Origin of the sequence: Nocardioides endophyticus (assembly GCF_039543845.1) — a bacterium.
Lineage (GTDB): Bacteria > Actinomycetota > Actinomycetes > Propionibacteriales > Nocardioidaceae > Nocardioides > Nocardioides endophyticus.
Genome location: NZ_BAABKN010000019.1, coordinates 113544 through 170572 on the forward strand (window position 1 = coordinate 113544; position 57029 = coordinate 170572).

The 57029-nt window shown below is 70.5% G+C and carries 51 protein-coding genes (2 of these 51 cut by a window edge); 37 read left to right on the forward strand and 14 right to left on the reverse strand.

The window, feature by feature from the left end; all coding sequences use genetic code 11:
• A protein-coding gene (locus tag ABEA33_RS15195) for a class I adenylate-forming enzyme family protein (protein WP_345527655.1) crosses the window boundary here: on the reverse strand, window positions 1-397 show its 5' portion. The gene continues 1316 nt to the left of window position 1, outside the view; 397 of the gene's 1713 nt are visible here — the first part of the coding sequence; it begins with the start codon at window positions 395-397; the stop codon falls past the left edge of the window.
• 77 nt (window positions 398-474) lie between these two features.
• On the opposite strand from ABEA33_RS15195, the gene ABEA33_RS15200 reads away from it, so the two are divergent.
• The 8 genes from ABEA33_RS15200 (at window position 475) to ABEA33_RS15235 (ending at window position 10296) form a co-directional block, all read left to right on the forward strand.
• Window positions 475-1971: a carboxylesterase/lipase family protein gene (locus ABEA33_RS15200; RefSeq protein ID WP_345527656.1), complete on the forward strand. Its 1497-nt coding sequence runs from the start codon at window positions 475-477 to the stop codon at window positions 1969-1971.
• Between the two features lie 90 nt (window positions 1972-2061).
• The gene (locus ABEA33_RS15205) at window positions 2062-3552 is read left to right on the forward strand and encodes a flavin-containing monooxygenase (protein WP_345527657.1); all 1491 of its coding nucleotides are present in this window, start codon (window positions 2062-2064) and stop codon (window positions 3550-3552) included.
• A complete protein-coding gene (locus ABEA33_RS15210; RefSeq protein ID WP_345527658.1) occupies window positions 3549-4406 on the forward strand; it encodes an amidohydrolase family protein in 858 nt (285 codons plus the stop codon). Before ABEA33_RS15205 ends, ABEA33_RS15210 begins: the two co-directional genes overlap by 4 nt.
• On the forward strand, window positions 4403-7006 hold the full coding sequence (locus tag ABEA33_RS15215) for a CaiB/BaiF CoA-transferase family protein (protein ID WP_345527659.1): 2604 nt from the start codon (window positions 4403-4405) through the stop codon (window positions 7004-7006). The genes ABEA33_RS15210 and ABEA33_RS15215 overlap by 4 nt, the downstream gene beginning before the upstream one ends.
• Window positions 6991-8154, forward strand: coding sequence for a thiolase family protein (locus tag ABEA33_RS15220; RefSeq protein ID WP_345527660.1), 1164 nt, complete (start codon window positions 6991-6993; stop codon window positions 8152-8154). The genes ABEA33_RS15215 and ABEA33_RS15220 overlap by 16 nt, the downstream gene beginning before the upstream one ends.
• Window positions 8151-8564, forward strand: a complete 414-nt coding sequence (locus tag ABEA33_RS15225; RefSeq protein ID WP_345527661.1) for a Zn-ribbon domain-containing OB-fold protein — start codon at window positions 8151-8153, stop codon at window positions 8562-8564. Before ABEA33_RS15220 ends, ABEA33_RS15225 begins: the two co-directional genes overlap by 4 nt.
• Window positions 8565-8566: 2 nt before the next feature.
• The gene (locus ABEA33_RS15230; RefSeq protein WP_345527662.1) at window positions 8567-9334 is read left to right on the forward strand and encodes an enoyl-CoA hydratase-related protein; all 768 of its coding nucleotides are present in this window, start codon (window positions 8567-8569) and stop codon (window positions 9332-9334) included.
• Window positions 9335-9336: 2 nt separating this feature from the next.
• Window positions 9337-10296, forward strand: a complete 960-nt coding sequence (locus ABEA33_RS15235; protein WP_345527663.1) for an NADPH:quinone oxidoreductase family protein — start codon at window positions 9337-9339, stop codon at window positions 10294-10296.
• Between the two features lie 20 nt (window positions 10297-10316).
• Here the strand turns inward: ABEA33_RS15235 and ABEA33_RS15240 are convergent, their stop codons facing one another.
• Window positions 10317-11942 carry a GMC family oxidoreductase gene (locus ABEA33_RS15240; protein ID WP_345527664.1) on the reverse strand — a complete coding sequence of 542 codons (1626 nt, stop codon included), beginning with the start codon at window positions 11940-11942 and terminating at the stop codon, window positions 10317-10319.
• Window positions 11943-11994: 52 nt separating this feature from the next.
• Between ABEA33_RS15240 and ABEA33_RS15245 the strand changes: the two genes are divergently transcribed.
• From ABEA33_RS15245 to ABEA33_RS15275, 7 genes are all read left to right on the forward strand, one after another.
• Entirely contained in the window at window positions 11995-12501 is a 507-nt protein-coding gene (locus ABEA33_RS15245) for an FAS1-like dehydratase domain-containing protein (protein WP_345527665.1), read from the forward strand.
• Complete coding sequence (locus tag ABEA33_RS15250) at window positions 12498-12905, forward strand: hotdog family protein (protein ID WP_345527666.1); 408 nt, start codon at window positions 12498-12500, stop codon at window positions 12903-12905. The genes ABEA33_RS15245 and ABEA33_RS15250 overlap by 4 nt, the downstream gene beginning before the upstream one ends.
• A 111-nt stretch (window positions 12906-13016) precedes the next feature.
• Entirely contained in the window at window positions 13017-14432 is a 1416-nt protein-coding gene (locus ABEA33_RS15255) for an aldehyde dehydrogenase family protein (protein ID WP_345527667.1), read from the forward strand.
• Window positions 14433-14547: 115 nt separating this feature from the next.
• On the forward strand, window positions 14548-17265 hold the full coding sequence (locus ABEA33_RS15260) for an ABC transporter permease subunit (RefSeq protein ID WP_345527668.1): 2718 nt from the start codon (window positions 14548-14550) through the stop codon (window positions 17263-17265).
• Window positions 17262-18008, forward strand: coding sequence for an ABC transporter ATP-binding protein (locus ABEA33_RS15265; RefSeq protein WP_345527669.1), 747 nt, complete (start codon window positions 17262-17264; stop codon window positions 18006-18008). Before ABEA33_RS15260 ends, ABEA33_RS15265 begins: the two co-directional genes overlap by 4 nt.
• A 49-nt stretch (window positions 18009-18057) precedes the next feature.
• The gene (locus ABEA33_RS15270) at window positions 18058-19248 is read left to right on the forward strand and encodes a cytochrome P450 (RefSeq protein WP_345527670.1); all 1191 of its coding nucleotides are present in this window, start codon (window positions 18058-18060) and stop codon (window positions 19246-19248) included.
• Window positions 19249-19274: 26 nt separating this feature from the next.
• Window positions 19275-19508, forward strand: a complete 234-nt coding sequence (locus ABEA33_RS15275) for a ferredoxin (RefSeq protein ID WP_345527671.1) — start codon at window positions 19275-19277, stop codon at window positions 19506-19508.
• A gap of 65 nt (window positions 19509-19573) precedes the next feature.
• On the opposite strand, the gene ABEA33_RS15280 is transcribed toward ABEA33_RS15275, so the two are convergent.
• Window positions 19574-21199, reverse strand: a complete 1626-nt coding sequence (locus ABEA33_RS15280) for a flavin-containing monooxygenase (protein ID WP_345527672.1) — start codon at window positions 21197-21199, stop codon at window positions 19574-19576.
• A gap of 187 nt (window positions 21200-21386) precedes the next feature.
• Between ABEA33_RS15280 and ABEA33_RS15285 the strand changes: the two genes are divergently transcribed.
• The 8 genes from ABEA33_RS15285 to ABEA33_RS15320 all read left to right on the forward strand — a co-directional run bounded on the left by ABEA33_RS15285 (window position 21387) and on the right by ABEA33_RS15320 (window position 31015).
• A complete protein-coding gene (locus tag ABEA33_RS15285; RefSeq protein ID WP_345527673.1) occupies window positions 21387-22235 on the forward strand; it encodes an alpha/beta fold hydrolase in 849 nt (282 codons plus the stop codon).
• Window positions 22232-23356, forward strand: a complete 1125-nt coding sequence (locus ABEA33_RS15290) for an NAD-dependent epimerase/dehydratase family protein (RefSeq protein ID WP_345527674.1) — start codon at window positions 22232-22234, stop codon at window positions 23354-23356. The genes ABEA33_RS15285 and ABEA33_RS15290 overlap by 4 nt, the downstream gene beginning before the upstream one ends.
• 140 nt (window positions 23357-23496) lie before the next feature.
• Window positions 23497-24762 carry an ABC transporter substrate-binding protein gene (locus tag ABEA33_RS15295; RefSeq protein WP_345527675.1) on the forward strand — a complete coding sequence of 422 codons (1266 nt, stop codon included), beginning with the start codon at window positions 23497-23499 and terminating at the stop codon, window positions 24760-24762.
• 111 nt (window positions 24763-24873) lie between these two features.
• Window positions 24874-26046: an epoxide hydrolase family protein gene (locus ABEA33_RS15300; protein WP_345527676.1), complete on the forward strand. Its 1173-nt coding sequence runs from the start codon at window positions 24874-24876 to the stop codon at window positions 26044-26046.
• Window positions 26047-26138: 92 nt separating this feature from the next.
• The gene (locus tag ABEA33_RS15305) at window positions 26139-27110 is read left to right on the forward strand and encodes a PDR/VanB family oxidoreductase (protein ID WP_345527677.1); all 972 of its coding nucleotides are present in this window, start codon (window positions 26139-26141) and stop codon (window positions 27108-27110) included.
• A gap of 142 nt (window positions 27111-27252) precedes the next feature.
• A complete protein-coding gene (locus ABEA33_RS15310) occupies window positions 27253-28494 on the forward strand; it encodes a cytochrome P450 (RefSeq protein WP_345527679.1) in 1242 nt (413 codons plus the stop codon).
• A 47-nt stretch (window positions 28495-28541) separates the two neighbouring features.
• Window positions 28542-29798 (forward strand): cytochrome P450, encoded by a 1257-nt coding sequence (locus ABEA33_RS15315; RefSeq protein ID WP_345527680.1) that lies wholly within the window; start codon window positions 28542-28544, stop codon window positions 29796-29798.
• Window positions 29798-31015 carry an NAD(P)/FAD-dependent oxidoreductase gene (locus ABEA33_RS15320; RefSeq protein ID WP_345527681.1) on the forward strand — a complete coding sequence of 406 codons (1218 nt, stop codon included), beginning with the start codon at window positions 29798-29800 and terminating at the stop codon, window positions 31013-31015. Before ABEA33_RS15315 ends, ABEA33_RS15320 begins: the two co-directional genes overlap by 1 nt.
• A 5-nt stretch (window positions 31016-31020) precedes the next feature.
• Here ABEA33_RS15320 and ABEA33_RS15325 read toward each other — a convergent pair whose 3' ends face one another.
• On the reverse strand, window positions 31021-31761 hold the full coding sequence (locus ABEA33_RS15325) for an SDR family NAD(P)-dependent oxidoreductase (protein ID WP_345527682.1): 741 nt from the start codon (window positions 31759-31761) through the stop codon (window positions 31021-31023).
• Window positions 31762-31764: 3 nt separating this feature from the next.
• Complete coding sequence (locus ABEA33_RS15330; protein WP_345527683.1) at window positions 31765-32859, reverse strand: NDMA-dependent alcohol dehydrogenase; 1095 nt, start codon at window positions 32857-32859, stop codon at window positions 31765-31767.
• Between the two features lie 207 nt (window positions 32860-33066).
• On the opposite strand from ABEA33_RS15330, the gene ABEA33_RS15335 reads away from it, so the two are divergent.
• Genes ABEA33_RS15335 through ABEA33_RS15345 form a run of 3 tightly spaced genes read left to right on the forward strand, consistent with a single transcriptional unit; the run spans window position 33067 to window position 37304 of the window.
• Window positions 33067-34464, forward strand: a complete 1398-nt coding sequence (locus tag ABEA33_RS15335) for an FAD-dependent oxidoreductase (protein ID WP_345527684.1) — start codon at window positions 33067-33069, stop codon at window positions 34462-34464.
• Window positions 34461-36719, forward strand: a complete 2259-nt coding sequence (locus ABEA33_RS15340) for a CaiB/BaiF CoA-transferase family protein (protein WP_345527685.1) — start codon at window positions 34461-34463, stop codon at window positions 36717-36719. Before ABEA33_RS15335 ends, ABEA33_RS15340 begins: the two co-directional genes overlap by 4 nt.
• Window positions 36720-36758: 39 nt before the next feature.
• Entirely contained in the window at window positions 36759-37304 is a 546-nt protein-coding gene (locus tag ABEA33_RS15345; protein ID WP_345527686.1) for a nuclear transport factor 2 family protein, read from the forward strand.
• Here ABEA33_RS15345 and ABEA33_RS15350 read toward each other — a convergent pair.
• The gene (locus ABEA33_RS15350; protein ID WP_345527687.1) at window positions 37279-38130 is read right to left on the reverse strand and encodes an alpha/beta fold hydrolase; all 852 of its coding nucleotides are present in this window, start codon (window positions 38128-38130) and stop codon (window positions 37279-37281) included. The two genes, ABEA33_RS15345 and ABEA33_RS15350, sit on opposite strands and share 26 nt — an antisense overlap.
• A 97-nt stretch (window positions 38131-38227) precedes the next feature.
• Here ABEA33_RS15350 and ABEA33_RS15355 point away from each other — a divergent pair, with 97 nt between their 5' ends.
• Window positions 38228-40225, forward strand: a complete 1998-nt coding sequence (locus ABEA33_RS15355) for an MFS transporter (RefSeq protein WP_345527689.1) — start codon at window positions 38228-38230, stop codon at window positions 40223-40225.
• Window positions 40226-40408: 183 nt separating this feature from the next.
• Here ABEA33_RS15355 and ABEA33_RS15360 read toward each other — a convergent pair whose 3' ends face one another.
• Entirely contained in the window at window positions 40409-40918 is a 510-nt protein-coding gene (locus tag ABEA33_RS15360) for an LURP-one-related/scramblase family protein (protein ID WP_345527690.1), read from the reverse strand.
• Window positions 40919-40998: 80 nt separating this feature from the next.
• On the opposite strand from ABEA33_RS15360, the gene ABEA33_RS27495 reads away from it, so the two are divergent.
• The 3 genes from ABEA33_RS27495 to ABEA33_RS15370 all read left to right on the forward strand — a co-directional run bounded on the left by ABEA33_RS27495 (window position 40999) and on the right by ABEA33_RS15370 (window position 44768).
• On the forward strand, window positions 40999-41913 hold the full coding sequence (locus ABEA33_RS27495; protein ID WP_425577432.1) for a PLDc N-terminal domain-containing protein: 915 nt from the start codon (window positions 40999-41001) through the stop codon (window positions 41911-41913).
• Between the two features lie 17 nt (window positions 41914-41930).
• Complete coding sequence (locus tag ABEA33_RS15365) at window positions 41931-42278, forward strand: cation:proton antiporter domain-containing protein (protein WP_345527691.1); 348 nt, start codon at window positions 41931-41933, stop codon at window positions 42276-42278.
• 117 nt (window positions 42279-42395) lie between these two features.
• Window positions 42396-44768 carry an arylsulfatase gene (locus ABEA33_RS15370; protein WP_345527692.1) on the forward strand — a complete coding sequence of 791 codons (2373 nt, stop codon included), beginning with the start codon at window positions 42396-42398 and terminating at the stop codon, window positions 44766-44768.
• Window positions 44769-45678: 910 nt separating this feature from the next.
• On the opposite strand, the gene ABEA33_RS15375 is transcribed toward ABEA33_RS15370, so the two are convergent.
• From ABEA33_RS15375 to ABEA33_RS15385, 3 genes are all read right to left on the reverse strand, one after another.
• On the reverse strand, window positions 45679-46557 hold the full coding sequence (locus ABEA33_RS15375) for an NAD(P)H-hydrate dehydratase (RefSeq protein WP_345527693.1): 879 nt from the start codon (window positions 46555-46557) through the stop codon (window positions 45679-45681).
• A complete protein-coding gene (locus ABEA33_RS15380; RefSeq protein ID WP_345527694.1) occupies window positions 46544-47299 on the reverse strand; it encodes a histidine phosphatase family protein in 756 nt (251 codons plus the stop codon). Before ABEA33_RS15380 ends, ABEA33_RS15375 begins: the two co-directional genes overlap by 14 nt.
• A 165-nt stretch (window positions 47300-47464) precedes the next feature.
• A complete protein-coding gene (locus tag ABEA33_RS15385; RefSeq protein WP_345527695.1) occupies window positions 47465-48181 on the reverse strand; it encodes an SDR family oxidoreductase in 717 nt (238 codons plus the stop codon).
• 85 nt (window positions 48182-48266) lie between these two features.
• Here ABEA33_RS15385 and ABEA33_RS15390 point away from each other — a divergent pair, with 85 nt between their 5' ends.
• Window positions 48267-48845, forward strand: a complete 579-nt coding sequence (locus tag ABEA33_RS15390) for a TetR/AcrR family transcriptional regulator (RefSeq protein ID WP_345527992.1) — start codon at window positions 48267-48269, stop codon at window positions 48843-48845.
• Between the two features lie 222 nt (window positions 48846-49067).
• Here ABEA33_RS15390 and ABEA33_RS15395 read toward each other — a convergent pair whose 3' ends face one another.
• The 4 genes from ABEA33_RS15395 to ABEA33_RS15405 form a co-directional block, all read right to left on the reverse strand.
• Entirely contained in the window at window positions 49068-49493 is a 426-nt protein-coding gene (locus tag ABEA33_RS15395) for a pyridoxamine 5'-phosphate oxidase family protein (RefSeq protein ID WP_345527696.1), read from the reverse strand.
• Window positions 49451-50422 (reverse strand): universal stress protein, encoded by a 972-nt coding sequence (locus ABEA33_RS27500; RefSeq protein ID WP_425577433.1) that lies wholly within the window; start codon window positions 50420-50422, stop codon window positions 49451-49453. The genes ABEA33_RS15395 and ABEA33_RS27500 overlap by 43 nt, the downstream gene beginning before the upstream one ends.
• A gap of 19 nt (window positions 50423-50441) precedes the next feature.
• Entirely contained in the window at window positions 50442-51458 is a 1017-nt protein-coding gene (gene adhP, locus ABEA33_RS15400) for an alcohol dehydrogenase AdhP (protein WP_345527697.1), read from the reverse strand.
• A gap of 102 nt (window positions 51459-51560) precedes the next feature.
• Window positions 51561-52139 (reverse strand): CBS domain-containing protein, encoded by a 579-nt coding sequence (locus ABEA33_RS15405; RefSeq protein WP_345527698.1) that lies wholly within the window; start codon window positions 52137-52139, stop codon window positions 51561-51563.
• Window positions 52140-52373: 234 nt separating this feature from the next.
• Here ABEA33_RS15405 and ABEA33_RS15410 point away from each other — a divergent pair, with 234 nt between their 5' ends.
• From ABEA33_RS15410 to ABEA33_RS15435, 6 genes are all read left to right on the forward strand, one after another.
• Window positions 52374-53297, forward strand: coding sequence for a universal stress protein (locus tag ABEA33_RS15410; protein ID WP_345527699.1), 924 nt, complete (start codon window positions 52374-52376; stop codon window positions 53295-53297).
• Window positions 53298-53337: 40 nt separating this feature from the next.
• Window positions 53338-54720, forward strand: coding sequence for an MBL fold metallo-hydrolase RNA specificity domain-containing protein (locus tag ABEA33_RS15415; protein ID WP_345527993.1), 1383 nt, complete (start codon window positions 53338-53340; stop codon window positions 54718-54720).
• Between the two features lie 123 nt (window positions 54721-54843).
• Window positions 54844-55716: a universal stress protein gene (locus ABEA33_RS15420; RefSeq protein ID WP_345527700.1), complete on the forward strand. Its 873-nt coding sequence runs from the start codon at window positions 54844-54846 to the stop codon at window positions 55714-55716.
• Between the two features lie 32 nt (window positions 55717-55748).
• Window positions 55749-56309 carry a hypothetical protein gene (locus tag ABEA33_RS15425; RefSeq protein ID WP_345527701.1) on the forward strand — a complete coding sequence of 187 codons (561 nt, stop codon included), beginning with the start codon at window positions 55749-55751 and terminating at the stop codon, window positions 56307-56309.
• A 160-nt stretch (window positions 56310-56469) separates the two neighbouring features.
• Window positions 56470-56652, forward strand: a complete 183-nt coding sequence (locus tag ABEA33_RS15430; protein WP_345527702.1) for a hypothetical protein — start codon at window positions 56470-56472, stop codon at window positions 56650-56652.
• A 59-nt stretch (window positions 56653-56711) separates the two neighbouring features.
• Window positions 56712-57029, forward strand: partial view of a response regulator gene (locus ABEA33_RS15435; protein WP_345527703.1) — the 5' portion only. The gene runs 345 nt beyond the window's last position; the window shows 318 of its 663 coding nt (coding positions 1-318); it begins with the start codon at window positions 56712-56714; its stop codon lies off the right edge, out of view.

Sequence of the window (57029 nt, forward strand, 5' to 3'; positions counted from 1 at the left end):
CGGCGAGCAGCTCGCCGAGCTCGCCCGCGCGCAGCCAGGCGTTGAGCGGCACCACGACGGCGCCGAGGAGCTGCAGCGCCCAGAAGGTGAAGATCCACTCGGGATAGTTGCGCATCGCGATCGCGACGCGGTCTCCCTGGGCTACCCCGAGGTCGTCGCGCAGCGCGTGGGCCAGCGCGACCACGGTCGACCACTGCTCGTCGTACGTCCAGCGCTCGTCGCGGTAGACGACCGCGTCGCGATCCCCGAGGTCGGCCGTGGCCAGGAACGCATCGCGGAGGGTCCGGGGCTCGCGGTCGAAGACCTGCAGCTGCACTCCGCCGATGGTGCGCTCCACCAGGGGGAAGGGGCCGTCGGCCCGGGTGAGCGCCGCCAAGCGGTCGTCGTCCGTCGTCACAGGTCCGCACCTCTCTCGGGTCAACTATGCTGCGACAGCATTGTCACATGAGTACAACACGATTGAGGACGGCGTCCATGACAGGGATCCGGCTGGTCGAGCTGGCGCAGGGGACCATCCGCGGCCTCGAAGAGGCGGGGATCTGCTCCTTCCGGGGCATCCCATACGCCGCCGCGCCGGTCGGCGCTCTGCGCTTCGCGGCCCCCCAGTCGCCGCCCCGGGTCGCGGTCGTTGACGCGACGTCATACGGCGCGACCGTGTCGACGCCGCCGCAGCGCTCGCCCGAGATCGACGCCTTGCTGCCTGACCCGGTCCGCCCGGGCGACCAGCCCCTCAACCTCAACATCTGGACGCCCGACGTGTCGGCACGACTGCCGGTCCTGGTCTGGATCCACGGGGGCGGGTTCGTCACCGGAGCCGGCTCCACGGAGGTGTTCGACGGGTCGGCGTTCGCGCGCGACGGCGTCGTGGTGGTCACGATCAACTACCGGCTCGCGGTCGAGGGCTTCGTCGCCCTCCCGGGCGCGGTCGCCAACCGCGGTCTCCTGGACCAGGTTGCGGCCCTGGAGTGGGTGCGCGACCACATCGCGGCCTTCGGTGGCGATCCGGACCTGGTCACGGTGGCAGGGGAGTCGGCCGGCGCGATGGCGGTCTCGACCTTGCTCTCGATGCCGCGGGCGCGAGGGCTGTTCCGCCGCGCCATCGCCCAGAGCGGAGCCGGTCACCACGTGCACTCCGCGGACGAGGCGGCGTTCGTCGCCGAGCTGTTCGCTGCGGACCTCGGGGTCGAGCTCTCCTGCGACGCGGTGGCCGCGATACCGGTCGACGATCTCCATCAGGCGCTCAACCGGGTCCTCGGGTCGGCGACGGCCAGCGAGGACCCGCGGGGGCGGCGGATCCGACGCCTCGGTGTGCAGCCCGTCGTCGACGGTGACGTCCTGCCGGCGCGACCCGTCGAGGCGATCGGCGCGGGCGCTGGCGCCGACGTCGACCTCCTGATCGGCACCAACACCGACGAGTACGGGCTCTTCGTCGAGGCGACGGGCCTGGCCGCCCGGCTCGACGAGGAGATGCTGGCGGGCCTGGTCGGCCGGCTCGGCGACGACGTCGCGGCGCTGCTGCCGTCGTACCGCGAGGACGCCCCGGGGGCCAGTCCGGAGCGGCTCTTCCGCGACGTGCAGGCCGACTGGTTCTTCGTCGTACCGATGTTGCGCCTGCTGGAGGCCCGACGGGCCGCGACCGGACGGACGCACGTCTACCAGCTGGCGTGGAACCCCCCGACGTACGGCGGGCGGCTCGGCGCCTGCCACACCCTCGAGATCCCCTTCGTCTTCGACACTCTGGCGGACCCGTGGGGCCAGGACCTGCGTGGTGTCGATGCGCCTCAGCGGCTGGCCGACGAGATGCATCGCGCGTGGGTCTCGTTCGTGACGACCGGCGACCCCGGGTGGCCGGCGTACGCCCCGGACCTCGGCGTCCTGCGCTTCGACGCCGGCGACGGGCGCGCCTCGGAGGTGGTCCTCGACCCGCACGCCCGGACCCGCGACCGGTGGGCAGGGCTCGCGCTTCAGTAGTCGACCGGAGTCTAGTGGTGTTCTAACTGTGTTAGAGTTGTTCTTCGTCAGTAGTGGTGGACGGTCCACCGCGGGACAGGAGCAGATCTCGTGGAGCAGCCGCTCAAGGCAGCCGTCATCGGTGCTGGGATGTCGGGCCTCTTCCTCGGCTATCACCTGAAGCAGGCGGGCTACGACTTCACGATCTACGAGAAGCGCGCCGCCGTCGGCGGCACCTGGGACGCCAATACCTACCCCGGCCTGCACGTCGACGTGCTGACCCGCAACTACGAGTTCCCGTTCGCCCGCAGCTTCCACTGGACCAAGCGCTACGCGCCCGGCAGCGAGGTGCGGCAGTACCTCGCGGACTTCGCGCGCACGCAGGGGCTGCTGGACCACGCCATCTTCGAGACCGAGGTGATCAGCGGCGTCTGGGAGGATGACCGGTGGACGATCACGCTGTCCGACGGGACCTCCGACCGGGTCGACGTGCTCGTCTCCGCGACTGGCTTCCTGCGCATGCCGTCGCTGCCGAAGGTGCCCGGCGTCGAGAGCTTCGGGGGTAAGCAGTTCCACTCGTCGCAGTGGGACCACTCGATCGACCTGCACCGCAAGGGCCAGCGTTTCGCAGTCGTCGGCACCGGCTCCAGCGGCGTGCAGATCACCACCGCTCTCGGCGAGATGGGCCACGACGTCACCCAGTTCATCCGCAGCCCACAGTGGATGCAGGTGAAGGAGAACCCGCCGTACGCCTGGTGGGAGAAGCTCGTGCTGCGCGTCCCCGCCCTGGCCCGGCGCTACGACCAGAAGATGGCGGAGCTCCGCGTCCGCACCGACGGCAACGAGACCTGGCGTCTCGTACCGGGGCCGGACCGCGAGGAGATGAATCGCCGCTTCCGCGCGATGCTGGAGCGCGAGATCCCCGACCCCGAGCTCCGTGCGAAGTTCACGCCCCGGGAGACCCTGGGCGTCAAGCGCATCGCCAAGACGCCGAGCTACTACCGCGTGGTCCAGCAGGACAACGTCACGCCCGTCTTCGGCGGCATCCGCGAGGTCGTCGTTGACGGGATCGTCGACGAGCACGGCGTGAAGCACGAGCTCGACGTGATCGTCTGGGCGACCGGCTTCGACGCCCACGCCTACATGCGCCCGATGAGCGTCACCGGCGTCGGCGGGCTCACCATCGAGGAGGCGTGGAGCGGTGGGGTCGAGGCGTTCAAGGCCATCGGCGTCCCGCACTTCCCCAACTTCTTCCTGCTCTGCGGTCCGTTCGCGCCCGTCAACTCGATCTCGATCCCGACGACGCTCGCGCACGAGGTGGACTACCTGATGCGCCTGCTGCGCGAGGTCGAGCGCCACCGGCAGGCCTACGCACCGACCGAGGCGGCCACTAGGGATTTCCTCGACGAGGTGCGGGCGGCGCTGCCCGGCACGACGTACTCCGAGGGCAACAACTGGTACAGCCAGACCGTCGGCACCCCGGTCATCTGGCCCTTCACCCGCCAGAAGCACATCGACCAGTACGCCGAGCTGCGGCTCTCCGACTTCGAGGCCTATCCGCTGGCGGCGTCGGAGGACGGCGACCGCCGCCGCGTGTCATGAGCGCGCAGCCGCGGATCGTCGACGCGCAGATCCACGTCTGGAAGGCCTCCACCCCCGACCGACCCTGGCCGGCCGACGCGATCGAGCCGCACCGCGCGCCGCTGGAGGTGCCCGAGGTCGTCGCCGAGATGGTGGCGGCCGGGGTGAGCGGCGCGCTCCTGCTGGCGCCCACCTGGGAGGGCTCCCGCAACGACTACGTGCTGGAGACCGCGCGCGCCGATCCCGAACGGTTCGGCGCGCTGTGCCGCTTCGCGACCGGCGACCCCGCCGAGGTCGAGCGGCTGGCCCACTGGCGCGAGGTCGCCGGCATGCGCGGCATCCGGATCTCGCTGAACCGCGGCGACGTCGCCGGGGTGCTGGCCGCGGCCGACGCCAGCGGGTTCTTCGCCGCCGCGGAGCGCCACGGGGTCCCGCTCAGCATCTATGCTCCCGGCCGCTACGACCTCTACGACGAGCTCGCGCGCCGGCACCGCGGGCTGAGGATCACCGTCGACCACGCCGCGATCGAGGCCGCCGAAGGTCCCCTGGTCGAGGCCGTCGAGCCCCTCCTCGCGCTGGCGGCCCACCCGGGCATCGCCGTCAAGGCGTCCGCACTGCCCTGCTTCGTCGACGAGCCGCACCCGTTCCCGTCGATCACCGAGGCCGTCTACCGCCTGGTCGACGCCTTCGGCCCCGAGCGGGTCTTCTTCGGCTCCGACCTGTCTCGCCTCCCGGTGCCGTACGGCGAGCTCGTCGATGTCTTCCGCCACCACCTGCCACGACTGGGCGACGACGAGCGGGCCCTGGTCCTCGGCACCGCGCTGACGACCTGGCTCGACTGGCCCGCCTCCCTCGAGAAGGAGAACCTGCGTTGACCACCAACGAAGCCGAGAAGCGCCCCGGATCGCTCGCGGGGGTGCGCGTCGTCGAGATCGGCGACCAGCAGGGCGAGTACTGCGGCCTGGTCCTCGCCGGCCTCGGCGCCGACGTCATCAAGGTGGAGCCGCCCGGGGGGTCGGCGTCGCGCCGGTTCGCGCCGTTCGTGGACGACGTCCCCGACCCCGAGCGATCCCTGCACTTCTGGGCCTACAACCGCGGCAAGCGATCGATCGTCCTCGACCTGGACACGCCCGAGGGCGTCGCCGAGCTCGGCTCGATCCTCGCGGGCGCCGACGTCCTGCTCGACTCGACGCCGCTGGGTCACCTGGAGACGGTCGGCGTCGGCTCTGCCGAGCAGCTGCGCGAGCGGAATCCCCAGCTGATCACCGCCCGGCTCACGCCGTTCGGCGAGGACGGGCCGTTCAAGGACTACCTGGCCTCCGACCTCGTGCACCTCGCGCTGGGCGGCGTGGCCATGAACTGCGGCTACGACCCCGACCCGAGGATGAGGTACGAGACCCCGCCGGTCGCGGGCCAGCTCGGGCACTCCTACGCGATCGCCGGCGAGCAGATGGCCTTCACCGTCATCGCGGCGCTGACCACCCGCCTGCGCACCGGCCGCGGCCAGCACCTGTCCTGCGCGATCCACGAGGCCGTCGCCAAGAACACCGAGGGCGACCTGATGTCGTGGGTGGCGCTGCGCACGCCGTTCCTGCGTCAGACCTGTCGCCACTCCGCGCCCGGGGTCTCGCGGCACCGCTCGATCTTCAGCACCAAGGACGGCCGCTGGTACCTCGCCAGCACCCGCAACGCCAAGCTGCTCGGCCCGTTCCTCGAGACCTGGGGCATCGGCGGGCGCATCTCCGACGGCAGCGAGGAGCAGGAGAAGGACTCGCGAGTGCTGCCCGGCATGGAGGGCGGCGCCGCCAGCAACATGGACGTGGTCGAGCAGACCATCCGGCGCTACATGTACGACGACGTCCCGTGGCGCGAGGCGCAGGAGGCGGGCCTCATGTGGGTGCCGGTGCGCAAGCCGCACGAGAGCGCCGACGACGAGCACTGGCTACAACGCGGCACCTACACCGAGGTGGAGCACCCCGAGCTCGGCCGGTCCCTGCGCTACCCGACCAGCAAGTGGATCGCGGACGGCTCCACGTGGGTGTCGGGCCGGCGCGCACCGCTCCTCGACGAGGACCGTTCGGCCGTCCTCTCCCTGACGCCGCGCTCCGCTCCCGTCGCGCGCCCGTACGCCGGCACCGAGCGACTGACCTCTGCAGGCCGGCCCTTCCCTCTGCAGGGCCTGCGCGTGCTCGACTTCACCTGGATGCTCGCTTCGGCCGGCGCCACCCGCTTCCTGGCCGCGCTCGGCGCCGACGTCATCAAGGTCGAGTGGCACAAGAACATCGACCCCCGCCGCGGCGGCAGCCCGGTCGGCGGCCGCGACGCCCGCGAGGCCGCCACCGGCCCGGTGCCGTCGATCTGGCCGGCCGACGGCGGCGGGCCGGTCGGCGCTCAGTACAACAACAAGAACCCCGGCAAGCGCGGCATCTCGCTCAACGTAAAGCACCCCGAGGGCCTGGCCCTGGCCAAGCGGATGGTCCGCGAGTCGGCCATCGTCGCGGAGGGCTTCTCGCCCGGCGTGATGGAGGGCTGGGGCCTGGGCTACGACGTCCTGCGCGAGATCAACCCGTCGATCATCTACGCCAAGCAGTCCGGAATGGGCACGAAGGGCGTCTACGGCCGATACCGCACCATCGGCCCGGTGGCCCAGGCCTTCTCGGGCCTCTCACACATGAGTGGGCTGCCGGACCCCTACCCGCCGGCGGGCTGGGGCTACTCCTACCTCGACTGGTACGGCGCCTACAGCTTCGCGCTGGCCATCCTGGCGGCGGTCTACCACCGCGAGACCACTGGCGAGGGCCAGGCGATCGACGCCTCCCAGAGCGAGGTCGGGCTCTACCTCACGGCCTTGCCGCTGCTCGACCACCAGGTCAACGGTCGAGAGTACGTGCGCGCGGGCAACCGCTCGCCGTACGGCACCGCGGCGCCCGAGGGGATCTACCGCGCCGAGGGCGACGACCGCTGGATCGCGATCACCTGCGAGACCGACGAGCAGTGGCAAGCGCTGGCCAAGGAGGCCGGGCACCCCGAGTGGCTGGAGCTGGCGGAGTTCGCGACGCTCGCTGACCGGCAGGCCCACCGGGACGACCTCGACGCCCTGGTGCAGTCGTGGACCTGCGAGCAGGAGCCGTTCGCGCTCATGGAGCGGCTGCAGGGTGCGGGCGTCGCGGCTGGCGTCGCCCAGACCGCGCAGGACCGGTGGGAGCGCGACCCCCAGCTGCGCCACCTCGACTGGCTGACCGAGCTCGACGCGACCGGCTTCGGCCGGTGGCCGGTGGCAGCGCCGTCGGTGAAGCTCAGCGACACCCCGCAGCACATCGGCGGGCTCGTCGGGCGCGGCGCGCCGTTCTACGCCGAGCACAATCACGAGGTGTACGGCGAGGTGCTCGGGCTCTCGCCCGACGAGGTCGACGCGTTGATCGCCGAGGGTGTCATCGCCCGGCCCGAGGACGGTCCGCAGTGGCCGACCTCCTGAGGACGGGCACGGCCCCCGGCGCCATCCGCGGCCGGTCAGCCGTCGTGGCCGTCGGCAACACGATCCAGGGCACGGTGCCGGGCATCTCCGCCGACGAGCTGGGGGTGGAGGCGCTGCGCCAGACGCTGGCGTCGTCGGGCATCGCGAAGGCCGAGATCGACGGGCTGATCACCTGCAAGTCGTACGGCGGTTTCGGCATCGACACCGAGATCGGTCGGCTGGCCGGGCTCAACCCGGCGTACAGCGCGACGCTCGACTACGGCACCTGCAACTTCTCGTTGCACCTAGCCGCGGCGGTGATCGACGCCGGGCTGGCCAGCTGCGTGGCGATCGTCTACGGCACCACGCAGCGCAGCGACGGCAACCGGTTCACGCTGCCCCTCGGGCGCCAGGACGACGCAGCCCGGCACGGCTTCCTCAACGTTGCGGGTCCGGCCGGGATGGCGTTCCGGCGGCACCAGGCGCTCTACGGCACCACCGAGGCCGACCTCGGCGAGATCGCCGTCTCCCAGCGCCGCTACGCGCAGGACAACCCGCTGGCCATCTTCCGCGAGCCGCTGTCGATCGACGACTACCTCGCGGCGCCGTACCTCGTGGAGCCGCTGCGCCGCGCCGACCTGTGCATGATCTCCGACGGTGGCGCCTGCCTGATCGTGGCCAGCGCCGAGAAGGCCCGCGAGCTCACCGAGCGCCCCGTGCACGTCATGGGCATCGCGCAGCAGACCGGCCTGCGCGACCGGCAGAACGCCGACCAGTGGATGCGGCCGTGGATCGGGCAGGTCGCCGAGCGCATCTACCCGGCGGCCGGCATCGACCGCGAGGCGGTCGACGCGCTCTACATCCAGGACCCGACCAGCGTGTGGGTCATGCAGATGTTGGAGTGGTACGGCTTCGTCGAGCCCGGTGGCGTCGGCGAGGCGTTCCGCTCCGGCGCCGTCGGCCACGGCGGCACGCTGCCGCTCAACACCAACGGCGGCCAGCTCTCGGAGGCCTACATGTGGGGCTTCCTGCACCTGTGCGAGCTGGTGCGCCAGCTGCGCGGCGAGGCGGGGGAGCGGCAGATCGAGGGCCTGCGCACCGCGCAGTACAGCTCGACCTTCGGGATGATGAAGGCCGCGAGCACGATCTTCTCGACGGAGGTCTCATGATCGACGCGACGGCCGAGGCCCCCTTCGGGCTGACCGGCGACGACCAGCCGTTCTGGGACGGGGCCGCCCAGGGGCGGCTGACCTTCCAGCGCTGCGACGACTGCGGCTTCGTCCGCTGGCCCGCGGCCGGCGTGTGCCCCGAGTGCCTCTCGCGCGCCGCGATCTGGGCCCAGGTCGAGGGCACGGGCGTCATCTGGAGCCACGTCGTCTACCACCGCGCCTACGCCGCCTCACTGAAGCAGGACGTCCCGTACGCCGTCGGGTTGGTCGAGCTCGCCTGCGGAGTGCGACTGGTCAGTCGGCTCGTCGGCTTCCCCGCCTCCGGCCCGCAGGTGGGCGATCGCGTCTCGGCCCGCTACCAGGAGGTCGGGGACCACGGCACGGTGGCGGTCTTCGGCCCGGTCGACTGATCGTGGGTGGATCGCTCGTCCTCGAGCGCCGCGGTCCGGTGCTCGTCGTGACGCTCGACCGGGCGGCCAAGCGCAACGCGGTCGACGCCGCGATGACCGCGGCCCTCGACGCCGCGTTCGAGGAGCTGGCCGACGACGACGCGCTGCGGGTCGCCGTACTGATGGCGCGGGGGCCCGTCTTCTGCGCGGGCAGCGACCTGCGCGCCGGGCCGGGCGCGCCCACCCCCGCCGGGGGCGAGTACGGCGTCGTGCGGCGGCGTCGTACCAAGCCGGTGATCGCGGCCGTCCAGGGCCCGGCCCTCGGCGGCGGCTTCGAGCTCGTCCTGGCCTGCGACCTGGTCGTCGCCGTCCCGGAGGCGACCTTCGCGCTGCCCGAGGCGGGGCTCGGCCGGATCCCGAACGCCGGCGGGCTGTTCCGCACCCTCGACCGGTTGCCCCGCACCGTGGCGCTCGAGCTGCTCGTCGCGGGAGGGCGCCTGACGGCTGACCGCGCGTACGACCTGGGACTGGTCAACCGGTTGAGCGAGCCGGAGCGCCTGCTGGACGACGCGATGGAGCTGGCGCACGGCGTGTGCCGCAGCTCGCCGGGCTCGGTCGCGGCCGCGCTCGACGCCGTCCGCGCCTACGCCGCCGCCGGCGAGGGTGCTGGGTGGGAGGCCACGGCCGTAGCCCTGGAGCGGACCCGCGCGTCCGCCGACCGGGCCGAGGGCGACCGGGCGTTCGCCGAGCGCCGCCCGCCGGCCTGGGCCGTCCCGGCAGCGGAGGTCTGAGCATGCGCGCCGTGCAGATCGTCCGCCTCGACGGTCCGGGGTCTGTCGAGGTCCGCGACGTCGCGGTGCCGGAGCCGGCGGACGATGAGGTTCTCGTGCGGGTGCGGGCCGCCGGCGTCGGCTTCCCGGAGGTGCTGATGTCGCGCGGCGCCTATCAGCGCCAGCCGGATCTGCCGTTCACCCCCGGCGCCGAGATCGCCGGCGAGGTCGTCGCCGCACCCGCCGGATCGGGTCTCGTTCCTGGGGACCGCGTGGCAGCCGTCTGCCTACTCGGCGGCTTCGCGGAGTACGCCGTGGCGCCGGTGGACCGCACGGTCGCGCTGCCCGACGGCGTCTCGTTCGCGGAGGGGGCGGCGTTCGCCTTCAACTACGGCACGGCCTACTTCGCCCTCCTGGAGCGCGGCCGGCTCGAGCCCGGCGAGGCGGTGCTCGTCCACGGCGCCGCCGGCGGCCTCGGCACGGCAGTGATCCAGACCGCCAAGGCGTTCGGCGCCGGCCGGGTGGTCGCCGTGACCTCGACCGACGAGAAGGGCGCCCTGGCATTGAGAGCCGGGGCCGACGACTACGTCCTAGCCGACGGGTTCAAGGACGCGGTGGTCCGCGGGGGAGAGGTGGACCTCGTCATCGACCCGGTCGGCGGCGACCGCTTCACCGACTCCCTGCGCTGCCTGCGCCCCGACGGGCGACTGGTCGTCGTCGGGTTCGCCGCCGGCGACATCCCGACGGTCCGGGTGAACCGCCTGCTGCTGCGCAACGTGAGCGTGGTCGGCGCGGCTTGGGTGGGCTACGCGTTCGGCCGGCCCGGGCACGTGGCGCGCGATCTGCACGCACTGCTGCCGCACCTTGCGCGGGGAGCACTGCGCCCGGTCGTCGGGGCGGAGTACGCCCTGGCCGACGCCGGACGTGCCCTGACGGATCTCGCCGAGCGGCGCGCCCGCGGCAAGGTCGTCCTTCGCCCCTGATGCCCCCGCGGGCGTGGGCGTCAGCGCACGGCGTTGTCAGCGATGATGATGTCGCTCGCGATCCAGGCCAGCGCCTGGGTCGGTGCCGAGCAGTTGCCCGAGGGCATCTGCGGGAAGACCGAGGAGTCGACGACCCGGAGCCCCTCGACGCCCCGCACCCGCAGGTGCCCGTCGACGACGTCGTCGTCGTCCGGTCCCATGGCGCAGGTGCCGAGGGTGTGCAGGCCGGCGACGCCGGAGTCACGGGTGAACTCGATGATCTCCTCGTCGGTCGAGACCTGGGGACCGGGCTCGAGCTCCTGGGTGACGTAGCGTGAGAAGGGCTCCGTCGCGAGGATCTCGCGACCCTTGCGCAGCACCTTCACCGCGAGGTCGCGATCGTGCTGGGTCTCCAGGAAGCTGGCCACGACGCGCGGCGGCTTCGTCGGGTCGGGCGAGGTGACGTGTACCGAGCCGGCGCTGGTGGGGTACGTCGCCGAGACGACGAACCGCGCGCCGGGGGACTTGTCCACGACCAGGCGCCCCGAGATCGGATTGACCCGCGACGTCGAGATCGGCGTGAAGAACGCGTGGGTGTCGGGTCGGCTCGACGCAGGGTCCGAGCGGTACGCCGCGACCACGTTGTAGCCGCCGTGCGCGATCAAACCCGACCGGGTGAACAGGTACTTGAAGCCCGCCCACATCTGACGCCGGAAGCTCGAGGCCTGCTTGTTGAACCCCTCGACACCCGAGAGCGAGACCTGCAGGGTGACCCCGCGGTGCTCGCGCAGGTTCTCTCCCACCCGGGGGCTCGCGACCACCACTGGGATGCCTGCGGCGTCCAGGACGTCAGGGCGACCGATGCCGGAACGCTCGAGCAGCTGGGGCGACTCCAGCGGGCCACCGGCGACGATCACCTCGCGGCGTACGTCGAAGACGGTGCTGCCGGACCGGGTCCGCGCCTCCACGCCGGTGACCCGGGTGCCATCCAGCACGAGACGATCGGCCTCGGTGTGCGTGAGGATCGTCAGGTTGCGTCGCTTGCGGGCGGGACGGAGGTAGGCCCGCGCGGCGCTCATCCGGGTCCCGCGCTTGATGTTCGAGGCGACGTAGCCGACCCGGTCGTCGTCGGTGCCGTTGGGATCCTCGACGAACCCGATGCCGTGCTTGCCCATCGCCTCGATCATCGCGTCGCTGGCCTCCTCCGGCGGGCTGGCGATCGACACCGGAACCGGTCCGCCGACGCCGCGCACCGGCCCGGGACCCAGCTCGTGGTCCTCGATCGCCCGGAACGCCTGGACGAACCGCTCCCAGTTCCACCCGATCATCCCCTGCTGCTCCAGGGCGTCGTAGTCCGGCGCCCAGCCACGGTTCCAGACCATCCCGTTGATCGTGGTCGAGCCGCCGAGGACCCGGCCCTTGGCCCACTCGGCGGTGACGCCGGAGCCGTAGGGCTCGGTCCGGTACTTCTGCGACGACCTCGGCGAGTTCATCGTGAAGTAGAAGCCCTTCGGCACCAGGTGCATGGGGTTCCGGTCGGGGCCGCCCGCCTCGAGCAGCAGCACGGACGTCGCCGGGTCGGCGCTCAGCCGGTTGGCGACGACAGCGCCGCCAGCACCGCTGCCGATGACGATGTAGTCGTAGACGGACGTGGGCCGCTCGCTCATGGGCACGCTCTCCGGTTCAAGTGATGGAGCCTACGATGCTACTATCGTGTTTGTGACGTCGTCACCTACGGCCCCCCTGGTCACCGACGAGATGCGCTCGATCGTCGGCTCGGTCGTCGATCGCCGGGTGTCGTTCCCCGTCGCCGCCTCCGACATCCGGCGCTGGGTCATCGCCGTCCACCATCCCGACCCCGCACCGCCGGAGCTCCTGGCTCCTGGCGCGCCTGCCCCGGCCGAGTTCAACCCGTTCGCGTGGCTGGTCGCCGAACGCATCGAGCCGCTGATCCCCTACGGGTCGCGGGACGCCGACCGCTACGAGAAGACCGCCGGCGTCCACGGCCCGGGGCTGGCCTTCCAGGTGGCGGCAGGTCTCGACGTCGAGTACGGCGTGCCGATGGTCGAGGGCGACGTGATCGTCTCCGTGACCACGCTCGAGGAGTACCGCGAGAAGCAGGGTCGCGTGGGGCCGATGCTGTTCACGGTCCTCCGCGACGAGTGGACCAACCAGGACGGGGAGCGGGTGAAGGTCATCCGCGAGACCTCCATCCGCTACGCATGACGCGGCCGGTCGCGGTCGGCGACGAGCTGCCCGCACTCAAGCGCACACCCGGGTTCGCGGAGTGGAACCGCTTCGCGGCGGTGAACTGCGAGTTCGTCCCGATCCACATGGACGACGAGGAGGGCCGCCGGGCCGGATATCCGCGCGCGATCGGCATGGGCCGATTGCAGTGGTCCTACGTCCACACGATGCTGCGGGGCTGGATCGGCGACACCGGTCGGATCGTCGCGTTGAGCCTGGAGTTCCGCCGCCCGAGCCTGCGCGACGAGCCCCTCGCGGTGCGCGGGCGGGTGCTGGCGGTCCGTGGCGACGGGGAGCGACAGGAGGTGGACCTCGAGGTGTGGGTCGAGGACGCGGGCGGAGCCGTGCTGGCGCCGGGGTCGGCGACCGTCGAACTCCACTAGTTCATCAGTTGTGTTGCGCGTCACCTATGTTGTCCTTATGATGAAGTAACATCATTGGGGACGTCGATCCAGTCGTCTGCCCCGTCCCGCAGACCCTCGAAGGTGGGCAGCATGACCGAGCTTCAGCGCTTCAGCATGACGATCGACGGGGAGTCGGTCGGCTCCTCGACCGTCGAGGTCGTCAACCCGGCCACCGAGCAGTCCTGGGCCGAGGTCCCGGCGGCCACCACGGACGAGCTCGACGCCGCGTTCGCCGCCGCGGCCCGAGCCTTCGACTCCTGGTCCGCCGACGACGACGCGCGGCGCGACGCCCTGCGCAAGGCCGCCGAGGTCGTGATGGGTTCCGTCGACGAGTTCGCCCAGATCCTCGTCAAGGAGCAGGGAAAGCCGCTCGCCGACGCGACCGGCGAGGCCCAGGGCACTGCGGCCTGGATCGGCTACTTCGCCGACCTCGACATCGCTGAGCAGGAGATCATCACCGAAGGTGCGGTGGCGCAGGTCCGCTACCCGCTCGGCGTCGTCGCCGCGATCACCCCGTGGAACTACCCGCTGATCCAGGCGGCGTGGAAGTTCGCCCCCGCGCTGCGCGCCGGCAACACCGTGGTGCTCAAGCCCTCGCCGTACACCCCGGCCGCGACGTTGCGCCTCGGCGAGCTGCTGCAGGGCGTGCTGCCCGCAGGAGTGCTGAACATCGTCTCCGGCGGGGACGAGGTCGGCGTCGCCATGACCAAGCACCCCGAGACCGCCATGGTCAGCTTCACGGGGTCGGTCGCGGCCGGCAAGGCGGTCCAGGCGGCCGTCGCCCCCGACCTGAAGCGTGTCACCCTCGAGCTGGGCGGCAACGACCCGGCCATCCTGCTCGACGACGTCGACGCGGCGGCCATCGCCGAGGACCTGTTCTGGGCGGCCTTCACCAACAACGGTCAGGTCTGCGGCGTCGCGAAGCGGGTCTACGTCCCCGAGGCGCTGTACGGCGAAGTCGCGGACGCGCTCGCCCGAGTGGCGGACGCCACGCCCGTCGGCGAAGGCACCGAGGAAGGCGTGCGGCTGGGCCCGATCAACAATCGCGCGCAGTACGACCGGGTGACCTCGCTGCTCGACAGCGCGGTCTCGGCCGGCGCCACCGTGCGCGCCGGCGGGAGCCGGCAGGGTGAGGCGGGCTACTTCGTGAAGCCGACGATCCTCACCGACGTGCCCCAGGGTCACGACATCATCGACGAAGAGCAGTTCGGCCCGGTGCTGCCGCTGGTGCCCTACACCGACCTCGACAGCGTGATCCGTGAGGTGAACACGTCGAAGTACGGCCTGGGCGGCTCCGTGTGGAGCTCCGACCCCGACCGGGCGCTCGCCGTCGGACGTCGTCTGCGCGTCGGCACGGTCTACATCAACGGGCACGCGATCAACCACGGCCCGCACGTGCCGTTCGGTGGTGCCCGTTGGAGCGGCATCGGCGTCGAGAACAGCCTGGCCGGTCTGGAGGAGTACACCCAGCGCCAGGTCATCTACGCCAACGGCGCTCGGATCTGAGCTCGGAAGCACCCCCTCCACCCATCTCGTCCGAACCCACGTGGCCGCCGGCGTCGCGCCGGCTCCCGTGCCCGTTCCGTCCGCTTCGCGGGTCTGACCAAGGGAACTCACCATCATGCTGAATGAGCTGCTGCCGTTCATCGTCGCGGGGATCGCGACGGGAGCGGTGCTGGGCATCGCCGGCACCGGGCTGGTCCTCACCTACAAGACCTCGGGCATCTTCAACATCGGGCACGGCGCCGTGGCCGCGGCCTCGGCGTACCTCTTCTACTACCTCAACGTCGAGCGCGAGTGGTCCTGGGGCTGGGCGGTGCTGGTCGCCGTCGGTGTGCTCTGTCCGCTCCTCGGCCTCCTGATGGCCGCCATCAGCGCGCGCCTCGCCGAGCAACGGGCGGCGATGAAGATCGTCGCCACGATCGGCCTGGTCCTCATCGTGCAAGGACTCGCGACGATCAAGTTCGGCTACAACACGCTGCGGGTCCCGCAGTTCCTGCCGAAGGGCACCGAGTTCTTCGAGGTCGGCGGCGTCAACGTCACGTACGCGCAGGTCACGGTCACCGCGATCTCGCTGGTCGCCGTCGGGGCGCTCTACCTGTTCTTCCGACTCTCCCGCACCGGCCTCGCGATGCGCGCCGTGGTCAACGACCCGGAGCTCGTGGGTCTGCACGGCACCAATCCGCAGCGGGTCCAGCGTCTGGCCTGGATCATCGGTGCGACCTTCGCCGGTGTCTCCGGCGTGATGATCGCGCCCACCAGCGGCCTGGAGTCGGTCGCGCTGACGTTCCTCGTCGTGCAGGCCTTCGGCGCGGCCGCCGTCGGCGCCTTCTCCAGCATCCCGCTGACCTACGTGGGCGCACTGGTCATCGGCATCACCGCGAGCGTCTCGACCAAGTACGTCCTGGAGGTGCCGGAGATGGCCGGCCTGCCGTCCAGCCTGCCCTTCATCTTCCTCATCGTGGCCCTGCTGGTCCTGCCACGGCGCAAGCTCGACGCGCCCGCCCGGGCCGAGCGGCCGCCGACGTCGCCGTGGCACGGTCCGGCGCGCCTGCGCCTCGGCGTCGGTGTCGTCGTGGTGGTGCTGCTCGGCCTCGTGCCGATGATGGCCGGCAACAACCTGTCGTACTTCACCGTCGGCCTGACCCAGGCCATCATGCTGCTCTCGCTCGGCCTACTGATCCGTACGGCCGGCCTGGTGTCGCTGTGCCATGCCGCGTTCGCCGCCGTCGGCGCGGTCGCGTTCGCCCAGTTTGTGTCGGAGTGGAGCCTCCCCTGGCTGCCGGCCGTCCTGCTCGGTGCGCTCGTCGTAGTGCCCGTGGCGGCGCTGCTGGCCCTGCCCGCGATCCGGCTGTCCGGTCTGTTCCTCGCGCTGACGACCCTCGGGTTTGGCCTGATGCTGGAGCAGCTGGTCTACCCACGCTCCTACTTCTTCACCCAGGACGGCCTCGGCCGCGCGATGCCGCGGCCCTCGGGCTTCGAGAGCGACGAGTCCTACTACTACGTGGTCCTGGCCTTCTTCGTCGTCATCTCCGTCGCGATGGTGGTCATCCACCGCAGCCGGATGGGCCGGATCCTGCAAGGACTCTCGGAGTCTCCGCTCGCCGTGCGCACCTTGGGTCTGAACGTCAACCTGACCCGGCTGATCGTCTTCTGCGTCGCCGGCTACGTCGCCGGCGTCTCGGGCATCCTCTACGGCTCCTCGGTCAACTTCGCCGTCCTGGGCGACTCCTCCTACACGGCCTACTACTCGTTGGTCCTGGTCGCGACCCTTGCGCTGATGCCCTTCCGGGAGCCCTGGTACGCCGTCGTGGCGCTGGTCGCCGCGGCGCTTCCGGCGTACCTGCACAGCGACAACACCGCGAGCTGGCTCAACGTGCTCTTCGGCTTCTTCGCCATCGTGACGGCGGTGCAGGGCGGCACGCCCCAGATGCCCGCCCGCATCCGCGGCTTCATCGAGGCCCGCTTCGGCACGGCTGAGGACGCCGCGGCGCCCGCCCGGTCCGGGGAGGACCCCTGGACGCTGCCGGCCCACGCCTCGGGCCTGGAGGTGCGCGACCTGACCATCAAGTACGGCGGCCGCACTGCGGTCGAGTCGGTCTCGTTCACCGCCCCGGTCGGCCAGATCACCGGTCTGATCGGCCCCAACGGCGCCGGGAAGACCACGACCTTCAACGCCGCCAGCGGGCTGCTCACGCCCTCGACCGGCAGCGTGTGGCTGCACGGGCAGGACGTCACCCGGCTCGACGCGGCTGCTCGTGGCCGGCGGGGCCTGGGGCGCACGTTCCAGCTGATGCAACTGGCCGACTCCCTGACCGTGTCGCAGAACGTGGCCCTCGGGGTGGAGTCGGGCATGGCCGGCTCGAACGTGCGCGGTCAGCTCCTCGCGACCCGTGCCGAGCGGAACGCGACCCGCGAGGCCTCCGAGCACGCGATGGAGCTGTGCGGCATCGCCGACCTGCGCCACCACCGTGCCGGCGCACTCTCGACGGGGCAGCGCCGCCTGGTCGAGCTCGCCCGTTGCTTGAGCGGTCCGTTCGACGTCCTGCTGCTCGACGAGCCCTCGTCGGGACTGGATCCCCACGAGACCGAGCGGTTCGGCCAGACGCTGCTCGACGTCGTCGCCGACCGCGGTTGCGGAATCCTGCTCGTCGAGCACGACATGGCGCTGGTCCTGCGCATCTGCACCGAGATCCACGTCCTCGACTTCGGTCGCCTGCTCTTCTCGGGCTCGCCGTCCGAGGTCCGCACCAGCCCCGTCGTCCAGGCCGCCTACCTCGGCAGCTTCGAGGACGAGGCCGCCGCCGAGGCCATCACCGAGAAGGGACTGGTCCCGTGACCGTCACCGACACCGTCAGCCCGTCGACCGAGACCGCCCACCCCGCCCTGGAGCTGCGCGGCGTCAGCAGCGCGTACGGCGAGACGCAGGTGCTCCGCGACGTGTCGATCGCTGTGCCGCCGGGCTCGGTCACGGCGCTCATCGGACCCAACGGCGCCGGCAAGACCACCTCGCTGCGCGTGGCGTCGGGCCTGGTGAAGCCGACCAGCGGCGAGGTGCTCCTGCACGGTCAGCCGGTCACCGGGTGGTCGCCGCACCGCCTGGCGGGTCGCGGGCTGTGCCATGTGCCGGAGGGGCGCGGGGTCTACCGCAACCTCACCGTCGAGGAGAACCTGACGATGATGTCGCCGCCCGGCTCGGTCGCCGAGGGGATCGAGAAGGCGACCGCGACCTTCCCGATCCTGGGCGACCGGCTCAAGCAGAAGGCCGGCACGCTCAGCGGCGGGGAGCAGCAGATGCTGTCGCTGTCGGCGGCGTACCTGCGCAAGCCGACGATCGTCCTGGTCGACGAACCGTCGCTGGGCCTGGCCCCGATCATCGTCGACCTGGTCTTCGACTTCCTCAAGACGCTCAAGGCCGAGGGCATCGCCCTGCTCCTCGTGGACCAATACGCGCTGCGGACCCTCAGCATCGCTGACACCGCCTACGTCCTGCGGCGAGGCCAGATCGCCTACACCGGCAGCGCCCAGGAGCTGCTGCAGGGCGACATGTTCGAGCAGTACATCGGCGAGGGCGTCAGCTGAGCCTCCCGCACCACCCGCCCAGGAAAGCCTGCGAAGGAGAAGGAATCACATGCCGTCCATGCTGGAACGAGCCGAGAGCTCGGGCCTGCCGGTCCACCTGCTCGACCTGGAGAACGACGCCCGCCTGGCCGACGACCCGTTCGCCGTGTGGGACGAGATGACCTCGGTGGCGCCGCTGTTCTACAGCCCGGCCAACCGCGGGTTCCTGGTGGCCTCGGACTTCGACACCATCAAGACGGTGCTGCGTGACTGGAAGACGTGGTCGAACCTGCCGACGACGATCGTGTACACCAAGGAACAGGTCTTGATGAACACGCCGCCGATCAGCATGGACCCGCCGATCCACACCAAGTACCGGCGCGCGTTGATCCCGCTGTTCGCGCCGAACGTCCTCGCGCCGCTCGAGCCGAAGATCGAGAAGATCACCCACGACCTGATCGACGAGCTGCTCGCGAAGCCGGACCCGGACTACATCCGCGACTTCTCGTCGCAGCTGCCGGCCCGGTTCTTCCTCGGCTGGCTGGGGCTCGGCGACGCCGACGTCAAGCGCATGTACGAGCTCGCGCAGCGCGCGACGTTCGAGTTCGACGACCAGGCCAAGCGCGACGCGGTGGAGCACGAGATCGGTGAGATCGTCGGCGACCTGTTCCGGGCCCGCAAGGCCGAGCCCGCCGACGATCTGGCCAGCTCGATGCTGGCCATGGAGGTCGACGGCGAACCGATCGACGTCGACCTGTGCATCGACATCGGCCGACTGGCGTTCATCGCGGGGCAGGACACGACGTCGACGCAGCTCGGCTACATCATGTGGCACCTGGCGCGCAATCCGCAGGACCGTGAGCTCATGGTGCAGCGCCCCGAGCTGACCAACGAGGCGGTCGAGGAGCTGACCCGCTTCTACAACACCGGTGGCCCGGCCGGTCGCATCGCCAGCCAGGCCGGGGAGCTCAACGGCTTCCCGATCGAGGCCGGCGACCGCATCTTCATCGCCCGGGCCGGCGCCGACCGTGCCTTCGCCCCCGAGGTTCAGCTCGATCGCAACCCCAACCGGCACACGGCGTTCGGGCTCGGCGCGCATCGCTGCCTCGGATCGCACGTCGCGCGGGTCGAGATGGAGATCGCGCTCAAGGTCTGGCACGAGCGCATCCCCGAGTACCGCATCAAGGACGGCTTCACCCCGAAGCACCGCTACGGATCGTTCATGCAGCAGCTCACGAGCCTGCCGCTGGACATCGGCTGACGAACCCCACGAGCAGAGGAGACGGTATGAGCGAGACGACCACCAGCACGGACGGCGGCCTGCGCTACGTCCTGGACCGCGACCTGTGCGCCGGGCACGGACGCTGCTACGCGCTGGCGCCGGAGTCCTTCGAGTCCGACGACGTCGGCTACGGCCTGACCAAGGACGTCGTCCACCCGGCCGATCGGCTGACGGCGATGGAGGCCGTGGCGATGGCGTGCCCCGAGGAGGCCATCACCGTGGAGAAGGTCGACGCCTGACACCTGATCGACCACGACGAGGGCCCCGCCGACATCGGCGGGGCCCCTCGTCGTGCTGGGACCGATCAGCCGAGGTCGAAGCCCTTGTAGCCGGCCTCGGCGGCCTCGGCGATCCGCTCGCGGTACTGCGGCTGCCCGCCGGCGTACAGCAGGTAGGCGCGGCGGCGGCCCTCAACGTTCGAGCCGAAGGCCCACGACTCGGCATCCTCCTGCAGGGTGCCGACGATGCCGCTGTTGACGTGCTCGTTCCACTCGTCCTCGGCCGTCTCGGTCGTGGCGATGCGCGTCAGGCCGAGATCACGCAGGTGCGCCAGGCACGCTGCGACCCAGGTCGACTGGGTCTCGGTGAGGCGGGGGATGATGCCCGACGAGCTCTGCGGGCCACCGACCATGAACAGGTTCGGGAAGCCCGAGACCTGCAGGCCCAGGTAGCTGCGCGGTCCGTCGATCCAGTGGTCGACGAGCGTCTCACCATCGACGCCGCGGATGTCGATCGTGTTGTACGAGCCGGTCACCGCCTCGAACCCCGTGGCGATGACGACGAGGTCGAACTCGTAGTGCCGGGCGGACGTCTCGACGCCGGTAGCGGTGTACCGGACGAGCGGTTCGTCGATGGTCGAGACCAGGGACACGTTCGGCTCGTTGTACGTCTCGAAGTAGCCGTTCTCGAGCGGGGGCCGCTTCTGCCCGAATCCGTGATCGGTCGGGATGAGCAGGTCGGCGATCGCGGGGTCGTTCACCCGTCCCCGAATCTTCTCGGCGAGATACGCGGTGACGTTGGCGTTGGCCTCCCGGTTGACCGAGATGTCGCGGAAGTTGCCCATCACGAAGGCCATCCCGGGGGCCTCGTACAGCTCGTCCCATACTGCGCGGCGCTGCTCGTCGGTCATCTCGAGCGACGACTCGGGCTTAGGTCCGTGGATGCCCCCACCGGGCGTGCGCTGAGTGGTCTGGTAGATCTCCTCGATCCGCTCGCGGATGTCCGCCATGCGCACGTCGTCGATCGGGAAGTTGTTGATGGGGGTGCACCAGTTGGGGGAGCGCTGGAAGACGGTCAGCGACTCGGCCTCCTTCGCCAGGAGCGGGATGATCTGCACGCCGCTCGAACCGGTGCCGATCACGGCGACCCGCTTGCCGGCGACGTCGACGTCGCGATCGGGCCACAGACCGGTGTGGTGCCACTCGCCCTGGAAGTCCTCGAGACCGGGGACCTTGGGGAAGGCGGGCTTGGACAGGATGCCGAGCGCCGTGACGAGGAAGCGCGTGCGGAGGACCTCGCCCGACTCCAGGGTCACGACCCATGCGGTCTCCTCCTCGTGCCAGTGCGCGGAGACGACCCGGGCGTTCAGCTGCACGTGCCGGCGCAGGTCGAGCCGGTCGGCCACGAAGTTGAGGTAGGCCTCGGTCTCGGGCTGCGAGGCGTACTCCTCGGTCCACGACCACTCGTCGACGATCTCCTGCGAGAAGAAGTACCCGTAGGTGTAGCTCTCGGAGTCGAACCGGGCCCCGGGGTAGCGGTTCCAGAACCACACCCCGCCGAGGCCGCTGCCGGCCTCGAGGAGCCGGACATCGAAGCCGCGCTCGCGAAGCTCCCAGAGCTGGTGGAGGCCGGAGATGCCACCGCCGACGACGATCGCGTCGAGCCGGCTCCCCCCGTCGGCGATCGTCTCGGTCTCGGTCAGGTCAGCCATCTCTACTCTTCTCGTCGTTCGCGTCGCCGAGGTGGCGCGAGTACGCGCCCAACGGTGCTATAACCATGGTCATGTTCTGGTACAAACATCATAACTACGTCCTTGTGTTGCTGTCACCGGCACCGCCGACCCGATGAGCCCTGGTGCTGCTGTGGTGATGGGGTCGTCCAGCCCGACGGAGCCCTCGGTGCCCGCGTGGTACCGCGACGCGCTCGCGCTCGTCCCCGCGTACGACGCCGTCACGGCGGCCGGGGCCCGCGTCGCTTACCGCGCCTGGGGACCGGTCGGGGCGCCCGGCGTGGTGCTCGTGCACGGCAGCGCCGCGCACGGCGGATGGTGGGATCACGTCGCGCCGCACCTGGACCGCACGCGCAGAGTCGTCGCGATCGACCTGTCTGGACACGGGGCGAGCGACCACCGGCCGGCGTACGCGCTGGAGGTGTGGGCGCACGAGGTCGCGGCGGTGGCCGACGCCGCCGGGGCCCGGGGACCGATCGTGCTCGTCGGTCACAGCATGGGCGCCTTCGTGACCCTGCGGGCGGCGGAGGTGCCGCGCGCCGAGGTGGCCGGCGTGCTCGCCATCGACCCCCCGGTCCGCGAGATCGACAGCGAGGTCCGAGCCGCTCGAGCGGCGTTGGCCGCCGCCGTACCTCCGGTGTACGCGACCGCGGCCGATGCCGCCGCCCGCTGGCGGCCGCGACCGGCCCAGCACGTCCTGCCCTACGTGCGGGACCACATCGCCGCGGAGTCAGTGGGCCCGGTCGACGGAGGCTGGTCGTGGCGGTTCGACCCCCGGGCCTTCGACCGACCCGACGTCGAGCCCGAGGACTGGGGGCCGATCGAGTGCGACGTCACGGTGCTGCGCGCCGAGCACGGCATGCTGTCGAGCGCGATGGCCGACCACCTGGTCGACCGGCTCGGGCCGAGGGCCCGGCGTCTCGACGTCCACGGGGCCGGGCACCACGTGATGCTCGACCGGCCGCTCGCCGTAGCCTCCGCGGCCCAGGACCTGCTCGCCCGGGTGGACCGCGCATGAGCACGACGGCGCTCGTGGTCGGCGGGACCGGGCCGACGGGCCCCCACATCGTGCGCGGTCTGCAGGAGCGCGGATACGAGGTGGCCATCCTGCACCGCGGCACTCACGAGACCGACGAGCTGGGCGACCTCGAGCACCTGCACGCCGACCCGCACTTCCAGGAGTCGGTGGAGCAGGTGCTTGGCGTCCGCAGCTTCGACGTCGTCGTCAGCACCTACGGCCGGCTGCGCCGTGTCGCCGCGGCTGTGGGAGGGCGGTGCGACGAGTTCGTCGGGGTCAGCGGGGTGCCCGTCTACGCCGGCTACCACGAGCCGGAGGCCCGCTGGCCACGCGGTATGCCGATCGCGACCGCCGAGGGCGACGCCTCCCAGGAGCGCCCGTTCGGAGAGGAAGAGAGTGCCGCTGCCCGGTTCGCGCGCGCCATCCACGACACCGAGCGGTCGGTGCTGGCGCTGCACGATCAGGGAGCGTTCCGCGCGAGCCTCTTCCGCTACCCCTCGATCTACGGGCCGCGTCAGCTCTACCCGCGCGACTGGTCGATCATCCGGCGGGTCCTCGACGGCCGGACGCGCGTGATCCTGCCTGACGGCGGGCTGACGATCCTCACCCGGTGCGCCGCCGTGAACGCCGCCAACTTCCTGCTCACGGCGGTCGACCGACCGGACGCGGCAGGCGGGCAGGTGTTCAACGTGGGGGACCTGCAGCAGTACAGCCTGCGCCAGTGGACCCAGATGGTCGCCCGGTACGCCGGCGGCGAGCTGGACGTCGTCTCCCTGCCGTTCGACCTCGCTGGTCCCGGCCGCGAACTCTTCCCGGTGCCGCACGCCGACCACGGCCTGGTGAGCATCCACCGGGCCTGCACCCGGCTGGGGTACGTCGAGGCGGTGCCGGCTGCCGAGGCGCTGCGCGCGAGCGTCGAGTGGTACCTGGAGCACCCGCCGGAGCCCCGGGTCGTCGAGGGCATGGTCGACACCTTCGACTACGCCGCCGAGGACCGGCTGATGGACCGGTTCGCGCAGGTGACGGCAGAGCTGCGCGCCGAGCAGGGCGAGGCCAGAACGGCCGACCACCCCTATGCCCACCCCACCGCGCCGGGAGCCACCGACCACCGAGGGCGGTGAGCCGGCTCTTACCAGGGTTGTGTAGACAATTATGTTCCCAATGTTGTTAACAGTGGATTTACAGCACAACTGCGTTCTATGGTGTGCTCTGCGTCACTCAATCTCGCCTGGTCGTGAAGGCATGTTCATAGGAGAGCGTCATGAAGTGGAACAAGGTACGGACCCGCAGGACGACGAGGGCGACGGTCGCGATCGCCGCCCTCGCGCTGGTGCTGGCCGCCTGCGGTGACAGCGAGGGCGCGGACGCCGTCGACGAGGGGGCCAAGCTGGACGGTGAGCCCATCAAGATTGGGTTCGCGGTGTCGCTGACTGGTCCGCAGTCGTCGAGCACCGCCGGGTCCGCCCCGGCGGCCCAGGCCTGGGCCCAGCAGACCAACGCCGACGGCGGCATCAACGGCCGGCCCGTCGAGATCGTCGTGGTCGACACCAAGAACAACGCCAGTGCCGCGCAGGCGGCCGCCAAGGAACTCGTCGAGGATGAGGACATCGTGGCGATGATGGTCACCGACTCCGTCGCCGAGGGCGCTGTGGGCGAGTACCTCCAGGGCGAGAACATCCCCGTCATCGGGTCCGGCGGCTACAACCAGGACGTCTGGAACAAGCTCCCGAGCTTCCTGACACAGTCGCCGAACTCCCTCGTGGTCATCCAGTCCCTGCTGACCGCCGCGGTCTCCTCCGGCGCCAGTGAGTTCGCGGCCGCCGTCTGTGCCGAGTCCGCCACCTGCGCCGAGGGCGCCGACGCGGTCTTCGGGCCGGGCACCGAGGCGGCTGGTCTGGGCTACGGCGGCTACGTCAAGATCACCTCGACCGCCGCGAACTACACGGCCGAGTGCCTGAGCTTCAACGAGAAGAACGCGGACTACATCGCGGTCCTGGTCCCGGTCGACACCGCCGTACGCGTGATGTCCGACTGCGTCCAGCAGGGCTACGATGGCGCCTTCGCGACCTCGTCGACCAGCTTCAGCCCGACCAAGTACGGCGAGATCCCGGGCATGAACATGATCGGCACGCTCAACGGCTTCCCGTGGTGGGCCGACGACCCGCAGGTCGAGCGCTTCCGCGATGCGATGGACAAGTACGAGTCCGACACCGACATCGCCAGCACGAGCACCACGACCGTCTGGTCCAGCCTCGAGCTGTTCAAGAAGGCCCTCGGAGCCGACACCGAGACGGTGACCCGTGACAGCGTCTTCGCGTCCTACTACGCCATCAAGGACGAGACCCTCGACGGTCTGCTGCCTCAGCCCATCACCTACACCGAGGGGCAGCCCGCCCCGGTCGTCAACTGCTTCTGGCAGTACGACTTCACCGCAGGCGACGACAACCCCGAGCTGCTGCCGCCGACCGGCGAGTCCGGCAACGGCGCCAGCGGCGACCTGGCGACGGCCTGCACGCCGGCCGCCTGAACCATCCCGGCTCGACGAGCCGGAGCCGCCCCACCCGCTCACCGCGTCGGTCCCCGAACCGGCGCGGTGAGCGCCGTACCGGACCCGACCACCCCGCCCTCGGAGGCCCGCATGCCCGCTCAGCCCCAGCGGTTCACGATCGACGTCCCCGAGGCGGTGCTCAAGGACCTCCGCCATCGGCTGGCCGCCACCCGCTGGTCCGACGACCCGGGCAACGACGACTGGCGCTACGGGACGTCGAGCGCCTACCTGCGAAGCCTGGTCGAGTACTGGCTCGACGGCTATGACTGGCGGGCCCACGAGGCGCGGATGAACCGCTTCGAGCACTACCGGGTCGAGATCGACAACGTGCCGATCCACTTCCTGCGCCGCGGGGGCACCGGCGCGGACCCAGTGCCGCTGCTGCTGACGCACGGGTGGCCGTGGACCTTCTGGGACTTCGCCGAGATGATCGAGCCGCTCGCCGACCCAGCAGCCCACGGGGGCGGTCCCAGGGACGGCTTCGACCTCGTCGTTCCGTCACTGCCCGGCTTCGGGTTCTCCTCGCCGCTCACCCGCACCGGAGTGGGTGCGGCGACCACCGCAGGGCTGTGGAGCCGGCTGATGACCGAGGTGCTCGGCTACGAGCGGTACGGCGCGATGGGCGGCGACTTCGGCGCCGTAGTGACCCAGCGCCTCGCGCACGAGCGTCCCGACGAGCTGATCGGGGTGCACTTGACGCGCTACCGGCGCCCCTCCGGCGCGGCCGGTGTCGCCGCGGTGACCGGGGGCCGCGAGGACTACGGCCCGGACGAGCAGGGCGACTACGAGCGGGACCGTGCGGGCGCGGCGCTGACCGCCAGCCACCTAGCCGTGCACACCCACGACCCCCAGTCGCTGGCCATCGGCCTGCATGACTCGCCGGTCGGGCTGGCCGCCTGGCTCCTCGAACGCCGGCGCAGCTGGTCGGACTGCGGGGGAGACCTGGAGTCGGTCTACACCAAGGACGAGCTGATCACGACGATCATGCTCTACTGGGTGACCGGCACGATCGGGTCGTCGCTGCGCTACTACTGGGAGACCGCGCGCGAGGACCGGCCGCTAACCGGCGGCGCGCGCATCGACGTACCGCTGGCGGTGGGGGTGCTGCCCGGTGACGTGAGCGCCCTGCCGCGTCGGCACGCCGAGGAGGACACCGACCTCCGGCAGTGGACGCGGCTCCCGCGCGGGGGCCACTTCGGCCCGGCCGAGGTCCCGGACCTCCTCGTGGCCGATCTGCGCGACTTCTTCCGTCCGCTTCGTTGAAGGCTTGCCCGCACTGTGGTCTTCTAGTGGTGGTATAGTTGTGTTAGATCTCAGGGATCGCAAGTCTGGGCATAGCATTCTCGACGGAAGTGGTGGTGGACGTGGTGGCCGACGCGAGCAACGAGTCGGTGCGGACGTTGGTGGTCTCGCGCAAGCAGGCGCTGACCGCGGACGTGACGCTGCTCGATCTGCGTGACCCGGAAGGGGCGGCGCTCCCGGCCTGGGAACCCGGCGCCCACGTCGACCTGGTGCTCCCGGACGACATGGTCCGCCAGTACTCCCTGTGCAGCGACCCCGGCGACGCCCACGTGTGGCAGGTTGGCGTGCTGCGGGAGCCCGCCGGCCGCGGGGGCTCGATCCACATCCACGACGTGCTGGCGGAGGGCGACACCCTCGAGGTGCGGGGCCCGCGCAACAACTTCCCGCTGGAGCCGGCCGAGTCCTACCTCTTCATCGGCGGCGGGATCGGCATCACGCCGCTCATCCCGATGATCGACGCCGCGATCTCCCAGGGGACGCCCTGGGAGCTGGTCTACGGCGGTCGATCCCGCGACACTATGTGCTTCGTTGACCAGCTGGAGAGCTACGGCGACCAGGTGGCCATCCGGCCGCAGGACGTGCACGGACTGCTGGACCTGCCCGGGATGCTGGGGGAGGCGCGCGTGGGCACGGCGGTCTACTGCTGTGGCCCCGAGCCGCTACTGCAGGCCGTCGAGGCGGCCTGCGCGTCGTGGCCGGCTGGCGCCCTGCACCTGGAGCGGTTCAGTGCCAAGGAGCTGGAGGAGCCGGTGCGCTCCGACTCCTTCGAGATCGAGCTCACCGTCTCCGACGTGGTGCTCACGGTGCCACCGGACCGCTCGATCATGCAGGTCATGGAGGACAACGGCATCCCGGTCGTCGCCTCCTGCATGGAAGGCACCTGCGGGTCGTGCGAGACCGTCGTCCTCGGCGGTACGCCGGACCACCGAGACTCGATCCTCTCGCCGGCGGAGCAAGAGGCCAGCGAGACCATGATGGTCTGCGTCTCCCGGTCGGTGAGCCCGCGGCTCACCCTCGAAATCTGAGCGTCTTCTCAGGCCGCGTCGCCGATCGATCCGCACCCGATCGAGTGTTGTCCTAATGATGTTCGACCATTAGTGTGAGCACGGACACAAGAACGATTGGCGCCATCGCCGTACTGCACCGTCCGGACCCGAGGAGAGCCCGATGACCGCTGAGCTGACGATCGACGAGCTGCACGAGAAGTACCGCCTGGACTACGACCCGTACCACGCGGTCCCGATCGCCCAGCACCTGGCCGAGCTCGCTGAGCGGCGCCAGACGATGCCGGTCTCCTACTCGGCGCGCGGCAAGGGCTGCTGGGTGCTGACCCGCTACGACGACATCGCCAGCGTCCTGCGCCGCAACAACCGGGGGTTCATCAGCTTCCCCAACGACCCTGACGGCCAGAACTCGCAGGGGTCCAACGACGGCATGATCCCGATCGAGATCGACGGCGACCGGCACAAGCAGTTCCGCCAGCTCCTCGATCCCTACTTCTCGCCCCAGAAGGTCGCGGAGAAGGAGGACACGCTCCGCCAGTGGGCGAACCGCCTCATCGACGGCTGGATCGAGGACGGACGCTGCGACTTCGTCAACGGATTCGCCCTTCCGTTCCCCGGAGTCACCGTGCTCACCATCATGGGCTGGCCCCTCGAGGACCTCGACCTCATGAACGACTGGACCAGCACCCTGCTGCACGGCAAGCCCGGCGGCTCCCCGGAGGAGCAGATGGCCGTGCGTGGCCAGGCCCACGTCGACATGCGCGCCTACATGCTCGCGATGATCGAGCGACGTCGGGGCGAGGCCTCGCGTGACGACGTCACCTCGGGTGCGCTGAACGTCGAGATCGACGGGAAGCGGCTCACCGACAACGAGCTGTTCGACATGTTCCTGCTCATGATGACCGCCGGCCTCGACACGGTGCAGAGCGTGCTGTGCCAGAGCATGGTCTACCTCGCCAGACACCCCGAGCAGTGGGACAAGATGTTCGAGGCACCGGAGTCCCTGGAGCCGGCGATCGAGGAGCTCCTGCGCTGGTGCGCCCCCGCGGTCCCCACCCGCAACGTCGTCCAGGACGTCGAGGTCGCTGGCCTTCACCTGCCCCCGGGCGAACGCGTGCACTTCCCGCTCGCCGTGGCCAACCGGGACCCCGCGGTCTACCCAGACCCCGACGAGGTGATCCTCGACCGCGTCGCGAAGCCGCACCTGGCGTTCGGTCTCGGCACCCACCGCTGCGTGGGCCTGCACCTGGCGCGCCTGGAGCTGAAGATCGCCTTCACCGAGCTCCACCGGCGGATGCCGACCTTCCGGCTCGCGCCCGACGCCGAGCCGCACGAGCACCTCGGTCTGGCCTGGGGCACCGACAACGTCCACCTCGAGTTCACGCCCGGCTCGCGCGAGCGCTGAGCGCCGCGTCCCGATCCCCCGCCCACTTCCACCCATCAGGAGTTCCCGTGACCGCCGACCTCACCCTCGACGAGCTGCGCGCGCAGTACCGCCGCGACTACGACCCGTACGCCCACTGGACCATCGCCGAGCACCTGGCGGAGATCGCCGAGCGCCGGGAGCAGGCACCGATCTCCTACTCCGCGCGCGGCAACGGCTGCTGGGTGCTGACGAGGTACGACGACATCGCGAGCGTGCTGCGCCGCAACAACCGGGGGTTCATCAGCTTCCCGAACGAGCCGGACGGGATCAACGCGATGGGCACCTCGGTGGGTCAGATCCCGATCGAGGTCGACGGCTCGCTGCACAAGCAGTTCCGCGCCCTGCTCGACCCGTACTTCTCCCCGAAGCGGGTCGCGGAGAAGGAGGACACGCTCCGCGACTGGGCGAACATCCTCATCGACGACTGGATCGAGGCGGGGTCGTGCGACTTCGTCGACGGTTTCGCGCTGCCCTTCCCCGGCGCCACGGTGCTCTCGATCATGGGCTGGCCCGGCGAGGACCTGCACCGGCTCAACAGCTGGGCCGACACCCTCATGCACGGCGTGGCCGGCGGGACGCCGGAGGAGACCGCAGCGGCCCGCGGCGTCGCCCACGGCGAGCTGCGGGAGTACTTCATGCAGCTCATCGCCGACCGTCGCGAGAGCGGTCCGCGCGACGACGTCACCTCGGGCGCGATGGAGGTGGAGATCGACGGCAAGAGGATGACTGACACCGAGCTCTTCGACCTGTTCGTGCTGATGATGGCCGCCGGTCTCGACACCGTGCAGAGCGTGCTGTGCCAGAGCATGGTCTACCTCGCCCGGAACCCCGAGCAGTGGGACAAGATGTTCGAGACGCCCGAGTCGCTCGAGCCCGCGATCGAGGAGCTGCTGCGGGTCGGCGCCCCTGCGGTCCCGACGCGCAACGTCGTCCACGACGAGGTCGAGGTCGCCGGCCTGATGCTGCCCAAGGGCGAGCGCGTGCACTTCCCGCTCGCCGCGGCCTGCCGCGACCCCGAGGTCTACCCGAACCCCGACGAGGTCATCTTCGACCGCGTCGCGAAGCCGCACCTGGCCTTCGGCCTCGGGACCCACCGCTGCGTCGGCCTCCACCTCGCCCGGCTCGAGCTGAAGGTCGCCTTCACCGAGCTGCACCGGCGGATGCCCACCTTCTCGCTGGTTCCCGGCATCGAGCCCCGCGACCACCTGGCACTGGCCTGGGGGGTCAACGACGTGCACCTGCGCTTCGAGCCGGGACCGCGCGAGAAGACGACCGCGTCCTGATGGAGCCCGCGCAGGACCCGCGCACCATCGCGGTCGTCGGCGCGTCGCTCGGCGGCCTACGGGCTGTCGACGCGCTGCGCCGCCTCGGGTACGCCGGCCGGCTGGTCGTGATCGGCGCCGAGCCGCACATGCCCTACACCCGGCCACCGCTCACCAAGAAGCTGCTCCTCGGTGACGGCGTCGCCGAGCACGCCCAGGTGGCGCTTCGGGTCAAGCCCGACCCCCACGACACCGAGTGGGTCCTCGGGCGCGACGTGGTGCACTGCGACCTCGCTGCGCGCCGGCTGACGCTCGACGACGGGACGACCGTCGACTTTGACGGTCTGGTCGCGGCGACCGGGGTGCGTTCGCGCCGGCTCCCCCTGGAGCCGGACACGGCATCGCCGTCGCTGCCCATCCGCACACTGGAGGACTCGGTCGCCGTCTCCGAGCGGCTGCGTCCCGACGCGTCGGTCGCCATCATCGGCGCCGGCTTCATCGGGTGCGAGGTCGCGGCGGCGGCGCGTGCGCGGGGCTGCCGGGTCGCGGTGGTCGCGGTCGACGAGGTGCCGATGCAGCGGCCGCTCGGCCTGCAGGTCGGGGCCGAGCTGCGGCGGCGTCACGAGGCAGCCGGGGTGGTCTTCCACCTCGGGCGCGGGGTGGCGTCGATGGCGCCCGAGGGCGGCGGCACGCGGCTGCGTCTGGACGACGGAACCACGCTGGAGGCCGACGTCGTGGTCGAGGCCGTGGGATCGGTGCCGAACGTCGAGTGGCTCGCCGGCAACGGTCTGGACCTGGACGACGGCGTGCTGTGCGACGGCGCCCTGCGCATGGGCGGGATCCGAGCCTGCGTCGCCGTCGGCGACGTGGCGCGCTTCCCGAACGCCATTCTCGGTGGGCCTCCGCGTCGGGTCGAGCACTGGCAGATCCCGGGCGAGACCGCCGTACACGCGGCGGCGACGCTGTTCGCCGACCTCGGTGGGGCGGAGGACGACGGGGAGCCGTTCGGCACGCTGCCGACGTTCTGGTCGGACCAGCAAGTCGCGAGCATTCGCGCCTTCGGCGCGCCCGGCCTGGCCGACGACGTGCGCGTGCTCGAGGGGGACCTGGCCGGTGACGTCGCGATCGGCTATCTCCACGAAGGGGCGTTGGTGGGAGTCGTCCTCCTCGGCCTGGCCAAGGAACAGGGGCGCTTCCTGCAGCAGGTCCAGGAATCGCTGACGCTGGCCCGGGCGTAGCCGGATCAGATCGAGAGCCCGCCGTCGGCGACGATCATCTGGCCGGTCACGAACGAGGCGTCGTTGGAGAGCAGGAACGCCACCACGCCCGCGATCTCGGCGGGGTCGGCGATGCGGCCCATCGGGATGCGAGCAGCGGTCGCCGCCTCGTCGAGCCGCTCGGTCATCCGGGTGCGCAGGTGGCCCGGGCCGACGGCGTTGATGCGGATCCCGTGGGCCGCGTGGTCGCGGGCCGCCGCCTTCGTCAGACCGTCCACGGCATGCTTCGCCGCGGCGTACGACGCCACGCCTGCCACGTGCACCTGGCGGCCGGCGTACGACGCGACGTTGACGACCGCGCCGCCGCCGTGTGCGACGAAGTGGGCGAGCTCGCGGCGCAGGCACAGGTAGACACCGCGCAGGTTGACCGCGACGCTCTCGTCCCAGACGGCGTCGTCGTAGTCGGCGAGCAGCTGCGGCGGGGGACTCACGCCGGCGTTGTTGACCGCCGCGTCGAGACGTCCGAACGTCAGGAGCAGCTCGGCGAGGACCCGGTCGACCGAGGCCGGGTCGGTGACATCGAGCGCCAGCGGCAGGGCGCGGCGTCCCCGCGCCCGGATCTCGTCGGCGACGCGGCGCCCCGCCCCGAGGTCCCGACCGGCGATCACCAGGTCGGCGCCCTCGTCGGCGAGGCGCAGGGCGCACGCGCGGCCGAGCCCGCGCGTGCCGCCCGTGACCAGGACGACCCGGTCCTCGAACCTCTGCACGGCTCAGCCGTGCAGCACCATGCCGCGCAGGTTCTTGCCGGCGTGCATGTCGGCGTAGCCCTGGTTGATGTCGTCAAGGGTGTAAGTGGTGGTGATGAGCTCGTCGAGGTTGAGCTTGCCCCGCTTGTAGAGGCCGAGCAGCAGGGGAACGTCCCGGTAGACGTTCACTCCGCCGTAGACGTTGCCGCGCAGGATCTTCTCGCTCATCGTGAACTCGAAGAGCCCGAGGTTGGTGGTCGTCGAGGCGGCGGGGGTGACCGAGGTGATGATCGTCCGGCCACCAGGACCCACCAGGCGGGTGGTGTCCTGCAGCGTGTCGCCGTCGCCGACCCCCACCGACAAGATGGCGACGTCGGCCATCCGGCCGCGGGTCTCGGTGGCCAGCAGCTCGGCCGCCTCCTCGACCGATGCGGCCGTGTGGGTGGCCCCGAACAGGAGCGCCTGCTCGCGCTTGAACTCGACCGGGTCCACGGCGACGATGATGTCGGCGCCGGCGCTGCGAGCCCCCTGCAGGGAGTTGACCCCGACGCCGCCGCAGCCGATGACCACGACGTTCTCGCCGGGCTTGACGCCACCGAGGTAGACCGCGGCACCCCAGCCGGTGATGACGGCGCAGCCCAGTAGGGCGGCCGAGGCCAGCGGGATGTCCTCGTCGATCTTGATGACGCGGGCCTCGGCGACATTGGTGTACTCGCTGAAGGTGCCGAGCTCGGCGATCGCACCGACCTCCTGGCCGCGGGCGCGGAACGCCGGCCCGAGCGGAGCGGTCTTCGGCGGGTTGTAGAAGCACAGGTTGCCGCGGCCGGTCAGGCAGAAGTGGCAGTCGCCGCACGGCGGGTTGAAGACCATGACGACGTGGTCGCCCGGCTTCACCCGGGTGACACCCGGGCCGACCGCCTCGACCACCCCGGCGCCCTCGTGCCCGCCGACCAGCGGCAGCTGGGCCGGCTGGTCGCCGGTCACGTAGTGGTCGTCGGAGTGGCACAGGCCGCTCGCGGCGACCTTGACCCGGACCTCACCGGCGCGCGGTTCGACCAGGTCGACGTCCTCGACGTTCCACTTGTCCCCGACGTTCCACAAGATGGCGGACTTGCTCATGCTGACTCCTCGTCGCGACTGATGAAGTAATTGTGATCTGGAACATAACATGCGGCAGTGTCAGCCACCATGTCGCCACCGGTCACGATGTTTAGGCTTGCCGTAGTGGTGTTAGTATGATGTTGTATTAATCGTCACACCGAGCACGAACCCCTGTCCGCCCCTGTCCGCGGAGGCGCCGCGAGACCGGCGTCGAGGAGAGCGACCATGAGTGTTTTCACGCAGCGTTTCGACCGCGTCGTCATCGTCGGCGGCAGCATCGCGGGCTCGCTCGCGGCGGCCGCGGCGGCGCCGTACTTCCGCGAGGTCCTGGTTCTGGACCGCGACCAGTTCCCCACGACGCCGCAGCAGCGCAACGGCGTGCCGCAGGGCGCACACTTCCACGCGCTCCTGGCCGCTGGCCGCAACGCCATGGACGAGCTGTTGCCAGGCTTCTCCGAGCAGATGCTGGAGATGGGCGCGGCCGACCTCGACTCGACCGCCGACGTGATGCGGCTCGACCGGCTCGGCTGGTCCCCGCGCTTCGAGACGCCCCTGCACTTCCTGATGGCCAGCCGCCCGCTCATCGAGTTCGTCATCCGCGACCGCGCAGGCGCGATCGACAACGTCACCTTCCGCGCAGGCGTCGACGTCGTCGGCCTGCTCGGCGACAACGGTGCCGTGACCGGCGTCCGTCTCGCCGGTGATGGCGTCGACGAGCTCGTCGCCGACCTCGTCATCGACGCCAGCGGCCGGCGCGCCAAGACGCCCGAGTGGCTGGCCGCGCTCGGCTACTCCGCTGCGCCCGAGACCCTCGTCAACGCGCACTGGGGCTACGCGAGCACCTTCCTGCGGGTCCCGGAGAACTGGGAGCCCGGTTTCAAGGCCCTGGCCTGCGTCCCGTTCGGCGAGGGCGCGCTCACCCCGGAGTCCGCGCAGCGCGCGATGGCGATGTGGGTCGTCGAGGGCGAGCGGCGCTGGGTGCTCACCGTCCAGGGCTCGGCCGGCGACTACCCGCCCCGGCAGGTCGACGAGCTCAAGGCATTCGTCGCCAGCATCGGCGCGCCCGAGCTGAGCGACGCCTTGCAGGCGGTCGAGTTCCCCGAGAAGATCGCGCTGTGGCGCGACACCACCAATCGGCTCCGCGACTTCGCTGGGCACGGGGACCGGCCCGAGAACTTCTTCTCGATCGGCGACGCCTGGGCCGCCTTCAACCCGGTCTACGGCCAGGGCATGACCTCGGCCGCGCTCCAGGCCCGAACCCTGGCCCAGGAGCTGGCCGAGCACGCCGCGTCGGGCGTCGACTCGCTCAAGGGTCTGGCCGACCGCTTCTACGGCCGGACCAGTGAGCTGGTGTCCTTCTGCTGGAGCTCCTCGACCGCCCTCGACTACCGCCTCCCAGGCGTGGAGGTAACGGTGGACGGTGAGCCCCAGGAGGTCCAGGCGGGCTCCGCCGACTTCTCGGACCGGCTCGCAGCGTGGGCCTCGCTCGACCGGGACCGCTACGTGAAGTACCGCGAGACCACCCAGCTCCTGCGCTCCAACGAATGGCTGCAGGACCCGGTCGTGGTCGACGAGATCAAGCAGAACTGGGACGAACTGGGCCAGCTCGTCAAGGTGCGGTGAGCGGGCCCGCCGCGCTGGCCGGCGTCCGGGTGCTCGACCTGAGCACCGGGATCGCCGGACCCGTCGCCGCCATGCTGCTCGGTGACTTGGGCGCGGAGGTCGTCCGGGTGGAGTCACCCCCGAAGGCGGACCCGCTGCCCGGCGAGCCGATGTGGCACCGCAACAAAACGGTCCTGCGGAGCGCGCCGGACCGGCCCGAGGTGTGCGGGCTCGCCGCCGGGGCGGACGTCGTGGTGACCAGCTCCTCGCGGGTGGCCACGGCCGCCGGTCTCGACGACCCGGCGCCGCGGCGCGTGCACCTGGCGCTTCCGGTCCTCCCCGACGGCCTCGGGGTCGGCCCGGACGCGGGCGAGGACGTCGACCCCCTGACCGCTAACGCACTCCTCGCGGCGCTCAGCGGCGTCGCGCGGCGGCAGTCGTCGTACGCCGGGGGCCCGGTCGAGTCGGTGCTCCCGCACCTGGCCTACCTGCACGGGCTGTGGGGCGCGACGACCGCCGTCGCGGCCCTGGTCGAGCGCGCGTCCTCCGGCTGCGGGCAGCGCGTCACCGTCGACGGGTTGCACGCGGTGCTGGTGGCGGCGACGACGACCATCGTGGTCGACCCGCAGGGCGTGCCGCCGACGACGTCGGTGGGACCGGGCGGCCCGAACCCGGCGTACTCGACCTATCGCTGCGCGGACGGCCAGTGGCTGTTCCTCGGCGGCCTGACCGACAAGTTCCAGCGCACCGCCTTCGGCCTGCTCGGCGTCGCAGGCATCTTCGCCGACCCACGCATCGCCGACCAGGGCGAACGGCTCTACGCTCCCGACAACCGCGAGTGGGTGCGTGCTGAGGTCGCCGCGGCCTTCGCCACCAGACCCCGGCAGGAGTGGCTCGACGCGCTCGCGGCCGCCGACTGTCCGGCCGGTCCCGTCGAGCCGCCGGGCGCCTGGCTCGACCATCCGCAGGTCCGGGCGCTCGGCCAGCGCTGGGAGCTCCACGACCCGCTGGTCGGGACGGTTGCCATGCCGGGTCACCCGGTCGTGCTGACAGGGACCCCCGTCCCGCCTGCCAGGCCGCGCGCCCTTGCCGCGGACGCGGCCGACGTCGCCTGGTCGCCCCGGCCCGATCCAGGGGTAAGGGTCGGCGACGGTACGCGTCGTGCTGGCCGCGGCCCCCTGTCCGGCAACCGCGTCCTCGACCTGGGCACCGTGCTCGCCGGTCCCTACGCCGGCATGCTGCTGGCCGAGCTCGGCGCGGAGGTCGTGAAGGTCGAGCCGCCGACGGGCGACGCCTTCCGCTTGCGGGGCCATCCACACAACCGCGGGCAGCGCAGCTTAGCCGTCGACCTGCGCGCCCCCGAGGGGTACGCCGCTCTGCTCGGCCTGGTGGAGCGCGCTGACATCGTCATCGACAACTTCCGTCCCGGTGTCCTGGAGCGCCTGCGGCTGCGCCACGACGACCTGGCCGCGGCGCGTCCCGACATCGTCACGGTCTCGATCACCGGCTACGGCGACGTCGGCCCGCTGGCCGGGCGGCCCGGGTTCGACCCGGTGCTGCAGGCGATGTCGGGGATGATGGCGGCCCAGGGCGGTTCCTCGGCGCCGGTCTTCTCCACCCTCGCGGTCAACGACGTGACCGCGGCCTGTGCCTCCGCGCTCGGCGCGGTCGCCGCGCTGCACCACGTGGTGACCGGGGGAGCGGGTCAGCACGTGGAGACCACCCTGGCGGCCGTCGCGACCTTCATGCAGTGCGGGGAGATCGTCGAGTACGCCGACCGCCCGCCGACGCCGGTCGGCGGTCCGGATCATCCGGGTCCGTCCGCGCTGTCTTCCTACTACCGCACCGCCGACGGCTTCGTCCGGCTGCACGTTGCGAGCCACGAGCAGCTGCGTGCCGCTGGTCTCGATCCGGTGGAGCGGGTGAGCGAGCTGTCGTCGGACGAGGTCGTCGAGCGCGTCCGCTCGGCCGGGGGACACGCGGTGCGCGCCCGGTCGTACGTCGAGCTCGCGGCCGACCCCTGGTTGGTGCAGCAGGAGTACCTCGTGCCGATCACCTGGCCCGACGGGCGGACGACGTACCTCCCGAACCGCTACGCCCGCTTCGACCGCACCCAGGAGTCTCGCGTGCTGGTCGCGCCCGGACTCGGCGAGCACACCGACGCGGTGCTGACCGAAGCCGGCATCGAGGAGGACGCGATCGCCGGCCTGGTGGCCGACGGCGTCCTCACCCGGGGCGGCCCCCTCACGTCGGTCGCCGACGTCGGCTACCGCTGACCGGCACCACCCCCACCCGAGCGAAGAGACGGAGCGACGATGGACGTTCAGCAGCTGGCCGACGAGCTGGCCGAGGTCAGGAGCCGCCTGGCAGCCCTGGAGGACGAGAAGGAGATCCGTGAGCTGCTGGCGCGCTACGGCTACTACGCCGACGCGAAGCTGGACGATGAGTACTACGACCTGTTCACCGACGACTGCGTCATGGACGTCTCGACCGGCAGGGGCGACGACCCCTACGCGTTGCTGCGCTGGGAGGGACTCGCGGCGATGCGCGAGTTCATGGCGGTCCGCACCGCCGGAAACGGGGACGGCTTCTACGGGCGCAGCCTGCACATGCAGGGCAACAACGTGGCGATCCGGGTCTCGGGCGACGCGGCGGTGGCCACCAACTACTCCTTCATCTTCCACCAGGACGGACCCGACCTGCGGATCATCAGTGCCTCGATCAACGCATGGCAGCTGGTGCGCACCGAGGCGGGCTGGCGGATCCGGCAGCGGCGTCGGCGCATGGTGGGCGCGCCCGACACCGCCGAGGTGCTGCGGGCCACCGATCGCGACGTCAGGGCGTCGGCGTCAGGTGCGTGAGCAGCGACTCGATGGCGGAGAGACACGCATCTCCGCGGTCGAGCGGCACATGGTGATGAGCGTCGGAGACCCCGGCGCGGGGCACCTCGCGACCTGTCCGGCTCGCGATGTGGTCGGCGCTCGCGTTGTTGGCCAGCTCGCTGAGCTCGCCGTACACGACACCAATCGGGCAGCGCGACGCCGCGATCGCCTCCTCGATGTCCTGCGCCGTGAACGGCTGCCCGCTGCGGGGGTCGAACTTCCAGCGCCAGCCCTCCTCCGTCTCGCGCAGGCCGTTCCGGGCGACGCTGTCCAGCAGCGCGGCCGGCGCTGTGGTCGCGCGCGGCCGCAGCCGGAAGTTGTCCACGGCAGCGTCGATCGTGGGGTAGTAGCGCACGATCTCGCGCGCCGGCGCCCGGTAGGGCTCGCGGCCGACGCGCGAGTCGACCATCACGACGGTGCGCACGGACCCGGGCGAGCGTGCCGCCAGGTAGACGGCAAGCTGTCCGCCCATGCTGTGGCCGACGACGTCCGCAGGTCCCGCGTCGAGGTCGGCGATCACACCGGCGAGCTCGTCGGCCCAGGTGCCGGGCGCGTACGTCAGGCGGTGGTCGCTGTCGCCGTGACCGCTGAGGTCGACGATCGCGACGTCCCGGTGCCGGGCCAGGCCGGGGGCCACCGCGAACCACCAGCCCGTGTGGGCAGCCCGGCCGTGCACCAGCAGCACCGGAGCCGCCCCGCGAGGACCGGAGCGGCGGTAGGCGATGCGGACACCGGCGACCACCACATGGTGGACCGGCATGTCGAGGACGTGGACCCAAGGCGCTCGCCCGGGAGAGGAATTCACGACGATGAGCGTAGTCGTGGTCGAACCTGCCTAGAACAGGGGTACATCGTGGAGAACCATCAGTGCGTCGCCGCGCACATCCTGTGGTGCCGCTGCGATGCGTGACGAGATCCGGGCAGACGCGAGGTCAGTGTCGGCAACTGCGGCGGTGATCGCGGAGGAGCCGCGGCGCCGGGCGGGGCTGATCGTCACGACCCTCGCCCTGTGCGGCATCGTCGTCTCCCTTCAGCAGACCCTGATGCTGCCGCTGCTCCCAGAGCTGCCGGCCATCCTCGACACCTCGGCCGACAGCGCGTCGTGGCTGGTGACCGCGACGCTGCTGACGGGTGCGGTCGCCACCCCCACCGTCTCCCGGCTCGCCGACATGTACGGCAAGCGCCGGATGATGGTGGTCGCGCTCGCAGTGTCCGTGCTGGGCTCGCTGGTCGGCGCGTTCAGCCAGGCGGTGCCGGTGCTCATCGGCGCGCGTGCCCTGCAGGGTGTCGGGATGGCCCTGATCCCGGTCGGCATCGCCATCATGCGCGACGAGCTCCCTCGAGAGAGGCTGCCGCTCGGCGTGGCCCTGATGAGCGCGACGCTCGCGATCGGCGCGGGTGCCGGGCCGCCACTGTCCGGGGTCATCTACGAGCACCTCGACTGGCATGCCATCTTCTGGCTGACCGGACTGGTCGGCGTCGCACTTCTGGTGGCCGTGCTGGCGGTGCTGCCGGAGTCACAGGTCGTCACCGGAGGGGTCTTCGACACGCGGGGGGCCGTCCTCCTCTCCGCGGCTGTGACCGCCCTTCTGCTGACCCTGTCCAAGGCAACCCAATGGGGATGGACCTCGCCCCTGACGCTCGGGCTCGCCGCGAGTGGCCTGCTCCTGCTCGCGGTTTGGGCGCCACTGGAGCTGCGGACGCCGAGCCCCCTGGTTGATCTCCGCGTGGCCGCGCGACGCGGGGTCCTGCTCGTCAACGTCGCGTCCCTCCTCGCGGGCTTCGCGATGTTCGTGAACATGCTGCTGACCACCCTTTTCTTACAGATGCCACTCAGCTCCGGCTACGGCTTGGGCCTCGACGCCGTGGAGACGGGGCTGTGGATGGTGCCGAACGCGGCCGCCTTCGGCCTGATGGCGCCGATCTCTGCTCGGTTGACCCGACAGTTCGGTCCCGTCACGACCTTGCTGGCCGGGGCGGCCGTCATGTCGGCGTCCTACGCGGGCCGGGTGTTGCTGAGCGACAACCTCACCCAGGTCGTCCTCGGTTCGGTCGCGGTCAGCATCGGCACCGCCCTGGCCTACGGCGCTATGCCGACACTCATCATGCGCGCGGTCCCCGTGACCGAGACCGCGTCCGCGAACGGACTGAACGTCCTCATCCGCTCGATCGGCACCTCAACCGCGAGCGCCACCACCGCCGCGGTCACGTCCGCCTGGGTCGTCACGGCGTCGGCGGACTCGGTCCCCAGCCTGGCGGGGCTCCACCTGATGTTCTGGGCCGCGTCCGTCACGGCCTTCTGCGCCGCGGTGGTTGCGGTCCCGATGCTGCGGATGCGGGACTTCGCCGAAGAGGCGGACCGCAGCGGGACCGGCCGGGCGAGCCGGACCGCGACTGTCGTACGGGGCCGGGTTCTGGATGCGGAGGCGGACCCGATTCGGACCGCCGTGGTCACGGTGCTGAACCCCGACGGAACGCCAGTCGACTGGGCGCAGGCTGACTCCATGGGGCAGTTTGCCGTCGCGATTCCCCGTGCCGCGGAGTACCTGGTCGTGACGACGGCCGACGGCTGGCGGCCTCGGTCCCGAATCATGATGCTCGGAGAAGCGGTCGCGCTCCCGCCGCTCGTCCTCCGCGAGCGGCTTACACTCGCCGGGACCATCACCGATGCCAAGGGTCGTCCCGCCAGCAATGCCCTCGTCGTCCTGACTCGCCAGTCGGGGGAAGCCGTCGACTCGATCCGCACGGACCACGAGGGCCGCTATGAGATCCCGCGGCCGACGAACGGCCGCTACGTCCTGACCATCGTCGCTCTCGATGGCAGCATCGGAGCGCGCACGGTCACGGTGTGGGAGGCGGCCCGCAGCGCCGACCTTGTCCTCGGGACCCCGATCCTATGAGGCACATAGTTGCCTCCCGGGGGTGCGCCTTCGCGATCGGGAAGCACGTGACTCAAAAGGGAAAGGTCCCGTCGACGTGACGTGGCAGGCCGCACTGGCGGATTGGCTCGGGGAGCGGTGTCTATGCCGTCACTACAACTACGACGGGACCTCCCACGGCGGCGCGCGAGCCTAGTCCTGTGCCTAGTCCTCGGTCATCGACTCCAACGCGACCGTGACGGCGAGCACGAGTCCCACGTCCTCGCCCGGCTCGACCTCGACACCGTAGGTGTCCCGGACCCGGAACCAGGCCTTGGAGATCTGGGCGACCCGGTCCCCGTCGCGCTCGATCTCGTACTCGTGGTCGACGACGTTGCCCTTGACCTTCAGGTCGGCCCCGTCCTCGAGATCGATCGCGAACCGGTCCCGGATGCCCACGAGCGCCTTGTGGATGGTCGCCACCGAGCGTCCGTCTCGCTCGATCGCGACCTTGTCGCGGACGCTGAGCTTGCGCTCCTGGATGCTCGCCACCTCCTGTCCGGAGGGGTCCTCGAGCTTGAAGGTGCTGCGCGCCCGGAGCGCCTTTCCGTTGACGCGGAAAGCCCTGTTGCCCTGGTCGTCCTCGATCCAGTAGTCGTCGCCGATGGCGAACAGCTTCTCCCTCATCTGGAAGCGGCGTACGTCGTTGTCGTCGTCGTTTCCCCGATTGCGCAAGATGCCCATGGTCGTCCCTTCGCGGATGGTGTCCCGGTAGCGTAGGTCCGGTGTGACAGGTCCGTCTTCACGCACGTTGCGTGAGGACGCGCGGTTGGGTTGCGCACCAGACTTCCGGCCATGGCTCCTTGGATCGCAGTGCTCTGTACCTGATCGACCTTGCGTTGAAGATCGTCGCGCTGGGCGTGGTGCCGAAGAACAGGCGGCCGTCCAGTGGCATGGCCTGGCTGCTCCTGATCCTGGTCCTCCCCATCTTCGGATGGGTGATCTTCCTGGCCTTGGGGCGGACCAAGATCGGGCGCCGACGCAACGAGCAGCAGGCCGAGGTCAACGAGCTCGTGGCGGAGCGGACCGCGCACGTGCCCACCCTCGAGGACGACTTCCCAGGACCGGCATACGTGCGGTCGGTGGCCACCTTGAACCGCAACCTGGGGGCGCAGCCGGCGATGCGGCAACCGGGTCGACCTGTTCCCGGTCTATCGCGAGTCGATCGCTGCGATGACCGCGGAGATCGACAAGGCCACCAACTGGGTGCACGTCGAGTTCTACATCACTGCCTGGGACGACGTCACCGGGTCGTTCTACGAGGCGCTGGCGCGGGCCGACGGAATCGCGACGCCCGTCGTCGCGCTCGCCCTGGCCGCGGTGGCGACGGAGACGGGAGCTGCGGGCAACGGCGAGTCCGGGGGAGCACTGCAGCAGCTGGCCATCGGTCTGCTGGTCGGCCTGGTCGTCGGGGTCGGGAGCGACCTCTTGGTCAACCTGGCGACAGGACGCCGGTGGGTGGAGAACGGCGGGCGCCGCATCGCGACCCTCGCTGCTGCCCTCTGCAGCTTCGCCTTGGCGGTCACGCTCGACGGGAACGGCTTCATCGCGGCGTTCGTGGCCGGCATCAGCTTCGGGGCCTCGCTTCGGCGCGAGGTGACGCCGGTCCATGTGACCACCGAGCTGCCCGAGCTGCCTCGACCTCGAGACGATCGTCTACGCGGTGCTGAGCCTCACGATTGTGCGCATGCTGCCGGTCGCGCTCGCGCTCCTGGGGACGCGGCTGACCAGCCGGACCGTCGTCTTCATGGGCTGGTTCGGTCCGCGCGGCCTCGCCTCGATCGTGTTCGCTCTGCTTGCCGTCGAAGAGCTGGGTGAGGGAGCGCTGGTGGAGCAGGCCGTTGCCACGGTGGCACTCACCGTGATGCTGAGCGTCGTGCTGCACGGGCTGACGGCGGGTCCACTGGGCCGCCGGTACGTGCGGCTGTCGCAGGCCGAGACCGAGGCGGAGAACGATCGTGGATCGGACATCCGAGCGCGCCGTCTCGCCCACGAGCAGGGGCCGCAGGAGACACCGTCCGCCAGCGCTTCGTGATCGGTGTTCGTCATCCGCGCGAGCTCGAGAAGTTCACCCAGCCTGGGTGACGCCCCAGGTCCCCGCTGTGTCCACGCTGATGGATGACCACGTCAGGCACCGAACGGAGACAACCCGATGACCAACTCACCCGACCGCCACGCCCGTTCGATGCTGCCGATCCCGCACCGTCCCGGGGTGGGGCTGACGACGTACGACGCCAAGGACCCCGACACGGCGTACCCGCCGATCGAGCCGCTGCTCCCGCCGAAAGGTGCGCCCAACGTGCTGCTCGTGCTGATCGACGATGTGGGCTTCGGGGCCAGCAGCGCCTTCGGTGGTCCGTGCCAGACACCGACCGCTGAGCGATTGGCCGCGGGTGGCCTTCGCTACAACCGCTTCCACACCACGGCGCTCTGTGCGCCGACTCGTCAGGCGCTGCTGACCGGCCGCAACCACCACTCGGCAGGCATGGGCAACATCACCGAGACGGCGACCTCCGCTCCCGGGCAGAGCTCCTTGCTGCCCAACACCATGGCGCCCCTGGCGACCACGCTGAAGCTCAACGGCTACTCGACAGCCCAGTTCGGCAAGTGCCACGAGGTGCCGGTGTGGCAGTCCTCGCCGATGGGCCCCTTCGACGCCTGGCCCTCCGCCGGCGGTGGGTTCGAGACGTTCTACGGGTTCATCGGCGGCGAGAACAACCAGTGGGACCCCGCGCTGTACGAAGGCACGACTCCGGTCGAACCGCCGGCGACGCCCGAGGAGGGCTACCACCTGACCGAGGATCTGGCCGACCACGCGGTCAACTGGATGCGGCAGCAGAAGGCGCTGATGCCCGACAAGCCGTTCTTCGTCTACTTCGCCCCGGGGGCGACGCACGCGCCGCACCACGTGCCGAAGGAGTGGGCCGACAAGTACGCCGGCCAGTTCGACGACGGCTGGGACGCCCAGCGCGAGCGCAGCTTCGCCAAGCAGAAGGAGCTCGGGATCATCCCGGCTGACGCCGAGCTGCCCGCTCGTCACGACGAGATCTCGGCGTGGGACGACATGCCGGATGAGCTCAAGCCGGTGCTCTCGCGTCAGATGGAGGTCTACGCAGGCTTCCTCGAGCACACCGACCACCACGTCGGGCGGATCATCGACGCGCTCGAGGACCTCGAGGTCCTCGACGACACGATCATCTACTACATCATCGGCGACAACGGAGCCTCGGCCGAGGGCACGATGAACGGTGCCTTCAACGAGATGGCCAACTTCAACGGGATGGCCGAGCTCGAGACCACTGAGTTCATGCTGAGCAAGTTGGACGAGTTCGGCTCGCCATCGTCGTACAACCACTACTCGGTCGGCTGGGCCTGGGCGATGAACACCCCGTTCCAGTGGACCAAGCAGGTCGCCTCGCACTGGGGCGGCACCCGCAACGGCACCATCGTGCACTGGCCGACCGGGATCGAGGAGAAGGGCGGGCTGCGCTCGCAGTTCACCCATGTCATCGACATCGCACCGACGGTCCTCGAGGCTGCAGGCCTCCCACAGCCGACGATGGTGAACGGTGTGCTCCAGGCGCCGATCGAGGGCACCAGCATGAGCTACACCTTCAACGACGCAGCCGCCCAGGAACGCCACGACCTCCAGTACTTCGAGATGTTCGGCAACCGGGGCATCTATCACAAGGGCTGGAGCGCGGTCACCAAGCACAAGACGCCGTGGATCATGGTGGGTCAGACCACGGTGCCGTTCGACGACGACACGTGGGAGCTCTACGACGGCAACGTGGACTACACCCAGGCCCGCAACCTCGCCGCCGAACAGCCGGACGTGCTTGCCAAGCTCCAGCGGCTGTGGCTCATCGAGGCGGTGAAGTACAACGTGCTGCCACTAGACGACCGCACGTCCGAGCGGCTCAACTCCGACCTCGCTGGCCGACCGACGCTGATCCACGGCAACTCGCAGCTCTTCTTCGCGGGGATGGGCCGCCTGTCGGAGAACAGCGTGGTGAGCATCAAGAACAAGTCGTTCTCGGTCACTGCCGACCTCGACGTACCCGAGGGTGGCGCCGAGGGCGTGGTCATCGCCCAGGGTGGCCGGTTCGGAGGTTGGGCGGTCTATGTCAAGGACGGCCGTGCGAAGTTCGTCTACAACGCACTCGGCATCCACGAGTTCGCGACCGTGGCCGACTCCGCCATCCCGGCGGGCCACCATCAGGTGCGCATGGAGTTCGCGTACGACGGAGGCGGGCTCGCGAAGGGCGGCGACGTCACCCTGTACTACGACGGCGAGGCGGTCGGCACGGGGCGGGTCGACGCCACCCAGCCGATGGTCTTCTCCGCCGACGAGACCACTGACATCGGCTACGAGTCCGGCACCACGGTCACGCCCGACTACACAGCGGCGAACAGCCGGTTCACCGGCAAGATCCGATGGGTCCAGATCGACCTGGGAGACGACGACAACGACCACTTCATCGAGCCAGAGGAACGCCTCCGCATCGCCATGGCCCGCCAGTGAACTGGCCCGTCCTCATCTCGTTCGACGGCTACCAACGGAGTTCTCGGACCGTCCAGGGCCCATGTCTCTGGGCAGCAGCGGGCGCCGGCCGCGAACCCGACCGGACTCGCACGGAGGGGACGCTGGTCGCCGTGGTCGAAGACGACCGACACAGGCTCGACCGACAGCTGCTCGACAGTGACGGAAAGCTGCTCGGCAAGGTCGACGACGTCGAACTCACCGATACCGAGACCGGTGACGCCGCAGGCCTGGTCATCACCGGCGTCCTCACCGGACCCGCGGCCCTCGCCCGGCGGCTCGGGGGTCGGCTCGGCGGACGGCTCGCGCAGAAATGGGGACAGTTGCGAGTCTCGGAGCCCGACCGGACCCGTCCTTGGCGCATCGACTGGGCCGACATCGACCGGCTCGACAGCGCAGTGCACCTGCTGGCGCCTCGCGACGGGGTGTTGCGACGCCACCGCGACGGCCGCCGGCTGGGCGCGTTGACGGGGATGGACGTCGTCCTCGACGGGGCGAACGCTGATGGCCGTGAGCGCGTGGGTCGGGTGCTGGATGCCAGGTTTGCACCAGGCCTCGACGGCCGCATGCAGCTGACGTCGCTGGTCGTCGGACACGGACGCCCCCGGCGGTCTCCTCGGCTACGACCGCCGAAGCGACCAGGGTCCCTGGCTGATCCGGGTTGTCGTGCGGCGTCTGCACCGGCACACCGTCATCGCCGAGGCCACCGCCGCCCGCGTGGACTGGGACGAAGGCACGGTCAGCCTTGCCGCGGAGCCGACCGACCCGCCGGGCCATCCTTTCGATTGACGTCGACCTGACCGGGCGTGCTCGGGAACAGCACGCCGAGGAAGGCCCACAGCGAGGTAGGAAATGGCCGCCGGCCCGGTTCGGGCGGGGCGCCGCTGCGGCTTCAGCCCACCTCGGCCACCACTGCGGGCACCTGTTCCGGCATGTCCCGGGCGAGGTAGCCGACGGTGCCGACAGCGGCGGCGAGACGCTCGCCGATCCGAGCATGCACGTAGGCGCCCCACACGGCCGCCTGGGCAGGGTCGGCGCACCGGGCCAGCAGTCCCGCGACGATACCGGCTTGCACGTCGCCCGACCCCGAGACCCCCAGGCCGGGTCCCCCGCCCTCGACGACCCACGCCTGACCGGACGGAGCGACCACGTACTTGGTGCTTCCTCCGCACAGGACGACGACGCGCGAACGCTCGGCGACCGCGCGAGCGACGTCGAGCGGGTCGCGCAGGACGCCTTCCTCGTCTCGCCCGGCAGTGTGGACGAGCTCCGTCGGATTGACGTTGAGGAGGGCCTGCCCCGCCAGGTGGTGCAGGCCCTCTGGGTGCTCGGTGAGGTACGCCGACCCGAGGGCGTCGACGACGACGGGACAGGTCAGCCGGGGGAGCACGCGTTCGAGGAGCAACGTGCTCGCAGCCGGGTCGACCAACCCGGGGCCGACGAGCACGACATCGACGTCCTGAGCACGGTCCAGGATGTCGTCGGCGGCGCTGACCGCGATGCTGTTCGCGTCGGTCTCCAACCCGAGGACCTGCGACTCCGGGACCGCAACAGCGAGCGCGGTCGCGGTGGGAGCCACCGTCGCCAGCGCGAGCTTGCCGGCCCCGGCACGCAGAGCTGCCTCCCCGGCGAGACACACCGCGCCCGGGGTCTGCGTTGAGCCACCGACCACGAGCACCTGCCCACGGGACTCCTTGCCCGTCCCGGGCTCCGGCAGCGCCCAGTCGCGCAACGTTGCCGGCGTGACGACCACCGGGTCAGGCGCTGACATCGCCACTCCGGGTCGAAGAGGCCTCTGCGGTGCGCTCGGTCCCAGCCGCGTCGACGGCAGCGGTGTCCGCGAACACGTCGAGCTCCAGGACGTTGCCGGCGCGATAGAACCGGGTGAACGACGCGTTCGGGATCTGGACCCTACGGTCGATGTCGAGCAACGACTTCTCGTCGAGCCCCTCCAAGGCGTACCGGAAGCTCATGATGACTGCCTGGTGGGTGAACATCCAGATGTGTTCGTCGTCGTACCCGTGGCGCAGGTCCGCCAGCAGACTACGCACGCGAAGGACCACGTCGGCCCAGCTCTCACCGCTGGGCGGCTGGTAGTAGAACTTGCCGAGCTTCTTGCGGCGAGCGGCCTCATCAGGGTGCTGCGCTCGGATGCCGTATCCGGTCAGACCGTCGAAGATGCCCAAGTCCCGCTCACGCAGTCGTTCGTCGTAGACGACCTCGATGCCACGCTTGCGCATCGCCCGCTCTGCGGTCTCGGCGGCACGTCGGTACGGCGAGCTGAGCACCGTGCTCGGCAGTTCGGCCTCGTCCAAGCCGGACACCCAGGCCGCGACCGCATCGGCCTGATCCCGCCCGGTGGGCGACAGCTTGACGTCCGCGTCACGCTGGTCCAGGTCGAGGTGCTCTGCCTGGGCTTCGCGAGCCGCGGTGTCGGCAAGGTTGCCCACGCTCTCGCCGTGTCGGACCAAGACGATCGCCTGGGGTCCGGTGGTCCATCTCGATCGCGCCATTGTCCACGAGTACCCGAGCACGGCCGCAACATTCCAGACCGTCGGATCGACTCAAACGTCGAGAACCGGAAGACGAGAAGCCGTGGCCACAAGCGCGACAGATCCGGGCCTGATGCCGCAACTTGGCGCTCGCGGTGGATCGCGACGGGGACGGGAGTAGTTTGCTCAGGCTCCGAGGGCGGCGAAGATCTGCTCGTATCGCGACTTGGGGTCGAGGGTGAGCCCGGACTTGATGAACTGTGCCCAGTCGTCGGCCAGCACCTCCTGCGCACCCGACTCGATGGCGTCGAGTCCGGCGTTCGCCAGATCTGACGGCGCGATCTTCGGCGCCGCCACGCCCTGGGCCATGTCGGTGTCGACCAGCCCCATGTGTACGGCGACGACGTGCGTGCCTTGTGCGGTGAGCTCGAGTCGCGTGCTGTCGGTCAGCGCCCAGGCGGCAGCCTTTGACGCGGAGTACGCACCGGCGTTCGGAACGGTGAACCATGACAGTGCCGAGATGACGTTGAGGATCGCGCCACCGCCGTTGGATCTCAGGATCGGGGCGAACGCACGAGTCATGAGCATGGGACCGTAGAAGTTCGTGTCCATCTCTCGGCGGATCGTCGCCTCGTCCCCGGCGACGAGGGAGGTTCCGGTGGAGATGCCGGCGTTGTTGATGAGCACCTGGACATCGCCCGCCGCGGTAGCTGCTGCTTCGATCTGGTTGGCATTGGTGATGTCGAGCTCGAGCGGGCGTACGCCGTGGGCGTCGATCGCGCTCGCATCGCGAGCGGCGGCGTAGATCTTGGCCGCTCCACGCTTCTTCAGCTGCTCGACGAACTCGGCGCCGATGCCTCGATTCGCTCCGGTAACGAGCACCACTGCACCACTGATGTCCACGACTATCCATTCTGTAGCGATCACTATGATTGACGGACGGAACGATACCACATTCTGTAGTGATCGATACGTTATGCTTGTCCACATGGCAGGCCGACCACGGAGCTTCGATCGTGATGCCGCTCTCGGAGCTGCTCTCGAACAGTTCTGGCGCACCGGTTACGAGGAGACCTCCGTCGCGATGCTGACCTCGGCCATGGGGGTGACGCCGCCCAGCCTCTACGCGGCGTTCGGCGACAAGCGCCGCCTCTTCGAAGAGGCCTCGACGGTCTACTTCCAGCGCACGTGCGAGGCAGTCGACCGCGCGACGGCTCTGCCGAGCGTGCGCGAGGCTATCGCTCAGGTGCTGGACGACACCGCACGCGCCCACACCGACCCGGCAACGCCTGCCGGGTGCCTGATGCTGACCGAGCCGCGGCTCGAAGCGCAGCGCGAGGTCCTTCGCCGGCGACTCAAGGATCGGCTTGACCAAGCGGCCCGGGACCACGAACTCGCCGCCACGGCGAACACCGAACACCTCGCGTCGTTTCTCGTGGCCGTCCTGCGGGGCATGTCCGGCTGTGCCCGCGACGGCGGCAGCACCGCTGACCTCCTGGGCATCGCGGAGACTGCGATGGCGGTCCTACCTGTGCCGGCACACGATCGCCCGACGGGCAGTACCTGAGACGAGCGCGTCAGGGCTGACCGGCCCGATGGACCGGCGCGCCTTCTCCCTCCTCGGTGCAACGTCAGGAACACCGCACCAGGCACCGACCGCCCAGGACCACCGGCAGGTGGGTGCCCTTCAGGTGCGCGCCGACAGGCGGGGTTCGACTGTGTCTCCGACAGGGCGGCTCGCGTCGGTGGAGCCGACTGTCATCGGTGGGCTGACGAACTCCGCCGGTGGCTAGCTGGGGAGCAGGCGGCGGCCGGTGACCTCGCGCGGCTCGACCACGACGTGCAAGGCGTGCGCCCCGGACGGCCAAGTCTCGAGGTCCGGCCAGGTGTGGGGGAGCCGGGTGGCGTCGTAGACGACGTGGGCGGTGCCGCGGACCAGGACGCTCCAGCCCGAGCGGGTGAACTCGTCGACGTCGTCGACCTGGAACGTGACCGCGAGATCATCGAGCTCCCGCGCGAGCGAGGAGTGTGCCGTGGTGCGGAACCAGATCTCGTCCTCGACCACGACGAAGTTCACCGGCACCACGGTCGGCGACAACGGGCCGTTCCACGCGACTCGGCCGACGGCGTGCGCGGCGAGGAGGCGGCGGCACTCGTCTGGCGGCAGCTCGATCAGACGTCCACTGGTCCAGGGGAAGCCTTCGGTGGTGTCCATGACCAACTCCTCGCGGTAGCTCTGCGTCCACCTCGAGCATCCGTTCGGCGAATGCGGGACGGTAGGTGCATCGGTCCTGCCATCCCGGGTAGTTGGACCCGACACCCGCCCGGCTCCGCGGCGAGCAGCACGACCGGGCAGGGACTCTCGTGCAGGGCGGCACGCGTGGTTCGTCCGAAGTGGATCGACCCGTCCACCGATGGGCAGTTGCGGCCGAGCAACAAGACCTGTGCCTCGGATGCCGCATGCATCAGCACTTCGGCAGCCGAGCCGTGCCGCACCTCGAGCTCAACCGGGACGTCGTGAAGTCCGGTTGTCTGCCGGCACCGCTCGAGCCCGCGGCGCAGTGCCGCCGTGAGGGAGTCGGACAGCTCGGAGCCGATCTGGCGATCGATGACGGGGTCGCTCCTCCCCGCGAAGTGCCAGGCATGCATGACCTGCAGCCCCGTGCGGTGGATGCTGGCGATCTCCAGGGCACGGCTGAGCGTGCTCGTCGCGTGCAGCGGGTCTTCGATGCCGAGCAGGACCGGACGCGGATCTCGCACGCGTGGGGACCAGTCGGAGGGGACGCGAGCGACGGGCGGGCCCGTCACCCCGGCTGTCAATGTGCGGAGCAGGTGCAGCGAGTCCCGGTTGCGCAGCACCACCGCGAGGGCGTCGCCGCTCGTTGCCAGCACCGCTTCCACCGGAGCGCCGATCACTCGTCGGACGGAGATGCGGACCGACGGCCCCGCCAACAGTCTCGTCACAGCCGCAGCACGGCGTAGCACGTCGTCGGCATGGTCACCGGCACCAGGCGAGTGCGCATGCACCAGACGCAGCCCGCAGCCGTGCACCCGCGCTTCCGCGGCTGCGTAGTGCAAGACAGCGTCGACGTCGTCGTCGGTAGGCACGGCGACGACGATCGGATGGGTCTCGGCTTGCGTCATCGGTGTCAACTCCCGCGGGTCAGAACTCGAAGACGAGGCGTGCTGTGGCCTGGCCGTGGAGGACCTCGTCGATGGCGACGTTGACCTCGTCGAGCTTGCGGGTCTCGGCGACGACCCTGGTGCGCCCGCGAGCGTGCAGCTCGAAGACCTCCGCGAGGTCCTGCCGCGTCCCCACGATCGAGCCGATGACCGAGATGCCCTTGAGCACGGTCGGGAAGATCGGGAGGGCCATCGGTCCGTCCGTCTCCGGTGGGAGTCCCACGCAGACCAGCCGGCCCCCGCGGCGCAGCGCTGCGAACGCCTCCTCGAACACGGACGGGATGACGGCGAGGACGACCGCGACATCGGCACCACCGAGCTCTTCGATCGCCGTCACGGGGTTGGTCGTGCCGGCATTGATGACGTGGTCGGCGCCGAGCTCGGTCGCCAACCGCAGCTTGTCGTCGTCGACGTCAACCGCGATCACGGTGCCGCCCACCAGGCGGGCGTACTGCACGGCCAGGTGCCCCAGCCCGCCGATCCCGAAGATCGCGACGCGCTCCGACGGCTGGACGTTCGCGACCTTGATCGCCTTGTACGTCGTGACGCCGGCGCAGGTGAGCGGCGCGGCGTCGTGGGGGCTGACGCCAGTAGGGACGTCGACGACGTAGTCGGCGTCAGCGACGGCGTACTCAGCGAAGCTGCCGTCGATCGAGTAGCCGGTGTTCTGCTGCTGCTCGCAAAGCGTCTCCCAGCCCTGGATGCAGTGGTCGCAGCGACCGCAGGCATGGCCCAGCCACGGGATGGCGACGCGGTCGCCGATGCGGCGCCGGTCCACCCCGGAGCCGACAGTCTCGATCACGCCGATTCCCTCGTGTCCCGGCACGAATGGCGGGGTCGGCTTGACCGGCCAGTCGCCGTGCGCCGCGTGGATGTCGGTGTGGCACAGTCCACTCGCCTCGATGCGGACAAGCACCTGACCGGGCCGGGCGGTCGGGATCAGGCGGTCCTGGATCTCGAGCGGCTCGGTGAAGCTGGTGACGACGGCTGCCTTCATGACGAATCCTTCGGGTCGATGAACTCCTTGCTTCGACTCTGCTCGCCTCCTCGGCAGGGTGTCAGGGCCGGAGGTCCCGGGATGCGAAGTCCTTTGGGCCGCTCAGAGCTCGGTGACGTGAACGCCGACCACCCCGGGGACGGTCTGGGCGACGACGCGAGCCAGCGCGCTGGTGCCGGTGTTCGCGGGCCCGGTGATCTGGACGACGCCGTCGTCTACCTCGACCAGCCAGTCGTCATGACCGGTGGAGGTCAGCAGCCGGCTGATGTCGGCGGCGATCACGGCGTCGGTACGCGCGAACTGCTTGACGATGTCGCTGCGGCTGATCACACCTACGACGTGCTGGTTCTGGTCGACGACCGGCAGGCTCTTCGCTCCGGTCGCGGTCATCATCTCGACGGCCGTGGCCGCATCGTCCTCGGGGGCCACCGTGACGGCGGCTCGGGTGAAGACGTCCTCGACGGTCGTCGGCGGGTACAGGGCGTCGATGACGATCGGACGCTCCTGGGCGCGCGGGTCACGAGGGACGACGTCCTCGATGAGGTCGGCCTCGCTCACGATCCCACGGAGGCGCCCCTTCCGGTCGACGATGGGCATCGCCGTGATCCCGAGCCTCGCCAAGAGGCTGATGGCCTCCTTGATGGTGGTCTCCGGCGTCGCCGTCACCGGGTCCGTGGTCATGACCTCTCGCACGAGCATCTCGCACCTCTTCCGTGTCTGGTTGGGGCCAGCTTGGGTTCACTGTCAGCCGCTACCGCGGCGTGCTCCAGAGGCCAAGGTCCTCTCTCCGGGCCACGGGACGGGTGGGCCGAAAGGCCCGCAGCAACCCGGGCACAGGGCCCTGACCGTCCCCGGCCGGAGAGCGGAGGATCGAGGTGACGGAACGTCTGTCCACGTACAGAGGGAGGTCAGATCATGACTGCAGCAACTCGACCCGTGGTGGTCGGAGTGGACGGCTCGAACGACAACCTGGGAGCGCTGCGGTACGGCGCCGAGGAGGCTCGTCGAGCGCAGGTCCCGCTGAAGCTCGTTCATGTGATCCCGGACTACGTCCCCATCTCCCCGATGATGCCGCTGACGCCCGCGGACATGGAGCAGACCGGTGCCACCTTCTTGACCAGGTCCGAGGAGCTGGCGCGGGCCATGGTGCCCGAGATCGAGGTCGAGGGCTGGCTCCATCACGGCACCCGGCCGGTCGAGCTGGCTCGCGGCGCCGAGGACGGCCAGCTGCTCGTGGTCGGGCGTGACAACCGACCCCTCATCGAGCGGATCCTGCGGGGCGACGCGGCGGCCGGTGTCGCCGCGCGTTCGACGGTGCCGATGGTGCTGGTCCCGTCCGACTGGGAACCAGGGCGAGCACACGGTGTCGTCCTGGTGGGAGTGAAGTCGCCGGAGCACGCGAACGCGCTGCTGGGTGACGCGATGGAGCTTGCCTCGGCGACCGGCGCCAAGCTGGTCGCCCTGCACGCGTGGAGGGTGCCGAGCGGGTACGACGACATCATCGAGTCGCGGGTCACGGCAGGCGAGTGGCGACAGCGGGCCGCCGACGAGCTCGAGTCGCTGCTCGAGAGCCGGCGCGAGGCCTACCCCGGCGTCGAGACCGAGGCCCGGGTCGTGCACGACCACGCTGCCCATGCGCTGGTCGAGGCATCGAGTGAGGCCGACGTACTCGTCATCGTGCGACGGGCGCACGGCGTGCCAGCAGCAACGCACCTGGGCGCCACCGCTCGGGCCGTCCTGCGGGCCGCCCACTGCCCCGTCCGGGTCGTGCCTCCTGAGCCGGACCCCGCTGCACCGAAGCCCGTGCCGGCCGCGGCGCCTGCGCTCGTCATGTACTGACGCTCGGTCCGAACCGGGCCGATGAGATGTGGTGAGGGAGATGGACGGGTCCGCCCTGACGTTCCTGGGTGCCGCCGGGACGGTGACCGGGAGCATGTTCCTGGTCGAGACAGAAGAGACCCAGGTGGCCGTCGAGGCCGGTCTCTACCAGGGACTCGCCGACCTGCGTCGACGCAACTGGGCCGCTCTGCCGCTCGTCGCTGACAGGCTGGCAGCCGTGGTCCTCAGCCACGCGCACCTCGACCACTGCGGCCAGGTGCCGCGCCTGGTGCGGGAGGGTTTCCGCGGGCCTGTCATCTGTACGGCGGAGACAGCCGAGCTGGCCACGATCGTGCTGCGTGACAGCGCCCATCTCCAGGAGGAGGACGCGCGGCTCGCCAACGAGGGTGGCTACTCGAAGCACCGGCCCGCGCTGCCCCTGTACGACGAGGCGGACGTCGCTCGCACCATCCCACTGCTGTCCCCGGCGGAGTTCGGCGCCTGGACCGACCTGACATCCGACACCCGCGTGCGCCTGGACCCGGCAGGTCACATCCTGGGGTCCGCCACCGTGCTGCTGGAGGCGGCCGGTACGCGCACGCTGTTCAGCGGAGACCTCGGCCGCGGGCACCATCCGATCCTGCGCGCGCCGGCACGGCCTCCCGCCGCGCAGACGGTGGTCGTCGAGTCGACGTACGGCGACCGGACCCACCCGCCGCCCGACCCCGAGGTGCTGGCAGGCGCGGTGCGACGCACGATCGGCCGGGGCGGCAGCGTGCTGATCCCGGCGTTCGCGGTGGACCGCTCCGAGCTGGTCCTCCTGGAGCTGCATCGGCTGATGTCCGGCGGCAGCATCCCGGACGTCCCGATCTACCTCGACAGCCCGATGGCCCTGTCGGCCCTGTCGGTCTATCGCCAAGCGCTCAGGTCCGACTCCGCCCAGCTGCGCCCGGAGCTGGGGGAGGTGCGGAAGGCCCTTGACGAGCTGCACGTGCGCGGTGTCCCGGATGCCGCGGGCTCGACGCGTCTGAATCGTCCAGGATCGCCATGCATCGTGATCTCGGCGTCGGGGATGGCGAGCGGGGGTCGAGTCGTCCATCACCTTGCGCACCAGCTGCCGGACACACGGAACTGTGTCGTGCTGACCGGCTACCAAGCCGTGGGCACCCGCGGCCGCCAGCTGCTCGAGGGCGTCCGTCACGTGAAGATCCACGGACGGTACGTCCCGGTGCGGGCGGAGATCGTGGACGTACCCAGCTTCTCGGTGCACGCCGACGCCGCCGAGATCGTGGACTGGCTCGGCCAGGCGCCGGAGAGGCCGGACGTCGTGTACGTCGTGCATGGCGAGCCCGCGGCATCGGCGTCCCTCGCCGTCCGGATCCACGACGAGCTCGGGTGGACTGCCGTCGTACCGCGCCACGGCGAGCGGGTCCGCCTGGGCTGACATGACGGGGAAGAGGCCCCCCTGGCACGGGACCAAGGCCCCTGATGCGGCGGCAGGGGTCGGCGGACGCTGACCGTAGGGGCATCGATCGAGGGCCCCGAGACCTATCAGGGAGTGATCGAGATGAGTGAGTTCGGGATCGTGGTCGCGGTGGGACCGGAGGGTGTCGGCGACGCCACCCTGGACTTCGTCGCAGCCGAGGCGCTTCGACGGGGCACCGGCGTCGAGCTGCTGCACGTCATCCATGCGCTGGTCGCCATGCCCGCGAGCATCGAGCAGGTTCAGGCGATCGACGTCGCCATCACCAAGGTCGGCCGCGAGGTACTCACCGCGGCCGCCTTGGCCCTCCGCCCTCGGCTCGGGGGCCGGGTGCCGCTGAACACCGAGATCCTGACCGGACCTGTGGTCGCCACCCTGGCCGACCATGCCGACTTCGCTGACCTGATCGTCCTCGAGCGGCGCGACGCAGGCCGCCTCGAACGGATGCTGACGATGTCGATCTCGGCTCGAGTGGCGGCGCACACGCACGCGCCGGTGGTCGTGGTGCCGCGTTCCTGGACCGGTGACCTCGACCCCGACCTTCCGGTGACCGTCGGAGCCGACGAACCTCTCGAGGCACTCCACCAGGTCGAGACGGCACAGGACTACGCCGCCGCCAGCGGTCGACCGATGCTGGTGCTCCACGCGGCGTGGCTTGCGGAGCCATACCAAGGGCCGGTCCTTGCCAGCTACCCACGGACCGAGTGGATCGCCGATGCCGACCGCGAGCTGGCGACGGGCCTGGAGAAGCTGGCAGAGCAGCCCGGGGCCAAGGTCGACCGCGAGGTCCAGTGGGCTCGTCCGGTGGACATGCTGGTCGAGGCCACGCGGCACTCCGCCGTGCTCGTGCTGAACCGGCGTCCAGGCGAACACCCGCTCGGCGGCCACCTCGGTCAGGTGACCCGCACCGTGCTGCGCCACGCCGAGTGCCCCGTCATGGTCGTCGACCGGACCTGACGCCACCCACCCCTCCTTCGGAAGGCGAAGACATGAGGACCTACCGCACGTGCTGGGGGTTCACTGCCATCCTCGTCACGGCCGTCGCTGTGGTGGCGGCAGTGCCGTCTGTGGGTGTCGGTCCGCTGCTCGCAGAGACTGTTGCGCTGGCCATCCTCGGACTCACCTTCGGTGTGGCCTGGTCCGTCGACGGACAACGCTGGTGGCGTCCGGCGCGGCAGGGCGCCACCTGGTTCGCCCTCGGAGGGATCCTGGTCATCGGCCTCCCTGAGGCCATCGGGGCTTGGTCGATCCCTGTCCTCGTGCTGATCGGCTCGTCGGCTCCTGTCGTGGTCGAGCAGGCCAACCGCTACTGGCGGGCTCGGCGGCCGGTCAAGGCGACGGACCACCCTGAGAAGCTGTCCGACCGCGACCTGATGCGCCGGTGGCGCTCGTCGTACGACGAGATGCGACGCCAGGGCTGCCCGGCGACGGACGTCCTGCGTCTCGTGCAGGAGCGGTCGCTGCTCCTCGACGAGGTCGAGCGCCGCGACCCGGCCGGGTTCGAGCAGTGGCTCGAGCGTGTCGCCCCCCGCGAGACCCAGGACCGGTAGCGATGGCGGCCATGACGACGTCGCCGGCGCTGCTGGAGCGCTGCGGAACGGTCCTCGGTCCCGTCGCGACCGGGACCTTCGGCGACGGGTGACCAATGCCCCTGTCGGCCCTCGGGCCGGGGGAGGAGCCTGGGTCGTACGCCCTCGAGAGGAGACGACGATGGGGAACGGCAACTCCGGCGCCGCCGCAGGCGGCGGCGCGATCTACGGCCTCGGCATCTTCGGTGCCTGGGTCTACTTCTGGCAGGAGGCCGACGGTTTCTGGTGGCACCTGCTCGCCGTGCTCGAAGGTCTCGTGTGGCCCGCGCTCATGGTCTACGACGCCTTCGGCGCGCTGAACTGACCCTGCCGACGCCGTACGACGTGGTGGTGCTGCCGCCGAGAACGGAGTAGAACGGGCGCATGTCGCCGTACACGCGGCCATTGGTGCGGGTGTACCTGCTCGACGATCACGACATCGTCCGGCAGGGACTCCGCGACCTCCTCGCGCCGGCCGAGGACATCCACGTCGTCGGTGACTCGGCCCATGCCAGGACCGCTGCGGAGGACATCCTGAGGCTACGGCCCGACGTGATGCTGCTCGACCTGCAGCTGCAGGACGGGTCGGGCATCCAGGTGTGTCGCAAGGTCAGGTCGGCCGACGACTCCGTGCGGGCCGTGCTCCTCACCTCGGCCGGCGACGAGGACGCGCTGGTCGCGACGATCCTCGCCGGTGCCTCC

What these genes read in the sequence shown, in the direction of transcription:
- ABEA33_RS15200 (WP_345527656.1), top strand. Translation starts at nt 475, where the DNA reads ATGACAGGGATCCGGCTGGTCGAGCTGGCGCAGGGGACCATCCGCGGC.
- ABEA33_RS15210 (WP_345527658.1), top strand. Translation starts at nt 3,549, where the DNA reads ATGAGCGCGCAGCCGCGGATCGTCGACGCGCAGATCCACGTCTGGAAG.
- ABEA33_RS15225 (WP_345527661.1), top strand. Translation starts at nt 8,151, where the DNA reads ATGATCGACGCGACGGCCGAGGCCCCCTTCGGGCTGACCGGCGACGAC.
- ABEA33_RS15235 (WP_345527663.1), top strand. Translation starts at nt 9,337, where the DNA reads ATGCGCGCCGTGCAGATCGTCCGCCTCGACGGTCCGGGGTCTGTCGAG.
- ABEA33_RS15240 (WP_345527664.1), bottom strand. Translation starts at nt 11,942, where the DNA reads ATGAGCGAGCGGCCCACGTCCGTCTACGACTACATCGTCATCGGCAGC.
- ABEA33_RS15250 (WP_345527666.1), top strand. Translation starts at nt 12,498, where the DNA reads ATGACGCGGCCGGTCGCGGTCGGCGACGAGCTGCCCGCACTCAAGCGC.
- ABEA33_RS15255 (WP_345527667.1), top strand. Translation starts at nt 13,017, where the DNA reads ATGACCGAGCTTCAGCGCTTCAGCATGACGATCGACGGGGAGTCGGTC.
- ABEA33_RS15260 (WP_345527668.1), top strand. Translation starts at nt 14,548, where the DNA reads ATGCTGAATGAGCTGCTGCCGTTCATCGTCGCGGGGATCGCGACGGGA.
- ABEA33_RS15270 (WP_345527670.1), top strand. Translation starts at nt 18,058, where the DNA reads ATGCCGTCCATGCTGGAACGAGCCGAGAGCTCGGGCCTGCCGGTCCAC.
- ABEA33_RS15275 (WP_345527671.1), top strand. Translation starts at nt 19,275, where the DNA reads ATGAGCGAGACGACCACCAGCACGGACGGCGGCCTGCGCTACGTCCTG.
- ABEA33_RS15280 (WP_345527672.1), bottom strand. Translation starts at nt 21,199, where the DNA reads ATGGCTGACCTGACCGAGACCGAGACGATCGCCGACGGGGGGAGCCGG.
- ABEA33_RS15290 (WP_345527674.1), top strand. Translation starts at nt 22,232, where the DNA reads ATGAGCACGACGGCGCTCGTGGTCGGCGGGACCGGGCCGACGGGCCCC.
- ABEA33_RS15295 (WP_345527675.1), top strand. Translation starts at nt 23,497, where the DNA reads ATGAAGTGGAACAAGGTACGGACCCGCAGGACGACGAGGGCGACGGTC.
- ABEA33_RS15300 (WP_345527676.1), top strand. Translation starts at nt 24,874, where the DNA reads ATGCCCGCTCAGCCCCAGCGGTTCACGATCGACGTCCCCGAGGCGGTG.
- ABEA33_RS15310 (WP_345527679.1), top strand. Translation starts at nt 27,253, where the DNA reads ATGACCGCTGAGCTGACGATCGACGAGCTGCACGAGAAGTACCGCCTG.
- ABEA33_RS15320 (WP_345527681.1), top strand. Translation starts at nt 29,798, where the DNA reads ATGGAGCCCGCGCAGGACCCGCGCACCATCGCGGTCGTCGGCGCGTCG.
- ABEA33_RS15330 (WP_345527683.1), bottom strand. Translation starts at nt 32,859, where the DNA reads ATGAGCAAGTCCGCCATCTTGTGGAACGTCGGGGACAAGTGGAACGTC.
- ABEA33_RS15335 (WP_345527684.1), top strand. Translation starts at nt 33,067, where the DNA reads ATGAGTGTTTTCACGCAGCGTTTCGACCGCGTCGTCATCGTCGGCGGC.
- ABEA33_RS15345 (WP_345527686.1), top strand. Translation starts at nt 36,759, where the DNA reads ATGGACGTTCAGCAGCTGGCCGACGAGCTGGCCGAGGTCAGGAGCCGC.
- ABEA33_RS15355 (WP_345527689.1), top strand. Translation starts at nt 38,228, where the DNA reads ATGCGTGACGAGATCCGGGCAGACGCGAGGTCAGTGTCGGCAACTGCG.
- ABEA33_RS15365 (WP_345527691.1), top strand. Translation starts at nt 41,931, where the DNA reads ATGCTGCCGGTCGCGCTCGCGCTCCTGGGGACGCGGCTGACCAGCCGG.
- ABEA33_RS15370 (WP_345527692.1), top strand. Translation starts at nt 42,396, where the DNA reads ATGACCAACTCACCCGACCGCCACGCCCGTTCGATGCTGCCGATCCCG.
- ABEA33_RS15375 (WP_345527693.1), bottom strand. Translation starts at nt 46,557, where the DNA reads ATGTCAGCGCCTGACCCGGTGGTCGTCACGCCGGCAACGTTGCGCGAC.
- ABEA33_RS15380 (WP_345527694.1), bottom strand. Translation starts at nt 47,299, where the DNA reads ATGGCGCGATCGAGATGGACCACCGGACCCCAGGCGATCGTCTTGGTC.
- ABEA33_RS15390 (WP_345527992.1), top strand. Translation starts at nt 48,267, where the DNA reads ATGGCAGGCCGACCACGGAGCTTCGATCGTGATGCCGCTCTCGGAGCT.
- ABEA33_RS15395 (WP_345527696.1), bottom strand. Translation starts at nt 49,493, where the DNA reads ATGGACACCACCGAAGGCTTCCCCTGGACCAGTGGACGTCTGATCGAG.
- ABEA33_RS27500 (WP_425577433.1), bottom strand. Translation starts at nt 50,422, where the DNA reads ATGACGCAAGCCGAGACCCATCCGATCGTCGTCGCCGTGCCTACCGAC.
- adhP (WP_345527697.1), bottom strand. Translation starts at nt 51,458, where the DNA reads ATGAAGGCAGCCGTCGTCACCAGCTTCACCGAGCCGCTCGAGATCCAG.
- ABEA33_RS15405 (WP_345527698.1), bottom strand. Translation starts at nt 52,139, where the DNA reads ATGACCACGGACCCGGTGACGGCGACGCCGGAGACCACCATCAAGGAG.
- ABEA33_RS15410 (WP_345527699.1), top strand. Translation starts at nt 52,374, where the DNA reads ATGACTGCAGCAACTCGACCCGTGGTGGTCGGAGTGGACGGCTCGAAC.
- ABEA33_RS15415 (WP_345527993.1), top strand. Translation starts at nt 53,338, where the DNA reads ATGGACGGGTCCGCCCTGACGTTCCTGGGTGCCGCCGGGACGGTGACC.
- ABEA33_RS15420 (WP_345527700.1), top strand. Translation starts at nt 54,844, where the DNA reads ATGAGTGAGTTCGGGATCGTGGTCGCGGTGGGACCGGAGGGTGTCGGC.
- ABEA33_RS15425 (WP_345527701.1), top strand. Translation starts at nt 55,749, where the DNA reads ATGAGGACCTACCGCACGTGCTGGGGGTTCACTGCCATCCTCGTCACG.
- ABEA33_RS15430 (WP_345527702.1), top strand. Translation starts at nt 56,470, where the DNA reads ATGGGGAACGGCAACTCCGGCGCCGCCGCAGGCGGCGGCGCGATCTAC.